Origin of the sequence: Streptomyces sp. NBC_01451 (assembly GCF_036227485.1) — a bacterium.
GTDB lineage: Bacteria > Actinomycetota > Actinomycetes > Streptomycetales > Streptomycetaceae > Streptomyces.
This window is the reverse complement of the sequence record NZ_CP109479.1, coordinates 7,503,348-7,561,018: the sequence shown is the minus strand read 5'-3', so window position 1 is coordinate 7,561,018 and position 57,671 is coordinate 7,503,348. Positions and strand designations below refer to the sequence as shown.

Here is a 57,671-nt window from a genome sequence, read left to right as displayed (position 1 = left end):
GACGAGTGCATCGACACGGTCTCGATCATCTCGCCGCCGCCCAGGAACGGCGGGAGGTCCTCCAGCAGCTCCTGGCGGCCCCACAGCACCCCGATGCCCGTCGGGCCGCACATCTTGTGGCCGGTGAAGGCGACGAAGTCGGCCTGGAGGGCCTGGACGTCCAAGGGCATGTGCGGGGCGGCCTGCGAGGCGTCGATCAGGACCAGGGCCCCGACCTCCTGAGCGCGGCGCACGATCTTCTCGACCGGGTTGACCGTGCCCAGGATGTTGGAGACCAGCACGAAGGAGACGATCTTGGTCTTCTCGGTGATGACCTCGTCTATGTTCGAGAGGTCGAGGCGCCCGTCGTCGGTCAGGCCGAACCACTTCAGCTTCGCGCCCGTGCGCTGCGCGAGCAGCTGCCACGGCACGATGTTGGAGTGGTGCTCCATCTCCGTGATGACGATCTCGGTCTCGTGGTCGACCCGGTAGGGCTCGTCGGCCCAGCCCAGCATGTTGGCCACGAGGTTGAGCGACTCGGAGGCGTTCTTCGTGAAGATCACCTCGTCGCGGCTGGGCGCGTTGATGAACGCGGCGACCTTGTCGCGCGCGCCCTCGTACAGCGCCGTGGCCTCCTCCGCGAGCACATGGATGCCACGGTGCACGTTGGCGTTGTGCTGCTCGTAGTACTCGGAGAGAGTGTCGATCACCTGGCGGGGCGTCTGCGAGGTCGCCGCGTTGTCCAGGTAAACGAGCTTCTTGCCGTCGTGGATCACCCGGTCGAGGATCGGGAAGTCCTTACGGATCGCCTCGGTGTCGAGGAGGCCCGGCAACTGTGTCACGCGGATGCGCCACCCTTCACGTCGTACGACTCGTAGCCCTCGTTCTCCAGCTTGTCGGCGAGCTCGGGGCCACCCGACTCGACGATCCGGCCGCCGGAGAAGACGTGCACGTGGTCGGGCTTGATGTAGCGCAGGATGCGCGTGTAGTGCGTGATCAGCAGAGTGCCGACCTCGCCGCTCTCGCGGACGCGGTTGACGCCCTCGGAGACGATGCGCAGGGCGTCGACGTCCAGACCGGAGTCCGTCTCGTCGAGGACCGCGATCTTCGGCTTGAGGAGCTCCAGCTGGAGGATCTCGTGGCGCTTCTTCTCACCGCCGGAGAAGCCCTCGTTGACGTTGCGCTCGGCGAAGGAGGGGTCCATGTTGAGACGCTGCATGGCCTCCTTGACCTCCTTCACCCACAGGCGCAGCTTCGGCGCCTCACCGCGGATGGCGGTGGCGGACGTACGAAGGAAGTTGGAGACGGAGACACCGGGGATCTCGACCGGGTACTGCATCGCCAGGAACAGGCCCGCGCGGGCGCGCTCGTCGACGGACATCTCCAGGACGTCCTCGCCGTCGAGGGTGACGGTGCCGCCGGTGATCGTGTACTTCGGGTGACCGGCGAGCGAGTAGGCGAGGGTCGACTTGCCGGAGCCGTTGGGGCCCATGATGGCGTGGGTCTCGCCCTGCTTCACGGTGAGGTCGACGCCCTTGAGGATCTCCTTCGTGGCGTTGTCGGCCTCGACGGTGACGTGCAGGTCGTGGATTTCAAGCGTTGCCATGGGTTCCTCAGGACTCCTGGGTGAGGGAGACGAGCACGTCGTCCCCTTCGATCTTTACGGGGTATACGGGGACGGGGCGCGTCGCGGGAAGGCCGGACGGCTTGCCGGTGCGGAGGTCGAAGCTGGAGCCGTGCAGCCAGCACTCGATCTGACAGTCCTCCACCTCGCCCTCGGAGAGCGAGACGTTCGCGTGCGAGCAGATGTCGTGGATCGCGAACACCTCGCCCTCGGTACGGACGACCGAGACCGGCGTGCCGTCGAGTTCCACCCGCTTCGGGGTGTCCTCCTCCAGCTCGCTCAGCCCACAGGCCCGCACAAAGGTGGTGGACATCAGACCGACGCCTCCAGCTCCTCGTCGATCTTCGTGAGAAGGCGCTGCTCGATGTCGTCGACGCCGATCTGCTGGACCAGCTCGGCGAAGAAGCCCCGGACGACCAGCCGACGGGCCTCGTCGGCCGGGATGCCGCGGGCCATCAGGTAGAACAGCTGCTCGTCGTCGAACCGCCCGGTGGCACTCGCGTGCCCGGCGCCGACGATCTCACCGGTCTCGATCTCGAGGTTCGGTACGGAGTCCACGCGGGCGCCGTCCGTGAGAACCAGGTTGCGGTTCAGCTCGTAGGTGTCGGTGCCCTCGGCCTTGGCCTCGATGAGCACGTCGCCGATCCACACGGCGTGGGCGCCCTCGCCCTGGAGCGCGCCCTTGTAGGCGACGTTCGACTTGCAGTGCGGGGTGTTGTGGTCGACCAGGAGACGGTGCTCCTGGTGCTGGCCGGCGTCCGTGAAGTACAGGCCGAACAGCTCGGCCTCGCCGCCGGGGCCGGCGTAGGAGACGCGCGGGTGGAGGCGTACGAGGTCGCCGCCGAAGGTGACCACGAAGGACTTGAAGGTGGCGTCGCGGCCGATCAGCGCGCTGTGCTGGGCGACGTGCACGGCCTTGTCGTCCCAGTCCTGGATGGAGACGACGGTGAGCTTGGCGCCGTCGCCGAGGACGTACTCGACGTTGGCGGCGATCACGGCGTCACCGGTGTGGTCGATGATCACGACGGCTTCGGCGAAGGCGCCCAGCTCGATGAGCTGGTGGCCGTAGCGCACCCCGCCCTCGCCGTGCACGGCGACGCGGATCGGCTCGGCGAGGACCATCTCCTTGGGGACGGTGATCACACCGGCCGCCTCGAAGGAGCTGTACGCCTGGGCGGCGACGCGGTCCACGGGGGTGCCGGCCCGCCCGAGGCGCGCGTCGTCACGGCCGACGGCCTCGACGGTGACGCCCTCGGGTGCCTGGACGTCCACCTTCACGCCGGTGCCGGTGGCGACGGCGGTGCCGTCGTGCAGCCCGCGCAGGCGCTCCAGCGGGGTGAACCGCCACTCCTCCTCGCGGCCGTGGGGGACGGGGAAGTCCGCCACATCGAAGGAGGGGGGCGCGCTCATGCGCGTGGCAACGGTCGACTCGGCCGCGACCGCGATCGAGCCGGCGGTGGTGGACCCCACCGGAATGTTCTGAACCTCAGCCATGGCTGTCGGTCTGCTCGCTTTCCTGCGTAAGTGGCTTGATGGGGAGGACGGTCGGCCCGTCAGCCGACGGAGCCTTCCATCTGGAGCTCGATCAGCCGGTTGAGTTCCAGCGCGTACTCCATGGGCAGTTCCTTGGCGATCGGCTCGACGAAGCCGCGCACGATCATCGCCATCGCCTCGAACTCGGACATACCGCGGCTCATCAGGTAGAAGAGCTGGTCGTCGGAGACCTTGGAGACGGTCGCCTCGTGGCCCATGGACACGTCGTCCTCGCGCACGTCGACGTACGGGTACGTGTCGGAGCGGGAGATGGTGTCCACCAGCAGCGCGTCGCACAGCACGTTGGACTTGGAGCCGTGGGCGCCCTCGCCGATCTCGACGAGACCGCGGTAGGACGTACGGCCGCCACCGCGCGCAACGGACTTCGACACGATGTTCGACGAGGTGTTCGGCGCCATGTGGACCATCTTGGAGCCGGCGTCCTGGTGCTGGCCCTCGCCCGCGAAGGCGATGGAGAGGGTCTCGCCCTTGGCGTGCTCGCCCATCAGGTAGACGGCCGGGTACTTCATCGTCACCTTGGAGCCGATGTTGCCGTCGATCCACTCCATGGTCGCGCCCTCGTACGCCACGGCGCGCTTGGTGACCAGGTTGTAGACGTTGTTCGACCAGTTCTGGATGGTCGTGTAGCGGCAGCGGGCGTTCTTCTTGACGATGATCTCGACGACCGCGCTGTGCAGGGAGTCCGACTTGTAGATCGGCGCCGTACAGCCCTCGACGTAGTGCACGTAGGCACCCTCGTCGACGATGATCAGGGTCCGCTCGAACTGGCCCATGTTCTCCGTGTTGATACGGAAGTAGGCCTGGAGCGGGATCTCGACCTGCACGCCCTTGGGCACGTAGATGAAGGAGCCGCCGGACCACACCGCGGAGTTCAGCGACGCGAACTTGTTGTCGCCGACCGGGATGACGGTCCCGAAGTACTCCTTGAAGAGCTCCGGGTGCTGCTTCAGCGCGGTGTCGGTGTCGAGGAAGATGACGCCCTGCTCCTCCAGGTCCTCACGGATCTGGTGGTAGACGACCTCGGACTCGTACTGGGCCGCGACACCGGCGACGAGGCGCTGCTTCTCCGCCTCGGGGATGCCGAGCCTGTCGTACGTGTTCTTGATGTCCTCGGGCAGGTCCTCCCAGGACTCCGCCTGCTTCTCCGTGGAGCGCACGAAGTACTTGATGTTGTCGAAGTCGATCCCCGACAGGTCCGAGCCCCAGTTCGGCATGGGCTTCTTGTCGAAGAGGCGCAGGCCCTTGAGACGCAGCTTGGTCATCCACTCCGGCTCGGACTTCTTCGCCGAGATGTCGCGGACGACGTCCTCGTTGATGCCGCGCTTGGCGGAGGCACCGGCCACGTCGGAGTCGGCCCAGCCGTATTCGTACGTGCCCAGACCCTCGAGCTCGGGGTGGGCAGTCTCCTCGATGGGGAGCGTCATGCTGGGTTCCTCCCGGCGGTACGTGCAGATGCTTTATGGGTGGTGGTGGACAACTGTGGAGCAGGTGGAACAGGTGGGGCCGAGGCCTGCGAGGCCTTGGGGATGAATGTCGTGCACACACCGTCGCCGTGGGCGATGGTCGCGAGCCGCTGGACATGCGTGCCGAGCAGCTGGGAGAAGATCTCGGTCTCCGCCTCACAGAGCTGCGGGAACTTTTCCGCGACGTGGACCACCGGGCAGTGGTGCTGGCAGAGCTGCTCTCCGACCGGTGCGCTGCGCGCCGTAGCAGCGTACCCGTCCGCGCTCAGGGCCTTGGCCAGGGCTTCGGCGCGCTTTTCGGGGCCGACGGCCTCGACGGCCCCGCGGTAGCCCGCGGCCTGCTCGGCGAACCGGTCACGCGCGAAGGCGAGCACCGCGTCGTCGCCGCCCTCACGGGCGGCGATCCAGCTCAGCGCGTCCATGGCGAGCTTGTCGTACGACTGGTCGAAGGCGTCACGTCCGCAGTCGGTGAGCGCGAACGCCTTGGCGGGCCGGCCACGGGTACGCGCCCCGTAGACCCGCTGCTCGCGCGGTTGCACGACATCGTCGGCGACCAGCGCGTCCAGGTGACGCCGTACGGCCGCATGGGTCAGGCCCAGGCGCCCGGCGAGCTCGGCGACGGTCGACGGACCGTGGTCCAGGATGGACCGCGCGACCCGGTTGCGCGTCGAGCGCTCACCGGTCGCGAGTTCCTCCTGGGGGGCGCCCGTGGGGGCCTCCCGATCCTCGCCGACGTATTTCACAACACCATTGTTGCGTAATTCGCCAGAGCAGGGCAAGCCGCCCCCGGGCCACTCGACGGTGCCCTGCATCACTTAGGCTCACCTAACCTGACCTGCGGAAACGATCTTTGATCGATCAGAGACCGCCCCGGACCAGCACGGGAGCACACCCGGAGCCGGGCCCCGCGGGCGCCTGATCCGGCCCCCGCGCACCTGGGCCGGCCCTTCCGTACCTAGACTCTGGAACCATGCGAAGCGAGCCCGTGGTCCAGGTCCAGGCCCTGGTGAAGCGGTACGGCACGAAGACCGCGGTGGACGGCCTCGACCTGGTGGCCCTGGCGGGCATCACCGCCGTACTCGGCCCGAACGGCGCGGGCAAGACGACCACCGTCGAGACCTGCGAGGGATACCGCAGACCGGACTCCGGGACGGTGCGTGTCCTGGGCCTCGACCCCGTACGGGAAGCCGCCGCCCTGCGTCCCCGGGTCGGCGTGATGCTCCAGTCCGGGGGCGTCTACCCGAGTGCCCGCTCCGACGAGATGCTCCGCCACATGGCCAAGCTGCACGCGCACCCGCTCGACGTGGACACGCTCATCGAACGCCTCGGCCTCGGCAGCTGCGGCCGGACGGCCTACCGGCGCCTCTCCGGGGGCCAGCAGCAGCGCCTGGCGCTCGCGATGGCCGTCGTCGGCCGCCCGGAGCTGGTCTTCCTCGACGAACCGACCGCCGGCCTCGATCCCCAGGCGCGCCGCGCCACCTGGGAGCTGGTCCGCGACCTGCGCGCCGACGGCGTCTCCGTCATCCTCACCACCCATCACATGGACGAGGCCGAGCAGCTCGCCGACGACGTCGCGATCATCGACGCCGGCAAGGTCATCGCCCAGGGCAGCCCGGAACAGCTGTGCCGCGGCGGCGCCGAGAACACGCTGCGCTTCATGGGCCGGCCGGGTCTGGACGTGCACTCCCTGCTGAAGGCCCTCCCGGCGGACTGCACGGCCGCCGAGCTGACCCCGGGCGCCTACCGCGTCGGCGGCAAGGTCAACCCGCAGCTCCTCGCGACGGTGACGTCCTGGTGCGCCCAGCACGGGGTGATGCCGGACCGGATCTCGGTGGAACGGCACACCCTGGAAGACGTTTTTCTCGAGCTGACCGGCAAGGAGCTGCGTTCATGACCACCACCGGCGGCGGTACAGGTACGTACACCCCGCAGCCCGGCGCCGCCCCGCTCCCCCGCATGATCGGGGCGCAGGCCGCCCTGGAGACGAGGATGCTGCTGCGCAACGGCGAACAGCTGCTGCTGACGGTGGTCATCCCGACTCTCCTCCTGCTGCTGTTCGGCTCGGTGGACATCGTCGACACGGGCGCCGGCAAGGCGGTCGACTTCCTCGCCCCGGGCATCCTCGCGCTCGCGGTCATGTCCACGGCCTTCACCGGCCAGGCCATCGCGACGGGCTTCGAACGCCGCTACGGCGTCCTGAAGCGGCTCGCCTCCTCCCCCCTCCCCCGCTGGGCCCTGATGACGGCGAAAACAGCGTCGGTACTGGTCACGGAGATCCTCCAGGTCGCCCTGCTGACGGTGATCGCCTTCGCGCTCGGCTGGTCCCCGCACGGCAACCCCTTCGCCGTACTCCTCCTGCTCCTCCTCGGCACCGCCGCCTTCTCGGGCCTGGGCCTGCTGATGGCGGGCACCCTGAAGGCGGAGGCCACCCTGGCCGCCGCGAACCTCGTCTTCCTGCTGCTCCTGGTGGGCGGCGGGGTGATCGTCCCCCTGGACAAGTTCCCGTCCGGCGCCCAGGACGTGCTGGCCCTGCTCCCGATCTCGGCCCTGTCGGACGGCCTGCGGGACGTACTGCGGGACGGCTCCGGGATGCCGTGGGGCGACCTGGGGATCCTCGCGGTGTGGGCGGTCGTGGGGCTGGCGGCGGCGGGGCGGTTCTTCCGCTGGGAGTGAGCCAAGAGCGGGCGGGGAGTGACCAAGGAGCCCGGGGGACCCCTCGTGAAAGCGTGCACAAGCAGCCGCCTACGATGGGACGCGTGCCAAAGATGACCCCCGCCGAGGCCCTGTCCGCCCTGCGGAACCCGCTCGCCTTCATCGCCGCCCGCTGGACGCCGACCCCCCGTACCGTGCGGCGTGCGGCGCTCGCCGCGCTCGTCATGTCGGTGGTCATCGTGGTCACCGGGGGTGCTGTACGGCTCACCGGGTCGGGCCTCGGCTGCCCGACCTGGCCCAAGTGCACCGACGACTCGCTGACGACGACCAGCGCGATGGGCGTGCACGGCGTCATCGAGTTCACCAACCGCATGCTGACGTACGTGCTGTGCGCGGCGGTCGGCTGGGCGATCATCGCCGCCCGTTCGGAGAAGCCGTACCGCCGCAGCCTGACCCGGCTGGGCTGGGCGCAGTTCTGGGTCGTCATGAGCAACGCGGTGCTCGGCGGCATCGTCGTGCTGGTCGGCCTCAACCCGTACACGGTCGCGGCCCACTTCCTGCTGTCCTCCGCCCTGATCGCGGTCGCCGCGGTGATGTGGCAGCGCACGCAGGAGGGCGACGGGACGCCTCAGCCGCTGGTCGGCAGGGCCGTACAGCAGCTGGTGTGGTTCCTGGTGGCCGCCACGGTCCTGCTGATCGCCGTCGGCACGGTGGTGACCGGGTCGGGCCCGCACGCGGGCGACTCCAGCGAGATCGAGCGCATGCCGCTCGACTGGGAGAACGTCAGCAAGCTGCACGCGGTGCTCGCCTGGATCGTGGTGACCCTGACGTTCGCCCTGTGGTTCGTCCTGAAGGCCGTCGACGCCCCCAAGGGCCCGCTGGACCGCACCCGGGACCTGTTCCTGGTCCTGCTCGCCCAGGGCGTCATCGGGTACGTCCAGTACTTCACCAACCTCCCCGAGGTCCTGGTCGGCCTGCACATGCTCGGCTCCGCGCTGGTGTGGATCGCGGTCCTGCGCGTCCTGTTCGCCCTGCGCGAGCGCCCCGGGACGGCCTCCCTGGCCGACGTGCCCGGCCCCGCGACCGAGGCGACGGCCGGCACGCGCGCGTAAGCCCGAAAACGTGACGCACGCGTGCGTGCCCGTCACAGGTCACCGGTTCTGCGACGTCACGTGTTCTGCGAGGTCACGTGTACGAGGTCACCAGGCGGTCGATCGCGGCGCCCAGGTAGCCCCGCGTCAGCTCCGCACGCCGCTCACGCCACCCCTCCTCGACCGGCCGGGCCTCCTGCCCGTACCGCCGCCGCGCGATGTCCTCGACGACCTCCACGGGCGCCCCAAGCCCCGGCAGCAGGTCCAGCGCCTCCCGCTTCGAGATCAGGGTGCCCTCCCTCAGGGTCATGGTCGCCCGGGCGAAGGTGACCAGCCCCAGGTCGACCCAGACGTCCCGCGTCCAGAGCCGGGCCTTGTCCACGGCCGGTCGGTAGTTGTCGCGCAGGTCGCGCACGACGTAGTCGGTCAACTGCCGGTCCGGCACCACCGGAAGCAGCTCCCCGGGAGCCTTCCCGTACAGCACCCGTCCGAAGGCGTGCAGCTCGCGCCGGGTCACCGGGGACACGGTCCGCCGGAACAGCTGGCTGTGCGCCCAGGTGAGGTGTCGCCGCTCGGGATTGCCCGTCGTCATGCCGGTCAGGTAGGTGCAGTGCAGCAGCGGGGCGAGCGGGTGGGTGCGCAGCCGGGCGTGCAGTTCGGCCACCTTCCAGGCGGTGCCCGGCCCGATCGGCCCCTCCAGGACGGCGATCAGGTCGAGGTCGCTGCGGCCCTCCTGGTAGTCGCCGCCGGCAAGCGATCCGTGTGCCCAGACGGCGACCGGGGAGAGCGCTCGCAGCTCCCCCAGGAAGCGGTCCAGCAAGGCGTCGGTCAGGGCATCCGTCCGAGTCCCGTGTGTGGTCATGAGCCCAGTCTTACAACTCACCCCAGTCCGTACACGCGCCGCGCGTTGCCCGCCGCGATCAGTCCCGCCACCCGCTGCGCGTCCCCCAGCGACCACGCCCCCTCGGCGACCCAGCCGCCGAGCACCTGGCCGAGCGCCTCGCGGAAGAGTCGGGCGCCCACCACATGGAGTTCGGGCAGGCCGTGGGCGCCACTGGAGAAGATGATCTTGCCGAAGGGGGCGAGTTCGAGGATCTCGGCGAGGACGGCGGCGGCCCGGGCGCCCGTACGGACCAGGGCGGCGCCCAGGTCGGCGTACACATGCGGGAAGACACCGGCGAGATGGGCCGCGTGGCGGTGGTACGGGTACCCGTGCAGCAGCACCAGGTCGGTGCCGAGCCCGGCCGTGGCGCGGACGAAGTCCGTGAGCAGGACCGGGTCGGTGCGGTCGATGCGTAAGCCCGGTTCGCCCAGTCCGGCGTGCAGCTGGAGCGGCAGGCCCGAGGCGACCGCGATCCACAGCAGGTGGCGCAGCAGCACCGGGTCGCTGAGCGCCCCGCCGACCCGGCGCCCGGCCAGCCAGCGGCCCGCCGCGCCCCGGACCTCCCCCGGCCCGGGCGGATCGGGCGCCAGCGCCAGTCCGTGCCGTACGCCCGCCACGGAGGTGAAGGCCACGGCGCTCGTCGCCGCGCCGTGCACCGACTCGGCGAGGTTGGCGAGGAAGGACTCGACGGTGCCGGAGGTGTCGGCCACCTGTTCGGCGAGGAGTTCGAGCCGGACGATCTCGTGGGCGTCGGCGGCCCCGGCGGAGGCCATCTCAGCGGGCCCGGTGAGGTCGCCGGGCAGCCCGGCATCGACCAGATATGTCGTGATTCCGCTCCCCCGCAGCAACCGCCGACCCGATTCCAGTACGCCGAGTTCACGGCGCCGGGCGAGATAGCGGGCGGGGGAGGCATGCGGTTCCAGGCCGAGCAGCGGGGGGCACCAGCGGCGTACGGCGAACCCGGTCTGGGTGTCGAAGAGGGTGGTACCGGCGGCGGGCGGCCCCTCGGTACGCGCGAGCTGGGCCTCGAAGGTACCGAGACCCAGCTCCGTCCTCAGTACGCCGTGGCAGTACTGGTCCACGAGGGAAGGCGTTTCGATCATCCGGGCTCCCCGTGTCTGGACCGTGTGTTCCCAAGGTCCTAACGGGTGAACCGACAATCAGGTGTTGCTGCCGCACACCCCGTGGGAAGCGCGCCGCGGGCAAAGCCGGAAGAGGTACGGGTTTCGGACAGGGCGCGGGCCGTCTGTGGCCTGTCGCGCCCGCACGGCGGAGCCGCATGGTGTTACGGCCCCGTGCCCCCGGGCCGGTCACTCAGCCGTTGGACGGCCCGCCCAACTGGATCCCCGCCATGCGCGTCCACTCGTACGGCCCGGTGGTCACCTTGGCCGCGAACTCGCCGTCGAAGTCCTCGTGGACGGTGATGCCGGCCTTCTCGACGGCCTGCCGGGCGATCGCGTACGTGGGGGCCACGAGGTCGCCCCAGCCGCCGTCCTCGCCGACGAGCACGATCCGGGCCCCGCGCTCCCCGATGTACGCCACCTGCCCCTCGGCACCGCCGTGCTGCTTGGCGAAGCCGTCGATCTGCTTGGCGAGCTTGGCCGCCCTGCGTCCTCGTGTATCTGCCATACCGAGGATGCTACCGACGAGTAGATCGACTGGCGACGGCAGGGGGAAGTGGCCTTGCCCACGCGACACGGGTGACGAGGGCGCCCTGAAGGGGCGCGGGGAACCGCGCGACCAGCCACGACGGCGCCGCGGCCGACTACCGAAACGTCACCGGAGGAAGGGATCCACCGCGACAGCCACGAACAGCAGCGACACATAGGTGATCGACCAGTGGAACAGCCGCATCTCCTTGAGCTTGCCGCCCGTCGCCTCGGTCCGCGCACGCCCCTGCAAGGCATGCGCCTCCCACAGCCACCAGCCACCGGCCGCCAGCGCGACCACCGTGTAGAACCAGCCGGTGTAGCCGAGCGGGGTGAGCAGCAGGGACACGAAGACCATCGCCCAGCTGTACGCCACGATCTGCCGGGCGACCGTCTTGTTGGAGGCGATGACCGGGAGCATCGGCACGCCCACGCGCGCGTAGTCGTCCTTCACCTTCATGGACAGCGGCCAGTAGTGCGGCGGGGTCCAGAAGAAGATGACCAGGAAGAGGATGACCGGCGCCCAGGAGAGCGAGTCCGTGACGGCCGACCAGCCGATGAGGACCGGCATGCAGCCCGCGATGCCGCCCCACACGATGTTCTGCGACGTACGCCGCTTGAGGATCATCGTGTAGACGACCACGTAGAAGAGGAGCGCGCCCAGCGACAGCCAGGCCGACAGCCAGTTGACCGTGAGACCGAAGAGAAGCGTCGAGACGACCGCGAGGGTGACGCCGAAGACCAGGCACTCGCGCGGGCTGACCATCCCGGTGACCAGCGGGCGCTGCGAGGTGCGGTCCATGAGCGCGTCGATGTCACGGTCGATGTACATGTTGAGCGCGTTCGCGCCACCGGCGGAGAGATAGCCGCCGAGGCAGGTGAGGAGGACCAGTCCCAGGTCCGGTACACCCTGCTCCGCCAGGAACATCACCGGAACCGTGGTGATGAGTAGCAGTTCGATGATCCGCGGCTTCGTGAGAGCCACGAACGCCATGACCCGGGCCCCGAACGGCCGGCGGCTCGGGTTCTGGCTCGTCCCGGTCATCCCCGCTGGACGGGATTCAACGGCCGTCACGCACACCCCTGACAGAGACATTCCAACAAGCCCCCGGCTGTGAAGTCCCGGTAAAGGCTCGCGCTTACCACGCCACTCTAGACGTTGCCCAGACCCCGTTCTTCGCGGGGGTGGGGTCGTGTTGAGGGGCGCTTTGTGACGGGCGCGACGTGGCTCGATTGAGCACTCGGGCGGCCCGCTTCGTATTGCAGTCCGGCAGTGGTCGGGAGGCGGACGCGAAGCAGTCCCGGCAGTCTGGAATGACTCGAAATACTGCACGTTCTTACGAGGGTAGGCTCGACAAAGGCCGAGGGTGTCAGCCCCCGGCAGCCGGTGGACACCGAGGACGCCGGCATTAGACATGTGGAGAGGAGCCCTGACCCAGGGTGAGCACCAAGCCGACCACCACAGACCTCGAGTGGACCGAGTTGGACCAGCGGGCCGTCGACACCGCCCGCGTCCTGGCCGCCGATGCCGTACAGAAGGTCGGCAACGGCCATCCCGGTACGGCGATGAGCCTGGCCCCCGCCGCGTACACCCTCTTCCAGAAGGTGATGCGGCACGACCCGGCGGACGCCGACTGGGTCGGGCGCGACCGTTTCGTACTGTCCGCCGGTCACTCGTCCCTGACCCTCTACACCCAGCTGTACCTGGCCGGTTTCGGCCTGGAGCTGGACGACCTGAAGGCGTTCCGGACGTGGGGTTCCAAGACCCCCGGTCACCCCGAGTACGGGCACACGACGGGCGTCGAGACGACGACCGGTCCGCTCGGCCAGGGTGTCGCCAACGCCGTGGGCATGGCCATGGCCGCCCGCTACGAGCGTGGTCTGTTCGACCCGGAGGCACCCGAAGGGGAGTCCCCGTTCGACCACTTCATCTTCGCGATCGCCGGTGACGGCTGCCTCCAGGAGGGCATCTCCGCGGAGGCGTCCTCGCTGGCCGGCCACCAGAAGCTCGGCAACCTGGTCCTGCTGTGGGACGACAACCACATCTCGATCGAGGGTGACACCGAGACGGCCGTCTCCGAGGACGTCGCCAAGCGCTACGAGGCGTACGGCTGGCATGTGCAGCGGATCGCCCCGAAGCCGGACGGCGACCTCGACCCGCACGCCATCTACAACGCCGTGCAGGCCGCGAAGAAGGTGACGGACAAGCCGTCGTTCATCGCGATGCGCTCGATCATCGCCTGGCCCGCCCCGAACGCCCAGAACACCGAGGCCGCGCACGGCTCGGCGCTCGGCGACGACGAGGTGGCGGCCACCAAGCGCGTCCTCGGCTTCGACCCCGAGCAGTCGTTCGAGGTCTCCGACGCGGTTCTCAACCACACCCGCGAGGCGCTGGAGCGCGGCCGTCAGGCCAAGGCGGAGTGGGAGAAGTCGTTCCAGGAGTGGCGCAACAACAACGCCGAGCGCGCCGCCGAGTTCGACCGTATCGCCGCTGGTGAACTGCCCAAGGGCTGGGAGGAGAAGCTCCCGGTCTTCGAGGCGGGCAAGGGTGTCGCCACGCGTGCCGCGTCCGGCAAGGTCCTCCAGGCGCTGGGTGCGGTCATCCCGGAGCTGTGGGGCGGCTCGGCGGACCTGGCCGGCTCGAACAACACGACGATCGACAAGACGTCCTCCTTCCTCCCGGCGGACAACCCGCTGCCGGAGGCGGACCCGTACGGCCGCACGATCCACTTCGGCATCCGCGAGCACTCGATGGCCGCCGAGATGAACGGCATCGCGCTGCACGGCAACACCCGTATCTACGGCGGTACCTTCCTCGTCTTCTCCGACTACATGCGCAACGCGGTACGGCTGTCCGCGCTGATGCACGTGCCGGTGACGTACGTCTGGACGCACGACTCCATCGGCCTCGGCGAGGACGGCCCGACGCACCAGCCGGTCGAACACCTGGCCACGCTGCGCGCGATCCCGGGCCTGAACGTCGTCCGCCCGGCCGACGCCAACGAGACCGCCATCGCCTGGCGCGAGATCCTCAAGCGCTGGACGAAGGTCTTCGGCAAGGGCGCCCCGCACGGGCTGGCACTCACCCGCCAGGGTGTGCCGACGTACGAGGCCAACGAGGACGCGGCCAAGGGCGGCTACGTGCTCTTCGAGGCCGAGGGCGGCACACCCGAGGTCATCCTCATCGCGACCGGTTCCGAGGTCCACGTGGCCGTCGGCGCGCGCGAGCGGCTCCAGGCGGAGGGTGTGCCGACGCGGGTCGTGTCGATGCCGTCCGTGGAGTGGTTCGAGGAGCAGGACCAGGGGTACCGGGAGAGCGTTCTGCCCCCGTCCGTCAAGGCGCGCGTCGCGGTCGAGGCCGGTATCGGTCTCACCTGGCACAAGTACGTCGGGGATGCCGGTCGCATCGTTTCCCTGGAGCACTTCGGCGCGTCGGCCGACGGCAAGGTCCTCTTCGAGGAGTTCGGCTTCACTGCCGAGAACGTCGCCGCCGTAGCCAAGGAATCGATCGCCGCAGCCCAGCGCTGACGCTGACATACCGACACGTAGGAGATGCATTTTCCATGACAGACGCACTCAAGCGCCTCTCCGAGGAAGGCGTCGCGATCTGGCTGGACGACCTGTCGCGCCAGCGGATCACGTCCGGCAACCTCGCCGAACTGATCGACCAGCAGCACGTCGTGGGCGTCACGACCAACCCGTCGATCTTCCAGAAGGCGATCAGCGGAGGTGAGGGCTACGACCAGCAGCTCACCGAGCTCGCCGCCCGCAAGGTCACCGTCGAAGAGGCCATCCGCATGATCACGACGGCGGACGTCCGTGACGCCGCCGACATCCTGCGTCCGGTCTTCGACTCGACGCAGGGCCAGGACGGCCGGGTGTCGATCGAGGTCGACCCCCGTCTCGCCCACAACACCCTCGCGACCGTCGCCGAGGCCAAGCAGCTGGCCTGGCTGGTGGACCGGCCGAACACCCTGATCAAGATCCCGGCCACCAGGGCGGGTCTCCCGGCGATCACCGAGGTCATCGGCCTCGGGATCAGCGTCAACGTCACGCTGATCTTCTCGCTGGCGCGCTACCGCGAGGTCATGGACGCCTACCTGGCGGGCCTGGAGAAGGCCAAGGACCGCGGCCTGGACCTGTCGAAGATCCACTCCGTGGCGTCCTTCTTCGTGTCCCGCGTGGACACCGAGATCGACAAGCGGATCGACGCGCTGGGCACCGACGAGGCCAAGGCCGCCCGCGGCAAGGCCGGTCTGGCCAACGCGCGGCTCGCCTACCAGGCGTACGAGGAGGTCTTCGGCTCGGAGCGCTGGGTGGCCCTCGACAAGGCGCAGGCCAACAAGCAGCGTCCGCTGTGGGCCTCGACCGGCGTCAAGGACCCGGCGTACAAGGACACCCTGTACGTCGACGAACTGGCCGCGCCGAACACGGTGAACACCATGCCGGAGGCGACCCTGTTCGCCACCGAGGACCACGGGCAGATCACCGGCAACACGATCGCCGGCACGTACGAGCAGTCCCGCGCCGAGCTCGACGCGGTCGAGAAGCTCGGCATCTCGTACGACGAAGTGGTCCAGCTCCTGGAGGACGAGGGCGTCGAGAAGTTCGAGGCGTCCTGGACCGACCTGCTCAAGTCGACCGAGGCGGAACTGACGCGCCTCGCCCCCTCGGAGGGCTGAAACCTTGTCAAGCAGCAACCCGCTGCGTGACCCCGCAGACCGACGGCTCCCGCGTATCGCGGGGCCGTCGGGCCTGGTCATCTTCGGGGTCACCGGCGACCTGTCACGCAAAAAGCTGATGCCTGCCGTGTACGACCTCGCCAACCGCGGGTTGCTGCCGCCAGGTTTCTCCCTCGTCGGCTTCGCCCGGCGCGAGTGGGCGGACGAGGACTTCGCGGCGGAGGTCCACGACGCCGTCAAGGAGCACGCCCGTACGCCGTTCCGTGAGGAGGTCTGGCAGCAGCTCATCCAGGGGATGCGCTTCGTCCAGGGCACCTTCGACGACGACGAGTCCTTCGAGCGGCTGCGCTCGACGATCGAGGAGCTGGACAAGGCGCAGGGGACGGGCGGCAACTTCGCCTTCTACCTCTCCGTGCCGCCGTCCGCCTTCCCGGTGGTCATCAAGCAGCTGAAGAAGCACGGTCTGGCCGACCAGGACAACGGTTCCTGGCGGCGCGCGGTCATCGAGAAGCCGTTCGGTCACGACCTCAGGTCGGCCGAGGAGCTCAACACGACCGTCGAGGAGGTCTTCGCCCCGGACCAGGTCTTCCGGATCGACCACTACCTCGGCAAGGAGACCGTCCAGAACATCCTGGCGCTCCGCTTCGCCAACCAGATGTTCGAGCCCATCTGGAACCGGTCGTATGTCGACCACATCCAGATCACGATGGCCGAGGACATCGGCATCGGCGGCCGGGCGGGCTACTACGACGGCATCGGCGCGGCCCGCGACGTCATCCAGAACCACCTCCTCCAGCTGCTGGCCCTCACGGCCATGGAGGAGCCCTCCTCCTTCGACGCGGACGCGCTGGCGGCCGAGAAGACGAAGGTGCTCGGCGCGGTCAAGCTGCCGCAGAACCTGGGCGAGGACACGGTCCGCGGGCAGTACGCGGCGGGCTGGCAGGGCGGCGAGAAGGCCATCGGCTACCTCCAGGAAGACGGCATCGACCCCAAGTCGAAGACCGACACCTACGCGGCGATCAAGGTCGAGGTCGACAACCGCCGCTGGGCGGGCGTCCCGTTCTACCTGCGGACCGGCAAGCGTCTGGGCCGTCGCGTCACCGAGATCGCGGTGGTCTTCCAGCGGGCACCGCACTCCCCCTTCGACCACACGGCGACGGAGGAACTGGGCCAGAACGCGATCGTCATCCGTGTCCAGCCCGACGAGGGCATCACGGTCCGCTTCGGCTCCAAGGTGCCCGGCACCTCGATGGAGATCCGGGACGTGTCCATGGACTTCGCGTACGGCGAGTCGTTCACGGAGTCGAGCCCGGAGGCCTACGAACGCCTGATCCTGGACGTCCTCCTGGGCGACTCCAACCTCTTCCCGCGCACCGAGGAGGTCGAGCTGTCCTGGCGGATCCTCGACCCGATCGAGCAGTACTGGGACAAGCACGGCAAGCCCGCGCAGTACCCCTCGGGCACGTGGGGCCCCGTCGAGGCCGACGAAATGCTCGAACGAGACGGACGGAGCTGGCGGCGCCCATGAAAATAGACCTCACGGACACCACGGCCAGCAAGGTCAACAAGGCGCTGGTGCAAGGCCGTCGGGCCATAGGAACACCGGCCGTCGGCATGGTCCTCACCCTTGTCATCGTCACCGACGAGGAGAACGCCTACGACGCCCTGAAGGCCGCGAACGACGCCTCGCGCGAGCATCCCTCGCGCACCCTGGTGGTCGTCAAGCGCGTCTCCCGCTCCCCCCGCGACCGTACGACGTCCCGCCTCGACGCCGAGGTCAGGGTCGGCGCGGACGCGGGCAGCGGCGAGACGGTCGTCCTGCGCCTGTACGGCGAGGTCGTCGACCACGCCGACTCGGTGGTGCTGCCCCTGCTGCTGCCGGACGCCCCGGTGGTCGTCTGGTGGCCGGTGAACGCCCCGCAGGACCCGGCGAAGGACCCGCTGGGCGCTCTCGCGCAGCGCAGGGTGACGGACACGTACGCGGCCGAGCAGCCGGTACGGGAACTGGCGGCGCGCGCGGACGCGTACACGCCGGGCGACACGGATCTCTCCTGGACCCGTATCACCCCGTGGCGCTCGATGCTGGCCGCCGCCCTGGACCAGGTCACCTGCGAGGTGAACGCGGTCGAGGTGGAGGGCGAGGAGTTCAACCCGAGCTGCGAGCTGCTGGCGATGTGGCTGGCGGACCGGCTGGACGTCCCGGTGAAGCGCTCCCTGTCCTCGGGCCCCGGCCTGACGGCGGTCCGGATGCGGACGAGCACCGGCCCCATCACCCTCGACCGCGCCGACGGCTCCCTGGCGACCCTCTCCATCCAGGGCCAGCCCGACCGCGCGGTGGCGCTCAAGCGCCGTGAGACCGCGGAGCTGATGGCGGAGGAGCTGCGGCGCCTGGACCCGGACGACACGTACGCGTCCGCGCTGCGGTACGGCGTGGAGCGGCTGGCCCCTTCGACGGCCCCCGAACCGCAGGCACCGGCCCCCGCACCGGCGTCGGCACTGGCACTGGAACCGGCGAGGAAGCCGCCCGTGGCGGAGGACGCGGACAGGGCCACTCCGGCTCTGATGCCACCGGTGAAGAAGGTGTCCACGAAGTGAGTACGGCACCGCAGCTCGTCGTCCACCGTGACAAGGAGCTGATGGCCGAGGCCGCCGCGGCCCGCCTGATCACGAAGATCGTCGACGCGCAGGCCTCACGGGGCTCGGCGTCGGTGGTCCTCACCGGCGGCCGCAACGGCAACGGCCTGCTGGCCGCACTGGCCTCCGCGCCCGCCCGGGACGCGATCGACTGGGCCCGGCTCGACCTGTGGTGGGGCGACGAACGCTTCCTGCCCGAGGGCGACCCGGACCGCAACATCACCCAGGCGAAGGCGGCGCTGCTGGACGCGGTGCCTCTGGACCCGGCCCGCGTCCACGCCATGCCCGCGTCGGACGGCCCGTACGGCTCCGACGTGGACTCGGCGGCGGAGGCGTACGCGGCGGAACTGGCCAAGTCGGCGGACCCCGAATCCCACGGCCCCGTACCCACGTTCGACGTCCTGCTGCTGGGTGTCGGCCCGGACACGCATGTGGCGTCCCTGTTCCCGGAACTCCCGGCCGTACGGGAGACCGACCGCACGGTGGTGGGCGTCCACGGCGCCCCGAAGCCCCCGCCGACCCGGGTCACCCTCACCCTGCCGGCGATCCGCGCGGCCCGCGAGGTATGGCTGCTGGCTGCCGGCGAGGACAAGGCCGGGGCGGCGGCCATAGCCCTGTCGGGCGCGGGCGAGATCCAGGCCCCGGCGGCAGGTGCGTACGGCAGACAACGCACCCTGTGGCTGCTGGACGCCCCGGCAGCCTCCCAACTCCCGAGGGCGCTGTACCCACCGGCATCCCCCTGAGGGACATCCGTACCCACTGGGGCGGCGACGGGCGACTTTCCTCGCCCCCGCCGCCCCTTCCCGTCCCGTCCTCGGGGGCTCCGCCCCCGAACCCCCGCTCCTCAAACGCCGGAGGGGCTGGATTTCAGCCCGTCCGGCGTTTGAGGACGAGGCCCCTTCAGGGCCGAAGCGGGGGTCTGGGGGCGGCAGCCCCCAGGAACGGGACGGGAAGGGGCGGCGGGGGCGAAAAACAACCCCCTACCTCCCGCGCAGCTCCCGATACGTGGCAACCAGCGCCGTAGTGGACGCATCCAGCCCGGCCACCTCCACCCCCTCCGTCAACGCCGGCTCAACCCGCTTCGCCAGCACCTTGCCCAGCTCGACGCCCCACTGGTCGAACGAGTCGATGTTCCACACGGCCCCCTGCACGAACACCTTGTGCTCGTAGAGCGCGATCAACTGGCCCAGCACGGACGGAGTCAGCTCCCGCGCCAGCACAGTCGTCGTCGGGTGGTTGCCCTGGAACGTCTTGTGGGCGACCAGTTCCTCCGGCACTCCCTCCGCCCGTACCTCGTCCGGTGTCTTGCCGAACGCCAGGGCCTGTGTCTGCGCGAAGAAGTTGGCCATCAACAGGTCGTGCTGGTCCTTGAGTTCGTCACTCAGTTCCGCGACCGGCTGGGCGAACCCGATGAAGTCCGCCGGGATGAGCTTGGTGCCCTGGTGGATCAACTGGTAGTAGGCGTGCTGACCGTTCGTCCCGGGCGTGCCCCACACCACCGGCCCCGTCTGCCAGTCGACCGGCAGCCCGTCGCGGTCGACCGACTTGCCGTTGGACTCCATGTCCAGCTGCTGCAGGTAGGCCGTGAACTTGGAGAGGTAGTGGCTGTAGGGCAGGACGGCATGCGACTGGGCGTCGAAGAAGTTGCCGTACCAGATGCCCAACAGGCCCAGCAGCAGAGGTGCGTTGGCCTCCGCCGGAGCCGTGCGGAAGTGTTCGTCGACCAGTGCGAACCCGTCGAGCATCTCCCGGAACCGGTCGGGGCCGATCGCGATCATCAGCGACAGGCCGATCGCCGAGTCGTAGGAGTAGCGTCCGCCGACCCAGTCCCAGAACTCGAACATGTTGTCCGTGTCGATGCCGAAGTCCGACACCTTCCCGGAGTTCGTCGACAGCGCCACGAAGTGCCTGGCGACCGCCTTGTCGTCGCCCAGCCCCGCGAGGAGCCAGGAACGCGCCGAGGTGGCGTTCGTGATCGTCTCGATGGTGGTGAACGTCTTCGACGCGACGATGAACAGGGTCTCCGCCGGGTCGAGGTCCCGGACCGCCTCGTGGAGATCGGCGCCGTCGACGTTCGACACGAACCGGAACGTCAACTCCCGTGCGGTGAACGCCCGCAGCGCCTCGTAGGCCATCGCCGGGCCGAGGTCCGAGCCGCCGATGCCGATGTTGACGACATTCCTGATGCGCCTGCCGGTGTGGCCGGTCCACTCACCCGAGCGGACCTTGTCCGCGAAGCCGGCCATCCGGTCCAGGACGGCGTGCACGGCCGGGACGACGTTCTCCCCGCCGACCTCGATCACCGCGTCACGCGGCGCCCGCAACGCGGTGTGCAGCACCGCACGGTCCTCGGTGATGTTGATCCGGTCGCCCCGGAACATGGCGTCCCGCAACCCGAACACACCGGTGGCGGCGGCGAGTTCCTGGAGGAGGGCGAGGGTCTCGTCCGTGATCAGGTGCTTGGAGTAGTCGATGTGCAGATCACCGACCTGGAGCGTGTACCCGGCTCCGCGCCCGGGGCCGGTCGCGAACAGGTCCCGCAGATGGGTGTCCGCCAGCTCCTCACGGTGCTTGGCCAGGGCCGTCCACTCGGGCGTCTGGTTGAGCCTGCTACGGCTGTCTGCGTTCATCTCGGACTTCCGCCTCTTTCGTGCCTGGGCCCCGCTGCCGGTCCCAACCTAATTGATCAGCGCGTTGGTCGAGCTGTCGTCGTACCGTCGTCCGGTTCAACAACGGATACGTCCTCGCCAACAGATACGTCCGACTTCAGCGCCGGTATCAGTGCGGTGACCGACAGCACGAAGAAAGCGGCGGCCAGCAGCGCTGGTGTGTTGAGTCCCCACGCCGTCGCGACGGCGCCGCCCAGCAGCGCGCCCAGGGGTGCTCCGGCGACCGCCAGCGTGCGGAAGGCCGAGCTGACCCGGCCCAGCATCTCGGCGGGGCTGCGGCTCTGCATCAGGGTCGTCGCGTTGACGTTCCACACCATCCCCATGAGCCCGAACACCGCCATGGCGGCCACCAGCGCGGCCAGGCTGCGCACCGAGCCCATCACGACCAGCGCGCCGATCTGCACCGTCCCGGCGAGGAGCACGGCCCGTATCCGCCCGAGCCGGACGACGAGCCTGCCGTTCAGCGCGCCGCCGGCGAGACTGCCGACGGCGTACGCGGTCATGGCCGCCGCGTACCCCCCGTTGCCCGCGTCCAGCCAGTCGGTGACGAGCAGGACGAGGGTGGCGATCAGGGCGCCCATGCCCACGTTGCACAGTGCCGTGGCCGCACACAGGCCACGCAGCGGCCCGTCGTGGCACAGGGCGCGCAGGCCGGCCGTGATCTCGGCGCGCAGGGTGCTGCCCGCCGGTCTCGGTGCCCGCGCGGAGACCTCGGGTCGCAGCGAGGCGACCAGGGCCGCCCCCACCAGGAAGGTGACGGCATCGGCCGCGAAGGGAACGGCCGCGCCCAGCGCGATCAGGGCCGGCACCACCGGTCCGGCCAGCAGACCACCCGCGATGCGCTGACCGGTCATCAGGCGGGCGTTCGCGCCGCCGAGCGCCTCCTTGTCGACCAGGGTCGGCAGCAGGGCCGTCGAGGCGTTGTCGAAGAGGGTCTGAAGGGTGGTCAGCGCGAAGGCGAGTGCGATGAGCAGGCCGATCGTGGCGTGCCCGAGGCCGACGGCCACGGCGAAGCAGGCGACCAGCAGCCCTCGTACCGCATCCACCGTCCACATGGCGCGCCGCTGGTCGACCCGGTCCGCGACGGCGCCGCCGAGCAGGCCGAAGACGAGCCAGGGCAGATAGCCGCAGGCCGTCACGGAGGCGATGAGCAGGGGTTTGTCGGTGAGTGTCGTGGCGAGAAGGGGCAGCGCGGCCGTGCGCAGCGCGTCGCCGAAGCTGGAGAGTACGGCGGCGCTCCACAACCGTCCGAAGCCCCCGCGCCACGCGGGCACACGCGCTCCCGCCAACTCGACCGTCGTCACCATTCCCCCTCGCGGTTCGCCGATTCACAAACCGTAGAGGGCACCACTGACAATCGGTCGGGGAGCCGGTGGGTGACGCCCCGCCAAACGGCTCCGGTCAGGCACCTCTCGGTGCCTGACCGGCCGTCAACTTCTAGATCTCGCCCCGCAGTTTGGCGAGCGCCTCGGCGAGGATCGCCTCGCCGTCCGCGTCACTGCGCCGCTCCCGTACATACGCGAGATGCGTCTTGTACGGCTCGGTGCGCGGCGGGGCCGGCGGGTTGTCCCGGTCCTGTCCGGCCGGAAAGCCGCAGCGCGGGCAGTCCCAGGTATCGGGCACCTGCGCGTCGCTGGCGAAGCTGGGCTGCGTCTCATGCCCGTTGGAGCACCAGAAGGAGATGCGCAGCCGTGGCGCGGACTCGCCACGCTCGGCCTCGCCCATCGGCCCCGCCCCGACCCGGCTTCCTCGGATCGCGTTGCCACTTGCCACGGTCGTAACTCCCTGCGTAATGGTGCCGCGAAGCGAGTCGACTTTTTCGCTTCGTTGCGAGCGCCTCAGTCTACGTAAGGCCCAACGCGCGTCCAGTGCTCGGAGTTACAGGCCCTGCACCAAGACGCAAGCCCCATGATAGGCCGCCCTTGGCGGGGCGTACCGAACATGGGGCCTTACGTGCGGAATGTGCGTGCGTGATGTGCTGTCGTACCGGTATTTGACGACCGGTGTCAGCCGCTGATCAGTTGTTCACCTTCATCAGGATGCCGAGCACCACAATGCATGCGAACCACAGCAGACCGAGCACCACGGTGATGCGGTCGAGGTTGCGCTCGGCGACCGAGGAGCCGCCGACGGACGACTGCATGCCGCCACCGAACATGTCGGAGAGGCCGCCGCCCTTCCCCTTGTGCATCAGCACGAGCAGCATCAGCAGCAGGCTGAAGACGATCAGGGCGATCGAGAACCCCAAAACCACGGCTGGACCAACTTCCTCGGATTCCGATGGACGACGGGGCCGGAACTCTCATTCGGAGCGCTCGGCGCACCAAATACTAGTTTCGGCCCCGCCAGGGTACGACGGATCTCCGCTAGCGCATACTCACTGGTCTCGGAACCGAACGATCTTGACGAACTCTTCGGCGTCCAGCGAGGCCCCGCCGACCAGTGCGCCGTCGATGTCGGGCTTCGCCATGATCTCGGCGACGTTCCCGGACTTCACCGAACCGCCGTACTGGATGCGTACAGCGTCGGCCACGTCCTGGGAGTAGAGCTCGGCGAGCTTCACTCGGATCGCCCCGCAGACCTCCTGGGCGTCGTCGGAGCCGCAGACCTTGCCGGTGCCGATGGCCCAGACGGGCTCGTACGCGATGACGACGGTCTCGGCCTGCTCGGCCGGGAGGTCCTTGAGGCCGCCCTCGACCTGCGCGAGCGTGTGGGAGACGTGGTTGCCCGCCTCGCGGACCTCCAGTTCCTCGCCGACGCACAGGATCGGGGTGAGGCCGTGCTTGTAGGCGGCCTTCACCTTGGCGTTGACGAGCTCGTCGGTCTCGTTGTGGTACTGGCGGCGCTCCGAGTGACCGATCGCCACGTAGGTGCACTTGAGCTTGGCCAGCATCGGGCCGGAGATCTCGCCCGTGTAGGCGCCCGTGTCGTGCGCGGAGATGTCCTGGGCGCCGTACTTGATCTTGAGCTTGTCGCCGTCGACCAGGGTCTGTACGGAACGAAGGTCGGTGAAGGGCGGCAGGACCGCGACCTCACAGGCCTCGTAGTCCTTGTCCGCGAGGGCGAACGCGAGCTTCTGGACGTGGGCGATGGCCTCAAGGTGGTTGAGGTTCATCTTCCAGTTGCCCGCCATCAGCGGCGTGCGAGTGGTCATGTGCGGGGTCAGCCTTCCAGTGCGGCGAGCCCGGGGAGCGTCTTGCCCTCAAGGTATTCGAGGGAGGCGCCGCCACCGGTCGAGATGTGGCCGAATGCGTTCTCGTCGAAGCCCAGGATGCGCACGGCGGCGGCGGAGTCTCCGCCGCCGACGACCGTGAAGGCCGGGGAGTCGAGGAGAGCCTGGGCGACCGCCTTGGTGCCCTCGGCGTAGTCGGGGTGTTCGAAGACGCCCATGGGGCCGTTCCAGAAGACGGTGGCGGCGTCGGCGAGCTTCGAGGCGTACAGCGTGCTGGACTCCGGACCGATGTCCAGGCCCATCCGGTCCGCGGGCATCGCGTCCGCGGCGACGGTGACGGGGTTCGCGGGAGCCTTGGTCTTCAGGTCCGGGAACGCGGAGCCGGCCAGCACGTCGACCGGGAGGATCAGCTCGACGCCGTTCTTCTCCGCGCGCTCGATGTACTCGTTGACGGCCGGGAGCTGGTCCTCCTGGACGAGGGAGGCGCCGATCTCGTATCCCTTGGCCTTGAGGAAGGTGAACACCATGCCGCCGCCGATGAGGATGCGGTCGGCCTTGCCGAGCAGCTGGTCGATGACGGCGAGCTTGTCGGAGACCTTGGCTCCGCCCAGTACGACGACGTACGGCCGCTTGACGTCCTCGGTGAGCTTCTTGAGGACGCCGACCTCGGTGGCGATGAGGTAACCGGCGTAGTGCGGCAGGCGGGCCGGCAGGTCGAGGACCGAGGCGTGTCCGCGGTGCACGGCGCCGAAGCCGTCACCCACGTAGACATCGGCGAGGGCGGCCAGCTGATCGGCGAACTCGCCGCGCTCGGTGTCGTCCTTCGACGTCTCACCGGCGTTGAAGCGCAGGTTCTCGAGCACCGCGACCTGGCCGGGCTGGAGGCCGTTCACGGCGGCGTGGGCGGCGGGGCCGACGGTGTCCTGGGCGAAGGCCACGGGGGCGTCCAGGAGCTCACCGAGGCGCTCGGCGGCCGGCAGCAGGGAGAAGGCGGGGTCCGGGGCGCCCTTGGGGCGGCCCAGGTGGGAGGCGACGACGACCTTGGCGCCGGCGTCCGCGAGGGCCTTGACGGTGGGCAGGACGGCCCGGATGCGGCCGTCGTCGGTGATGAGGCCGCCGGCCAGCGGCACGTTCAGGTCGGCGCGGACGAAGACCCGCTTGCCGTCGACTCCTTCGGCGAGGAGTTCGTCGATCGTCTTCATGAAGGGACTCCTAAGGAGGGCTCTCTTGTCCGGGAGGGGCTGGATCGATCGGTACGTGCCACAGGGCTCGGGCAACGCCGCGTTGCGTTGCCCGAGCCCTGTGCTCACATCGAAGTGCCTGCTCCGGTACTCAGAGCTGGTTGCCGACGAAGACCGTGAGGTCGACGAGGCGGTTGGAGTAGCCCCACTCGTTGTCGTACCAGCCGATGATCTTCACGCTGTTGCCCTGCACCATGGTCAGCGAGGAGTCGAAGGTGCAGGACGACGGGTCGCTGACGATGTCCGAGGAGACGATCTGGTCCTCGGTGTACGTCAGGTAGCCCTTCAGCTGTCCCTGGGCGGCCTTCTGGAAGGCGGCGTTGACCTCTTCCTTGGTCACCACGCGCTCCGTCTCGACGACCAGGTCGGTGACGGATCCCGTCGGGACCGGCACACGCATCGCCATGCCGTTGAGCTTGCCCGCCAGCTCCGGGATGACCACGCCGAGGGCCTTGGCCGCACCGGTGCTCGCCGGGATGATGTTCTCGGCGGCGGCGCGGGCGCGGCGCAGGTCCTTGTGCGGGAAGTCCTGGAGACGCTGGTCGCTGGTGTAGGCGTGGACCGTGGTCATCAGGCCCGAGACGACGCCGAAGTTCTCCAGGAGAACCTTGGCCATCGGCGCCACACAGTTGGTGGTGCAGGAGGCGTTGGAGATGATGTGGTGGTTCGCCGCGTCGTACTTGTCCTCGTTGACGCCGAGGACGATCGTGATGTCCTCGTCCGTGGCCGGAGCCGAGATGAGGACCTTCTTGGCGCCACCGGCGATGTGCTTCGCGGCGTCGGCCTTCTTGGTGAAGATGCCGGTCGACTCGATGACGATGTCGACGCCCAGCTCACCCCAGGGGATGTCCGCCGGGTCGCGCTCCGAGAGCACCTTGATGGTGTGACCGTCGACGGTGATCGTGTCGGCGGTGTGCGTCACCTCGGCCTTGAGACGACCCAGGATCGTGTCGTACTTCAGAAGATGAGCTGTGGTCGCGGTGTCACCCAGGTCGTTGACAGCCACGATCTCGATGTCAGCACCCTGCTCCAGCAGCGCGCGGAAGTAGTTACGACCGATGCGGCCAAAGCCGTTGATGCCTACGCGGATCGTCACGAACCGATCTCCTCGTTAGGTACGCCGGCTTTCGTGCCGGCGAGTTGTATGGGATGTCCCCGACCGCCTACGACCCTACCTCTCTGAGGCCCGGGTGGTGACATCGAGATGCCCCATACACGGCAGGGCGGCCCGTACCCGCCAGTAGGGGTACGGACCGCCCAGGTTTCACACCGTGATTACCCGATCGAAATCGGCACGATGACCCGATGAACGGGGTTGATCAGCCCTTCAGCGCGGCCAGTGCCTTGCCGAGGAGTGCTTTCCGGTCGGCCGCCGTGGTGACGTGCTCCAGGCCGAAGCCCAGCAGCACGGTGTCATCGGTGGTGACCGCTCCGTACGTCTTGAACAGCTCGCCCGAGAGTCCCCAGTCCTTGATGACGGCGGGGCTGCCCGCGGGCGGTCCGGGGGTGCTCCAGGCGCCCAGGGACGTCTCGAAGCCCTCGACCGCGCCCGCCGTGCCGCCGATCACGACGGTGGCGTTGTCGGCGAGGACACCGCGACCGCCGGAGCCGGGGTCGGTGATGTAGCCGAGCGAGATCTCCACCGTTTTGCCCGCGTACGCCGAGAGGTCGAAGTCGACCTCCTGCCAGCCCGCGGAGGACCCGGTGAAGCTGTTCCAGGAGCCGCTGGTCCCGGTGGGCGTGCAGACGCCCGAGCCGAGGGTCAGATAGCGGGTGAGAGCGGGGTGGCCCTGGATGAAGAACCCTGCCTCGCACTCGGCCGGCACCGTGGTGCTGGTGGCGCCGCCCTTCTCCGGGAGCGTGGTCCAGTCGTCGGCCCCGGCCGTGTGGGCTTCGAGCACGGCGTGGTCGTAGCCCTCCTCCGTGTCCCACAGGAGCTGGGTACGGAACGTGGGCGCGGCGGACGCGCTCACCCCGGTGAGGTCGATGGTGCGGGTGAGACGGTTCCAGGCGTAGTCGGTGTGGGTGACGGCCGCCATGGAGGAGCCCGCGTAGGGGCCGTACGGGTTGACGGTTCCGGGGTATCCGCCCGCGCCCGCGCTGGCGAACTGCGGGTACGTCGCCTCGGACAGGCTGTCCGAGGTGACGCTGAAGGACCCGGCCGCGTTCAGCGGGTTGCCCGGCGCGTCACCGAGGGCGCCCGTGAAGCCGGTGAGCTTCCCGGAGCCGCTGAAGGCCTTGGCCGACGGTGTGGTCGTACGGGTGTAGGCGCCCAGGTAGTACTGGCTGAAGTCGTTCGACAGGGTGCCCCCGCCGAGGTCGACGGAGCCTCCGGCGCTCTCGCCGGCCTCGACCAGCTTGCCGCCCTCGTTGAGGTAGGCGCGCAGCTGGAGCTGGGTGGCGTTGCCCGGCCGTACGGCGCCCGTGTAGTGGACGACCGTCTTGAAGTGGCCGAGCACACCGAGCGCGTCGGGTGCGCCCAGGGCGGCGACGTCCCAGACGAGCGGCTTCCTGCCGTTGGCCTTCAGCGCGTCGACGTAGACCTGTGTCTGCGCGGCGGTCGCGCCCTCCTCGGCGACGACGAGCGTGTCGGCGCGCGGCCGTTCGGCGACCGTGTACGTGAAGCGCGTGCTCCTGGTGGGCTTGCCGGCCTTCGTCTCGCCGGTGAACCAGACCTCGACCTTGTCGCCCGGGTCGCCGTCGGCGACCTTGGCACGGTACTCGTCGAAGTACAGGTTGTCGTCACCGCCGAAGGTCTCGCCGCCCTTCCACGCCTTGAGCGCCATGTCCTCCGTACGGCCGCCGTTGACGCGGTACTTGAGCTCCTTGTCGCGCACGGACCTGCGTACGACGACCGAGACCTCCTGGTCGGCGCCGCGCGAGTACGAGGTGGTGAAGGGTGCCGGGGTGAAGTCCGGGGCGTCGATGCCGACCGAGGACTTCGGCTGGTCGGGCCTGGCCGCGGACTCGGCGACCGACAGGGCGAACGGGATGTTCTTGACGAACTCCTCCTGGATCAGCTTCTCGTCGTCCGGGAAGGTGAAGACCGAGGCGCAGTCGGCCGCGTTCCAGGCGTCGTCCGGATAGAGGTTCGACACGGTCTGGCAGGTCGACATCTCCGGGGTGAACATCGCCGTGCCGTTGACGTTGGCCGCGTGGCCGTCCGCCTCGCCGTTGGTGGTGTACAGCTCGGAGGAGAGCTGGGGGTGGTAGCCGGGGATCGCGGAGTTCTCCGGCGTACCGGCCAGCGACTTGTAGAGGACGTCGTCGGGGCTGGGCGAGGCCACCTGCCAGCCGACCCCGTAGAGGAGAAGTTCGGCGGCGGAGTGGTAGTTGATGCCGTACTCGAAGCCGATGCGCCTCTCGAAGGCGTCCAGGGCCTTGGTCTCGGGCTCCGAGTTGGGTCCTGCGCCACGGTAGGTCTGGCTGGTGGGGAACGGGGACGAGCCCTCGTCGTCGTAGCCCCACTTGTAGGCGAAGTTGCGGTTGAGGTCGACGCCGTCGCCGATGGTGGTGGCGCCGTCGCCGTTGACGTCCCGCATGTTCTTGCGCCACTGGCGGTCGCCGTCGGCCTGGTGGGTGAAGTCGTAGCCGTCGGGGTTCGCGGACAGGACGAACCACAGTTCGGTCGAGTCGACGATCTTCTTGATGCGCTGGTCCTTGGAGTAGTTGTCCAAGTAGTGGTGCATCAGACGCCGGGTCATCTCCGGCGTGATCCATTCACGCGCGTGCTGGTTGGACATGTACAGGACGGACGGCTTGGCGCCGTCCTTGGTCTTCTTCGCGCCCTTGGTCAGTTTGAGCGCGAGGATGTCCTGCCCCTGAAGGGTCTTGCCGATGGAGACGACCTTGGTCAGGGCCGGGTTCTCCTGCGCGGTCCGGAGGATCTCCTCCTGGAGGTTGCCGGCTCCGCTGTACGGCCGGAACACGCCGTCTCCGGCGGCGGCCACGCGCGCGCGTGCCTTCGCCGTGAGCGTGTGCTCCTTGAGGTCGACGCCCTTGTCCTCCAGCTGGTCGGCCTGCTTGTCGGTGAGGTAGACCTCGACCGTGGCCGTGCCCTTCTCCGGTGCCTGCTCCCCCAGTTCGTGACCGTCCTGGCCGGTCGCGAGGAGCAGGGGTATCTGCGCCTTCGTGACCTCGGCGCGGAAGACCTTGACCTCGTCGGCGCCGGGCGTAGCGGCGTCCTCCGCGGCCACGGCGATGGGCGTGAGTCCCGCGCCGCCCAGCACGAGCGCGCCGGCGGCGAGGATCGTTCTCGCTCTTCGTCTCATGTACCCCCCCTAACGACGGTCCGCCGCAGCGGCGGACCAGATGCCAGGCTCATGACAGTTCATGATCCAGTCAAGGGGGCGCCAACAAGTGACAAACGCCGATACCGGCACCCGAAGTGGGTACCGGCACCGGCGAGTTGAGGGTCGGTCAACGTGCCGTGAGACTCCGTCAGCCCGCGTCGGCCATCTCCTCGGTGAGGTTGGACTCCGTGCCCGGGATGCCGAGGTCCTGGGCCCGCTTGTCCGCCATGGCGAGCAGCCGGCGGATCCGGCCCGCGACGGCGTCCTTGGTCAGCGGCGGGTCGGCGAGGGCGCCCAGTTCCTCGAGGGAGGCCTGCTTGTGGTCCATGCGCAGCCGGCCGGCCGCCGCGAGGTGCTCGGGGACCTCGTCGGCGAGGATCTCCAGCGCGCGCTGGACCCGGGCACCGGCGGCTACCGCGGCGCGTGCGGAACGGCGCAGGTTGGCGTCGTCGAAGTTGGCGAGCCGGTTCGCGGTGGCGCGGACCTCGCGGCGCATCCGCCGCTCCTCCCAGGCCAGCACGGACTCGTGTGCGCCGAGCCGGGTGAGGAGGGCGCCGATCGCGTCCCCGTCCCGGACGACGACCCGGTCGACGCCCCGCACCTCGCGGGCCTTGGCCGCGATCGAGAGGCGACGGGCGGCGCCGACCAGGGCGAGCGCGGCCTCGGGGCCCGGGCAGGTCACCTCCAGGGACGAGGAACGTCCCGGCTCGGTGAGCGAGCCGTGAGCCAGGAAGGCCCCTCTCCAGGCCGCCTCCGCGTCACAGGTCGCCCCGGAGACCACCTGCGGGGGCAGGCCTCTGATCGGGCGCCCACGGCCGTCCACGAGCCCTGTCTGGCGGGCCAGCTGGTCGCCGCCCGCGACCACCCGGACCACGTAACGGGAACCGCGGCGCAGTCCGCCGGGCGCCATCACGATCAGTTCGGAACTGTGGCCGAAAATCTCAAGGATGTCCCGCTTGAGCCGACGGGCCGCCATCGCGGTGTCCAGCTCCGCCTCGATCACAATGCGCCCGCTCACCAGGTGGAGGCCGCCGGCGAACCGCAGAATGGCGGAGACCTCCGCCTTCCTGCAGCAGGTACGGGTGACGGGGAGCCGGGAAATCTCGTCCTTCACCGCTGCCGTCATCGCCATGGGCCGATCCTTCCATGCATCCGAAAAATACGGTCGTACGCGGCGGCCAACAGCTCCGTATCGTGCCGAGGAGATCCGTCGGTCCGGGCCACCGGCGCCAGCTCGACCGCGGCACCGAACCGTTTGGCGGCATCGGTCAGCAAGTCGCGGTCGGGCACGGCGGCCTCGTCGGCCAGCACCACGTCCAGGGCGAGTTTAGGGGCGTGTCGTCCCAAAACCTCCAAATGACGCTGCGGGGAGAAGCCATCGGTTTCTCCGGGTTGCGGCGCGAGGTTCAGCGAGAGTACCCGGCGGGCCTTCGTCTCGGTGAGCGCGTCGAGCAGTTCGGGCACCAGCAGGTGCGGGATCACGGACGAGAACCAGGAGCCCGGCCCGAGCACCACCCAGTCGGCGTCCAGGACCGCCGCGACGGCTTCCGGGACGGCGGGCGGGTCGTGCGGCACGAGATGCACGCTCTGCACCTCGCCGGGTGTCAGCGCGACGGTCGCCTGTCCCCGGACGGTGTCGACGTCGTCGGGCCGCTCCGGGTCATGACCCTTGACCAGGGCCTGCAGCTCCAGGGGTACGGCGGACATCGGCAGGACGCGGCCGTGCGCGCCCAGCAGCCTGCCGACCAGGTCGAGGGCCTGGACGTGGTCGCCGAGCTGCTCCCACAGGGCGACGATCAGCAGGTTGCCGACCGCGTGTTCGTGCAGGTCGCCCTTGGACTGGAAGCGGTGCTGGATGACGCGGGCCCAGGTCTGGCCCCATTCGTCGTCGCCGCACAGGGCGGCCAGGGCCTTGCGCAGGTCGCCGGGCGGCAGGACGCCCAGCTCGTCGCGCAGGCGCCCGCTGGAGCCGCCGTCGTCGGCCACGGTGACCACCGCGGTCAGGTCGCCGGTGATCCGGCGCAGGGCGGCGAGCGAGGCGGACAGGCCCATGCCCCCGCCCAGGGCGACGACCTTGGGCTGGGTGCCCCGGCGGCGCGGTCTGGCGCCCCGGGCCTCGACGGGCCGGCCCGCACGGCCCTCGGGGGTCATCCGGCGCAGCCGGCTCAGCCGCGGTGTACGTCCCGTCATTCCCGTCCCATGTCCCGGTGCACGATCACGGTCTCCACGCCCTGCGAGGCAAGGCGGGCGGCGAGCTTCTCGGAGGTGGCCACCGAACGGTGCTTGCCGCCGGTGCAGCCGACCGCGATCGTCACATAGCGCTTGCCCTCGCGGCGGTATCCGGCGGCGATGAGCTGGAGCAGCTCGGCGTACCGGTCGAGGAACTCCTTGGCGCCGGGCTGGTTGAAGACGTACGCCGACACCTCCTCGTTGAGGCCGGTGTACGGGCGCAGCTCCGGGACCCAGTGCGGGTTGGGCAGGAACCGCATGTCCACGACCAGGTCGGCGTCGACCGGGAGGCCGTACTTGAAGCCGAAGGACATCACCGTGGCCCGCAGCTCGGGCTCCTCCTCGCCGGCGAACTGGGCGTCCATCTTGGCCCGCAGTTCGTGCACGTTGAGGCTGGAGGTGTCGATCACCAGGTCGGCGTCCCCGCGCAGTTCGCGCAGCAGTTCGCGCTCGGCGTCGATTCCGTCGACGATGCGGCCGTCCCCCTGGAGGGGGTGCGGCCGGCGCACCGACTCGAAACGGCGCACCAGGGCGTCGTCCGAGGACTCCAGGAAGACGATCCGCCGGGTGACGCCCTTCACGGCGAGATCGGCGAGCGACTCACGGAGATTGTCGAAGAAACGCCTGCCGCGCACGTCGACGACGACCGCGATCCTGGCGACGTTGCCCTGGGAGCGGGCGCCGAGCTCCACCATGGTGGGGATCAGCGCGGGCGGCAGGTTGTCGACGACGAACCAGCCGAGGTCCTCCAGACACTTGGCCGCCGTCGAACGTCCGGCTCCGGACATGCCGGAGATGATCACCAGCTCGGGGATGGCCACTTCGGCGATCCCGGCTGTCTCGATGCCCGTACCCACTTGCTCTCCGTCTTCCTGGCCCGGTGGTTTCTGGCCCGCTGTGTCGCCCGGTGCCGGGCCCTCGGCGTGTCGCGAGCGATCATCGCCCGCTTCCTTGTGACCCGCCTGGCCTTCCGCTGTGCGCTCGGCCTTCGGTGCCTCGTCGTGCTCGGTCATGTCTCCTGGCCCCGTCGCTCGTCCGGGGCGCCCGCGACTACGGGCTGCCCCGGGGCATCCGCCCTCGTACCGGGTGCCCCGTCCTGCGTGTCTGCTGCGTCTGCTGCGTCTGCTGCGTAGTCCATGATCTCTCCGGTCGCCGTGTTCACGGCGGGTGCGGCCGGGGCCGCCTGTGCGAGGGCCACAGCGATCGTCTCGGCCGTCTTGAGGCCTATGCCGGGAACCTCGCGGATCTGGTCGATTGTGGCGGACCGCAGCTTTCTCACCGAGCCGAAATGCTTGATCAGCGCCTGTTTCCGGGTTTCACCGAGTCCGGGCACGTCGTCCAGTGGGCTCGCCCGGAAGCGTTTGGCCCGTTTGACGCGCTGGTAGGTGATCGCGAAGCGGTGGGCCTCGTCACGTACGCGCTGGAGCAGATACAGGCCCTCGCTGGTGCGGGGCAGGATCACCGGGTCGTCCTCGCCGGGCACCCAGACCTCCTCCAGGCGCTTGGCGAGGCCGCAGACGGCGATGTCGTCGATACCCAGCTCGTCCAGTGCCCGCTGGGCGGCGGCGACCTGCGGCTGCCCGCCGTCGACGACGACGAGCTGCGGCGGATAGGCGAACCGCCTGGGCCGCCCTTCGTCGTCCTTCAGCTGCTCACCCGGCTCCCTGCCGGGTTCCCGACCGGTGTCCGGACCGGACTCCTGGCCGGGTTCCTGGCCGTCCGTCCACTCCCCGGTCTTCTCCTTCTCGGCGAGGTACCGCTTGAAGCGACGGCCGATGACCTCGTGCATGGACCTGACGTCGTCCTGTCCCGCGAAGCCCTTGATCTGGAAGCGGCGGTACTCGCTCTTGCGCTGCAGGCCGTCCTCGAAGACGACCATGGAGGCCACCACGTCGTCGCCCTGGAGGTGGGAGATGTCGTAGCACTCGATCCGCAGGGGGGCGCTGTCCAGGTCGAGGGCCTCGGCGATCTCCTCCAGCGCGCGCGAGCGGGTCGTCAGGTCGGAGGCGCGCCTGGTCTTGTGCAGCACGAGCGAGTGCTGGGCGTTGCGCTGCACGGTCTCCATGAGGGCCTTCTTGTCGCCGCGCTGCGGGATGCGCAGCGACACGCCGGACCCGCGCCGCTCGGCCAGCCACTCCTGGACGGGCTCCACGGGGTCGGGCAGCGCGGGGACGAGGACCTCCCTGGGCACGGAGTCCCCCTTCTCCTCCCCGTAGAGCTGCTGGAGGGCGTGCTCGACCAGTGCCCCGGTGGTGATCTCCTCGACCTTGTCGGTCACCCAGCCACGCTGGCCGCGCACGCGCCCACCGCGTACGTGGAAGATCTGCACGGCCGCTTCCAGCTCGTCCTCGGCGACCGCGATCAGGTCGGCGTCGGTCGCGTCGGCGAGCACGACCGCGCTCTTCTCCATGGCCTTCCGCAGGGCCTCGATGTCGTCGCGCAGACGGGCCGCCCGCTCGTACTCCATCTCCTCGGCCGCTTCCGTCATCCGCTGCTCCAGCCGGCGGATGTACGTCCCCGTGCGGCCGGCCATGAAGTCGCTGAACTCCTCGGCCAGGTCGCGGTGTTCCTCGGCCGAGACCCGCCCGACGCAGGGCGCAGAGCACTTGCCGATGTAGCCGAGGAGGCAGGGGCGGCCGGTGCGGGCGGCGTTCTTGAAGACGCCGGCCGAGCACGTGCGTACCGGGAAGACGCGCAAGAGCAGGTCCACGGTGTCGCGGATCGCCCACGCGTGCCCGTACGGCCCGAAGTAGCGGACGCCCTTGCGTTTCTGACCGCGCATCACCTGCACGCGCGGGTACTCCTCGTTCATCGTCACCGCGAGATACGGGTAGCTCTTGTCGTCGCGGTACTTGACGTTGAAACGCGGGTCGAACTCCTTGATCCAGGAGTACTCCAGCTGGAGCGCCTCGACCTCCGTGGACACCACCGTCCACTCCACGGAGGCGGCCGTGGTGACCATCGTGCGGGTGCGCGGGTGGAGACCGGCCAGGTCCTGGAAGTAGTTGGCCAGGCGTTGACGCAGGCTTTTCGCCTTCCCGACGTAGATCACCCGGCGGTGCTCGTCGCGGAATCGGTACACCCCGGGAGAGTCCGGGATCTGTCCCGGCTTGGGGCGGTAGCTGGAGGGGTCGGCCATGTCTCACACCCTACTGGCGGGGTGTGACAGCGCGGTGATCCTGTGGACCGGCGCCCCCGGTCCCCGGGGAGGGCGAGGAGGAAGGTGAAGGGCTCAGCAGTTGCGCGGGTTGCGCCTCAGGTGTTGTCGCGCCTTGGTCAACACGCTTCAATGCGGGAGAACTCGGGGCGGTGAACGGCCGCGTACGCACGTGCGGACACAAGGACACGGGGACGAGGACGACAGCTCCGTGCAGGCCCGCCGGGCCGTCACGGTTCGACCCACGCGCGCGGTCCGGCCAGCCGCCGTGATCATTCACAGAAGGGCCCCTGCATGCGCCAAGGAACACGGCACGCGGACGACGTCATCACGGAGGACACCACCGTGGAGGACGCCACCGCGGAGCTGGGGACGGCTCTGCGGAACGGCCCCTTCCATGTGGCCCTGCGGGCAGCGATCACCGCGCGCGGGCTGCCGCTGCAGCGTGTCCAGCACCATCTGTGGCGGTACGGCGTCAAGGTCGGCGTCACCAGCCTGAGTTACTGGCAGCAGGGCGCCCGCCGCCCGCAGCGCCCCGAGTCGCTGCGGGCCGTGCGGGCCCTGGAGGAGATCCTCCAGCTGCCGGACGAATCGTTGATCCGGCTGCTCTCCCAGGACGACGAACGCGTCGGCACGCAGCGCCCCGCCGGGCGTTCGTACCGCTCCCTGGTCGAGGCCTCCGGCGCCCTGGAACAACTGCTGACGGAGCTGGAGGCCCCGCTCGACGGCGGCCTGCACACCATCGGCCTGCACGAACGGGTACGGATCGGCACGCGCCGTGAACTCCTCACCCGCGAGGCCCACCACATCGTGCGCGCCCACCGGGACGGCATCGACCGGTTCGTCGCCGTGCACCACGGCGACCCCGGCTGCGCGCCGGACGGCATGTCGGTCCACGCCCTGGAGAACTGCCGCACGGGGCGGATACGCCGGCACCACGACACCGGGGTGCTCGTCGCCGAACTCCTCTTCGACACGCGGCTGCGCGCGGGCGATACGTTCCTCTTCCGGTACGCGGTGGAGGACGGCACCGCGGGCGTGTCCCGTGAGTACGTGCGCGGATTCGGCGTGGCGGGCGGCCAGTACGCGCTCCAGGTCCGCTTCGACGACGGGTCCCTGCCGGTGCGCTGCCACCGCTTCGCCCAGCACTCGGCCGCGGCGCCCCGAAGCGGCCGCCAGGACCTGCCGGTGAGCGCCCGCCACCGCTCGGTCCACCTCGTCGAGCCGAGGCTGCGACCGGGAATCCTGGGCATCGGCTGGGACTGGGAGTGACGCAAACGCTTGCGTAAACGCTTACGCAAGCGTTTACGTCCTTCTGTGCATGCGATACGTTGCCGCCGTTGACACCCCACCGGGACGGGAAGGCGGGACTCCATGGCGACGATGGCCGACGTGGCGCGGCATGCCGGCGTGTCCGTGGCGACCGTCTCCCACGTGCTGAACGACACCCGTACCGTGCGCCCCGCGACCCGGCAGGCGGTCCTCGACGCCATCGACGTGCTGGGCTACACCCCGAACACGCTGGCCCGTTCCCTGGTCACCGCGCGGACGCGGTCCATCGGACTGGCGGTTTCGGCGATCAGCAACCCGTACTTCACGGAGATCCTCCAGGGTGTCGAGGCCGGTGCTCTGGAACACGGCTACAGCCTCCTCATCGCCGACCCGCACGACGACCCCGAGCACGAGCGCAAGGTCGTCCAGCTGCTGCACGAGCGGCGCGTGGACGGCATGATCGTCGCCCCGTCGGCGGATCCCGGCGCCCTGGTGGCCTACCTGACCCGGCACGACGTACCGACGGTGTTCCTCGACCGGCTGCTCGACACGCCTTCGGACAGCACCCCGCGTTTCGACCAGGTCTGCGCCGAGAACGCCGAACCCATGGCCCGGCTGATGGCCCACCTCACCGCACTCGGCCACAAACGCGTCGGTCTGGTGGCGGGCCGTCCCGGCCTCAGCACGACGGCGGAACGGATCGCCGGCTACCGCATCGGCCTCGCGTCCGCCGGGCTGCCCCACGACGAACGCCTGGTGGCCCATGGCGACTCCGAGTCGGAGGGTGGCGAGCGGGCCACCACCGCCCTGCTCTCCCTCGCCGCGCCGCCGACCGCCCTCGTCACGGCCAACAACGCGATGACCATCGGGGCCCTGCGCGCCCTGCGCGAGCGGGACCTCACCGTGCCGGACGACCTGGCCCTGTGCTGCTTCGACGACTTCGCCTGGGCCGACCTGTTCTCCCCCCGGCTCACCGCGATCGCACAGCCCGGCAGGGACATCGGCGCGCAGGCCGTACGTCTGCTCCTGGACCGGCTGGCCGACCCGGACCGCCCGACACGCACCGTGCGACTTCCGTGCACGTTCGTTCACCGCGAGTCGTGCGGATGTGCCGACCGGGAGCACTCCGAGAACTCCCGCCAGGCCGAGAAAGGACCCGTTTCATGATCGTCGTCGCCGGTGAGGCACTCATCGACCTGGTACCGCGAGCGCCGGGCGCCCTCGCGGATCTGCGACCGGCGCTCGGTGGCGGTCCCTACAACACGGCGGTTGCTCTCGGCCGCCTCGGCTCCCCCACCGCGTTCTGTTCCCGCGTGTCGTCCGACGCGTTCGGCGAGGCGCTGCTCGACGGGTTGCGCGGCGCGGGCGTCGACGTGTCGTCCGTACAGCGTGGCGACGAGCCGACGACACTCGCGGTCGCCTCGATCGGTGCGGACGGCTCCGCCGCCTACTCCTTCTACGTCGAGGGCACCGCCGACCGGCTGTTCACGGCACCCGTCCAGCTCCCCGGCACGGCCCGGGCGGTGTCCTTCGGCACCTGCTCGCTGGTGCTGGAGCCGGGTGCGAGCGCGTACGAGGAACTGCTGCGGAGCGCTGCCGCACAGGGCGTGTTCACCGCGCTCGACCCGAACATCAGGGCGGTGCTGATCCCCGATGCGGACGCCTACCGGGCCCGCTTCGCGAGTTGGCTGCCCTCGGTGTCGCTGCTCAAGCTCTCGGAGGAGGACGCGAAGTGGCTCGGCGGGACTCCGTGGGAATGGCTGGCCGCCGGTCCCTCCGCCGTCGTGGTCACCCGGGGCGGCGACGGGCTGACCGTCTTCACCCGTGACGGCGCCGAACACTCCGTCCCCGGCGAGGAGATCGACGTCGTGGACACGATCGGCGCCGGCGACACCGTGAACGCGGCGCTGCTGCACGGCCTGTCGGCACGGGACGCGCTGTCCCCGGCGGCCCTGGCCGGCCTGGGCGCCGACGGCTGGACGGACCTGCTCCGTCTCGCGGCCCGCGCGGCGGCGATCACCTGCTCACGCGCGGGGGCGGAACCTCCGTACGCGGCCGAACTGGGCTTGCTGTAGGGGCAGTTCGGCGCGGTGCGGGGTCAGTGGACGTACGGCGGCCCGCGGAGGGTTTCCGCGGGCCGCCGTCTTTGCCCTACTGTCCGAGCTCGTCTCCGGCTCAGGCCTTGCGGGCCCGAGTCGTCGTCTTCTTCACCGGAGCGGCCTTCTTCGTGGCTCCGGCCGTCTTCGTCGCCGCCGGCCTGGCCGCCACCGCCTTCTTGGCGGGCGCCTTGCGCGGTGCCTTCACCGAGGTGGCGTCACTGACCCGCTCGGCGCCCAGGATCTCGCGCAGGAACTTGCCGGTGTGGCTGGTGGCGACTCCGGCGATCTCCTCGGGCGTGCCCTCGGCGACGACGAGACCACCGCCGGCGCCTCCCTCGGGGCCCATGTCGACGACCCAGTCGGCGGTCTTGATGACGTCGAGGTTGTGCTCGATGACGATGACCGTGTTGCCCTTGTCGACCAGCCCGGAGAGAACCTTGAGGAGCTTGCTGATGTCCTCGAAGTGCAGACCGGTGGTCGGCTCGTCCAGGACGTACACCGTGCGGCCGGTGGAGCGCTTCTGGAGTTCGCTGGCGAGCTTCACCCGCTGGGCCTCGCCGCCGGACAGGGTCGTCGCGGACTGGCCCAGCCGGACATAGCCGAGGCCGACGTCGTGCAGCGTGTTGAGGTGGCGGGCGATCGCCGGCACGGCCTCGAAGAAGTGACAGGCTTCCTCGATCGGCATGTTCAGGATGTCGGCGATGGACTTGCCCTTGTAGTGGACCTCCAGGGTCTCCCGGTTGTAGCGGGCGCCGTGGCAGACCTCGCACGGGACGTACACGTCCGGGAGGAAGTTCATCTCGATCTTGATGGTGCCGTCGCCCGCGCAGTTCTCGCAGCGTCCGCCCTTGACGTTGAAGGAGAAGCGGCCGGGCAGATAGCCCCGCACCTTCGCCTCGACGGTCTCCGCGAACAGCCTGCGGACGTGGTCGAAGACACCGGTGTACGTCGCCGGGTTCGACCGCGGGGTGCGGCCGATGGGCGACTGGTCGACGTGCACGACCTTGTCGACGAGGTCGTCGCCGTCCACGCGCGTGTGGCGGCCGGGCACACTGCGGGCGCCGTTCAGTTCGCGGGCGAGGTGCGTATACAGGATGTCGTTGACCAGCGTCGACTTGCCGGAGCCGGACACCCCCGTGACGGCCGTGAGGACACCCAGCGGGAACGACACGTCGATGTCCTGCAGGTTGTTCTCCCGGGCCCCGTGCACGGTGAGCCGGCGGGAGGGGTCCAGCGGGCGCCGGATGCCGGGCAGCGGGATGGCCTTCCTGCCGGACAGGTACTGCCCGGTCATCGACTCCTCGTTGGCGAGCAGTTCCTTCAGGGAGCCGCTGTGCACGACCTTGCCGCCGTGCTCGCCCGCGCCGGGGCCGATGTCGACGATCCAGTCGGCGACCTTGATGGTGTCCTCGTCGTGCTCGACGACGATGAGCGTGTTGCCCATGTCCCGCAGCCGGACCAGGGTCTCGATCAGCCGGTGGTTGTCGCGCTGGTGCAGACCGATGGAGGGTTCGTCGAGGACGTAGAGGACACCGACGAGTCCGGAGCCGATCTGGGTCGCGAGGCGGATGCGCTGGGCCTCGCCGCCGGACAGGGTGCCGGCCGCGCGGTTCAGCGAGAGGTAGTCGAGGCCGACGTCGACCAGGAACTTCAGTCGTTCGTTGACCTCCTTGAGCACCCGCTCGGCGATCTTCTTGTCGCGGTCGTCGAGCTTCAGCTCGGCCAGGAAGTCCGCGCAGTCGCTGATCGACATCGCGGCGACCTCGGCGATGGACCTCTCCATGACCGTGACCGCGAGGACGATCGGCTTGAGGCGGGTGCCCTCGCAGGTGGGGCAGGGCACCTCGCGCATGTAGCCCTCGAAGCGCTCCCGGCTGGCGTCGCTCTCGGACTCGCTGTGCCGCCGCTTCACGAACGGAACGGCGCCCTCGAAGGGCGTGGTGTACACGCGCTCCCTGCCGTACCGGTTGCGGTAGCGGACCTCGATCTGGGTTTTGTGGCCGTGCAGGAGCGCCTTCCTGGCGCGCTGCGGGAGGCCCGCGAAGGGAATGTCCGTACGGAATCCCAGCGCGTCCGCGAGAGCGGTGATGAGGCGGCTGAAGTAGTCCTTGGTGTGGCCGTGCGACCAGGGGTGGATGGCGCCCTCGTCGAGGGACTTGTCCTCGTCCGGGACGATCAGCTCGGGGTCGACCTCCATGCGCGTGCCGATGCCCGAGCAGTCGGGGCAGGCGCCGAAGGGCGAGTTGAAGGAGAAGGAGCGGGGCTCCAGTTCCTCGAAGGACAGGTCGTCGTACGGGCAGTACAGGTGCTCCGAGTACATGCGCTCGCGCTCGGGGTCGTCCTCGGGGAGGTCGACGAAGTCGAGCACGACCATGCCGCCGGCGAGTCCGAGGGCGGTCTCCACGGAGTCGGTGAGACGGCGCTTGGCGGTGTCCTTGACCGTGAGGCGGTCGATGACCACCTCGATGGTGTGCTTCTCCTGCTTCTTCAGCGTGGGCGGGTCGGACAGCTGGATCGTCTCGCCGTCCACCCGCGCGCGGGAGTAGCCCTTGGTCTGGAGGTCCGCGAACAGGTCGACGAACTCGCCCTTGCGTTCCCGTACCAGCGGCGACAGCACCTGGAAGCGGCTGCCCTCCGGCAGCTCCAGGACCCTGTCGACGATGGCCTGCGGCGACTGACGGGAGATGGGGCGACGGCACTCGGGACAGTGCGGCTTGCCGATGCGCGCGAAGAGGAGACGCAGGTAGTCGTAGACCTCGGTGATGGTGCCCACCGTCGAGCGCGGGTTGCGCGAGGTCGACTTCTGGTCGATCGAGACGGCCGGGGAGAGGCCCTCGATGAAGTCGACGTCCGGCTTGTCCATCTGGCCGAGGAACTGGCGGGCGTACGACGAGAGCGACTCGACGTAGCGGCGCTGGCCCTCGGCGAAGATCGTGTCGAAGGCCAGGGAGGACTTGCCCGACCCGGAAAGGCCCGTGAAGACGATGAGCGAGTCGCGCGGGAGGTCGAGCGAGACATTCTTGAGATTGTGCTCGCGCGCGCCACGGACGATGAGACGGTCGGCCACGCCGGTCCGCACCTTTCTTGGGAGAAGTGACAGGGGCGGGGCCCCCGTGCTTTCTCAGACTAGGGGGAGCCACTGACAACGCCGGTCGGATTCCTGGGGTGGTAACAATCCCCGGCCATCCAGCATGCCCGACGCCGCACTCGACCATATAGCACGCACATTCGATTTGCGGGCCTGGTCCACCGGCTTCACCCGAACGTGTGGCGGGGCTATCGTCGGCCCCATGGCCGATCATGAGCGCGACCTGGCATCTGTACGCGACGCGACGGAACGACTGCTCACCGCAGCCGCGAAATTGAACAACGATTCGGTGGCCGAACCGTCACGGCTGCCGGGCTGGACCCGCGGACACGTCCTCGCCCACATCGCCCGCAACGCGGACGCCCTCGTGAACGTCCTCGAAGGACGTCCCATGTACGCCTCCGGGGAGGCCCGGGACGCCGGCATCGAGCGGGACGCCCCGCGCCCCCTGGACGTACAGCTCTCGGACGTGGGCGAGAGCGCGGCCCGCTTCCAGGAGGCGGGGGCCGTGCCCGCGGACTGGTCGCGCACGGTGGAGCTGCGCAACGGGGTCACCGACATCGCCTCCCGGGTGCCGTTCCGCCGCTGGGCCGAGGTCGAACTGCACCACGTGGACCTGGGGATCGGGTACGAGCTCGAAGACCTCCCCGCGGAGTTCACGGAGCGGGAGATCACGTTTTTGGCCGACCGGTTCACCGGCCACCCCGAGGTGCCGCGAACCGTGCTCACGGACGGCACGCACGCGTGGAGCACCGGAAGCGAGGCGGGCGGACCCGAGGTCACGGTCACCGGACCGGCACCCGAGCTGCTGGGGTGGCTCTCCGGCCGCCGCGACGGAGCGCGACTCGACGTCCCGGGAGGCACCCCGCCCGCACTGCCCCCGCTCTAGGGTCACCGGCGTCGCTATAGGCTGAACGTCATGACGTACAGCGGAGCGGTGAAGGTCGGCGGCCCTGCCGATGTGCACGAGTTGCCCGACCTGATGATCACCAAGGTCGCGGTGGGCCCGATGAACAACAACGCCTATCTGCTGCGCTGCCGGGCCACGGACGAGCAGTTGCTGATCGACGCGGCGAACGACGCCCATACGCTGATCACACTGATCGGTGACGACGGCATCGCGTCGGTCGTCACCACCCACCAGCACGGGGACCACTGGCAGGCGCTCGCGGAGGTCGTGGAAGCCACCGGTGCCCGTACGTACGCGGGTCGGGACGACGCGGAGGGCATCCCCGTGCCGACCGATGTGCCGGTCGACGACGGGGACACGATCCGTGTCGGGCACGTGGAACTCACCGCGCGCCACCTGGTCGGGCACACACCGGGCTCGATCGCGCTCGTCTACGACGACCCGCACGGGCATCCGCACGTGTTCACCGGGGACTGCCTCTTCCCCGGCGGCGTGGGCAACACACGCAAGGACCCGGAGGCCTTCGCCAGCCTGATCCGCGACGTGGAGACGAAGATCTTCGCCCCGCTCCCGGACGAGAGCTGGGTCTATCCGGGCCACGGCAACGACACCACCCTGGGTGCGGAGCGGCCCCACCTGCCGGAGTGGCACGCGCGGGGCTGGTGAGCCGGCCGGCGGAGACCGCCCACCTGGGGTGGTGAACTCCCCCTGCGGCGCGCCCAGTTGTCGGCCGCGCGCCCCGTGTGAAACGAACACACGCGCCGGGAGTACGCACGCGCTCCCGGCGTGCGCGCTGGCGTAGTCCACTGAAGGCAGCCCCGCGCAGGATGACGGCTCCTGGGCGGCACGGGCCGCCGACCTGTCGATCCCCGCCCTCGGTCGGCGGCCCCGGCGTTCACAAGAACGCAACACACGTTCCCATTATGCGGACAATTCCGCGTGTGACCTGGACAAATGGCGCGGTCCGCTGTCACTCTCCCGCCATGCACCTTGCCCCTTACATGCTGCGCCGCGCCCTCTCCGCCGCCACTGTCGCCCTGCTCGCCACCGCCGTCGGCTGTGCCCCGCAGCCCGAGGAGAGCGCCGCCAAACCGACCGGGACGGCCGGAGCCACCTGTGCCAAGGGCAAGTTGGCCACCCAGACCTCGGGCAAGCTGACGATCGCCACCGACGAGCCGGCGTACGAGCCCTGGTTCAAGGACGGCAAGCCCGCCAACGGTGAGGGCTTCGAGTCGGCGGTCGCGTACGCGGTGGCGCGGCAGCTCGGCTACGACAAGGCGAACGTCGTGTGGCAGAGCGTGCCCTTCAACAAGGCGTTCGCGCCCGGGGCGAAGACCTTCGACTTCGACATCAACCAGGTGTCGATCAGTGCCGAGCGCAAGAAGGCCGTGGACTTCTCGTCCGGCTACTACGACGTGCGCCAGGCCGTCATCGCGCTCAAGACCTCCAAGGCCGCGAAGGCGACGAGCATCGCGGACCTCAAGGGCCTCAAGCTGGGCGCCCAGGTCGGCACCACCAGCCTCGACTACATCGACGACGTGGTGAAGCCGACCCAGGAGCCGGCCGCGTACGCGAAGAACGACCAGGCCAAGTCCGCGCTGCAGAACGGCCAGGTGGACGCCATCGTCGTCGACCTGCCGACCGCCTTCTACATCACCGCCGCCGAGGTGACCGACGCGAAGATCGTCGGGCAGTTCGAGAACCAGGGCGGCACGCCGGAGCAGTTCGGGCTCGTGCTCGACAAGGGCAGCGCGCTCACCTCGTGCGTGACGACCGCGGTGGACACCCTGCGCGAGGACGGGACGCTCGCCTCGATCGAGAAGCAGTGGCTGTCGGACGCCGTCGACGCCCCGGTGCTCAAGTGACCGCAGTGAAGGAGGAGTCCGGGCAGGAGGACCCGGGCCACATGGCGGACCGGGGCGACGGTTACGTCCCCTCGCAGCGGCGGATCGACCGGGAGCGGTACAAGCGCACCCGCGCGCGCCGCGCCACGTCGATCGCCGCGCTGTCCACCCTCGTCACCGGGGTCGTCCTGTATCTGGTCGTGGTGAGCGCGCCGGGCTGGCCGCGCACCAGGGAGACGTTCTTCAACGGGCAGTACGCGCGCGAGGCGTTCCCGAAGGTCCTCGAAGGCCTGTGGCTCAACGTACGGCTGCTGCTGATCTGCGGTGTCGCGGTGCTCGTCCTCGGCATGCTGATCGCCATCGCACGCACCCTGCGCGGCCCGGTGTTCTTCCCGCTGCGCGCGCTGGCCGCCGCGTACACGGACTTCTTCCGCGGCCTCCCGCTGATCATCAACCTGATGATCGTCGTGCTGGGTGTCCCGGCGCTGCGACTCCAGGGCATCACCGTGGACCCGGTGCTCCTCGGCGGTACGGCGCTGACGCTGACGTACTCGGCGTACGTGGCCGAGGTGTTCCGGGCCGGCATCGAGTCCGTGCACCCGTCGCAACGGGCGGCGGCGCGCTCGCTCGGGCTGACCAACCGGCAGGCGCTGCGGTACGTCGTGCTGCCCCAGGCGGTACGGCGCCAGGTGCCACCGCTGCTGAACGACCTGGTGTCGCTGCAGAAGGACACCGGGCTCGTGTCGATCGGCGGCGCGGTCGACGCCGTACGCGCCGCCGACATCATCGTGGGCCGCAGCCTCAACTACACGCCGTACATCGTCGCGGGACTGGTCTTCGTCGCGCTGACCATCCCGATGACCCGCTTCACGGACTGGGTGACGGCTCGGATGGACCGGCAGCGGGCGCAGGGAGGAACACTGTGAGCGGCATCCCCGACAGCTCGTCCGTCTCCTCCCCCACCTCCCCCGTGCTCCGTATGGAGTCCGTGCGCAAGACCTTCGGTGACACCGTCGTCCTGCGGGACGTCGATCTGGAGGTCGCCCCGCACACGGTGACCGCCCTGATCGGCGCGTCCGGCTCGGGCAAGTCCACGCTGCTGCGGTGCGCGAACCTGCTGGAGGACATCGACGACGGCGCGATCTGGCTGGACGGCGAGGAGATCACCGACCCGCGGACCGACCAGGACGCCGTGCGCCGCCGGATCGGCGTGGTCTTCCAGGCGTACAACCTCTTCCCGCACATGACCGTCCTGGAGAACATCACCCTCGCCCCGCGCCGGGTGCACGGCGTGGACCGGGCGGAGGCCGAGCGGTACGGTCGTGAGCTGCTGGAGCGGCTCGGGCTCGGCGCGAAGGCGGGCGAGTACCCGGACCGGCTGAGCGGCGGCCAGCAGCAGCGGGCCGCGATCGTCCGCGCGCTGGCCGTGCGCCCCCGGCTGCTGCTCCTCGACGAGATCACCGCTGCCCTCGACCCGGAACTCGTGGGCGAGGTCCTCGCCGTCGTCCGGGACCTGAAGGGTGAGGGCATGACGATGGTCCTGGCCACCCACGAGATGGGCTTCGCCCGCGATGTCGCGGACCAGGTCTGCTTCCTCGAAGGCGGCGTGGTCCTGGAACGTGGCACGGCCGAGCAGGTGTTCGGCGATCCGCAGCAGGAGCGCACCCGGCAGTTCCTGCGGCGGATCGTGGAGGCGGGACGGCTGTAGGGGCGGTCGTACGTCACGCCTCCGCGGTCGCCGCGCCCACCAGCGCGGCGACCCGCTCCACCCCGAACACGTACCCCTGCACACCGCACCCCGCGATGACGCCGTCGGCGCGCAGGGAGACGTACGAGTGGTGTCGGAACGTCTCGCGCTGGTGGATGTTGGAGATGTGGACCTCCAGCACCGGCATGCCGTCGCAGGTGTTGAGCGCGTCAAGGATCGCGACGGACGTGTGGGAGTAGGCGCCGGGGTTGATGACGATGCCGACGTGGCTGAGGCGTGCCTCCTGGATCCAGTCGACCAGCTCACCCTCGTGGTTGGACTGGCGGAAGTCCACCGTGCCGCCGTGCCCGGCCGCCGCCTTGGCGCACAGGGCCTCGACGTCGGCGAGGGTGTCGGAGCCGTAGATCTCCGGCTGGCGCTGGCCCAGGAGGTTCAGGTTGGGGCCGTTCAGGATCATGATCGGGGCGTTGGCGAGGGTGCGGGGCACGGTTCCTCCGGTCCGTTCGGGGGTGACGGCCCGTCGAGGACCGCTGCTCAGCCCCGGTTTATCACGGTGCGCCGACAGCGGGGTCGCCCGTACGCTCCCGGCATGACGACCCCCGCCTATCCCCCCAAGCCCTCGCCCGGCGACCGCATCGCCGTCATCTCGCCGGGCGCCGGACTGCCCGGGCTCTTTCCGCGCCCGCACGAACTGGGGCTGGAGCGGCTGCGCAAGGAGTTCGGGCTCGAACCGGTCGAGTATCCGGCGACCCGGAAGATGGGGTCGACGCCGCAGGAGCGGGCCGACGACATCCACGCGGCCTTCGCCGACCCGGACGTCAAGGCGGTCATCGCGACGATCGGCGGCGACGACCAGATCACCGTGCTGCCCTTTCTGGACCGGGAGTTGATCCGGGCGAACCCGAAGCCGTTCTTCGGGATGAGCGACAACACGAACCTGCTGGCGTACCTGTACAACACCGGGATCGTCGGCTTCCACGGCGCGACCGTGATGACGGCGCTCGGGCGTCCCGTGGCCATGGAACCGCTGACCGCGGAGTCACTGCGGGCCGCCCTGTTCACCTCGGGCGAGTACGAACTGCGGCCCGCCGAGCGCTGGAACGACGTCAACCGCGACTGGGCCGACCCCGCGACCTTCGACAGCGAACCGGAGACCCGTCCCGGCACCGGCTGGACCTGGCAGAACGCCGACCGCGTGGTGGAGGGCCGTGCTTGGGGCGGCTGCCTGGAGATCCTCGGCTGGCTGCTGATGGCCGACCGCGAGATCTCCCACGATCTGACGGAGTACGACGGCGGAGTGCTGCTCCTGGAGACCTCGGAGGAACTGCCGAGCGGCGAGGAGGTCTTCCGCACCCTGCGCAACATGGGCGAACGCGGACTGCTCCAGCGCTTCTCCGCGCTGCTGATGGCCCGCGCGAAGACCTGGTCCTTCGAGCGCCCCAACAGCCCTGAGGAGGGAGCCCGTTACGCCGCCGAACAGCGCGAGGCGGTCCGGCGCGCGCTGGGCGCCTACGCTCCCGGTCTGATGACCGTCTTCGACGTGGACTTCGGGCACACGGATCCGCAACTCGTCCTCCCTTATGGAGGGTCGATACGGGTGGACGGCCCCGCCCGGCGCATCACCGTGACGTACTGATCCCGGCCGTCCCCCGCGCGCCCCCGTAACGCGCGGTCACCGTGGGTGGTTGACGCGGCATGCACGACGTACGCACGGCAAGGGCACCTTCCATGGTGCGGCTGGCCGCCGCCTCCCTCGCGGGGACGGCCATCGAGTTCTACGACTTCTTCGTCTACGGCACCGCCGCCGCACTGGTTCTGGGGCCGCTGTTCTTCCCGACGTTCTCACCGGTGGCCGGGACACTGGCCGCCTTCGGGACGTTCGGTGTGGGGTTCGTCGCCCGGCCGCTGGGGGCGATGCTGTTCGGGCACATCGGGGACCGGCGCGGGCGGCGGCCGGTCCTGGTCGTCTCGCTGCTTCTGACCGGTGCGTCGACGGTCGCGGTCGGCTGCGTACCGACCTACGAGTCGATCGGCACGGCCGCTCCCGTTCTCCTCCTGGTGCTGCGCTTTCTGCAGGGGCTCGGGCTCGGCGGGGAGTGGGGCGGTGCGGTCCTGCTGACCGCCGAGCACGCGCCCGCCGAACGGCGCGCCCTGTGGTCGAGCTTTCCGCAGATCGGCCCCGCGGTGGGCTTCCTGCTCGCCAATGGCGTGATGCTGGCGCTGTCGGCGTCCCTCACGGAGGCGCAGTTCGCCTCGTGGGGGTGGCGGGTGCCGTTCTGGGCGGCCGGGGTGCTCGCCGTGGCGGGGCTGTGGCTGCGCTCGTCGCTCACCGAGAGCCCGGGTTTCCTGGAAATCGACGACCACGCGCGCGTGCCGCTGGCCGAGGTGGTGCGCGACCACTGGCGGCTGGTCCTGCTGACGGCGGGCGCGCTCACCGTCGGATACGCGGTGTTCTACGCGGTGACGACCTGGTCCCTCGCCTACGGGACCGAACGGCTCGGTGCCAGCCGGACCGTCATGCTGGCCTGCATCATGGCCGCGGTGGTGGTCAAGGGCGCCCTGACACCTGTGATGGCACTCCTGGGTGACCGTTACGGTCGCCGGCCTCTGTGCCTGACCGGGTGTGCCGTCGCCGCCCTGTGGATGTGCCCGATGGTCGCGCTGCTGTCGACCGGCGAACCCTTGCTGATGTTTCTCGGCTTCCTGGTGGCGATGATCGCGTTCGTCACGATGTTCGCGGTGATCGGCGCGTATCTGCCGGAGCTGTACGAGCCCCGCGTACGGTGCACGGGCGCCGCGGTCGGCTACAACCTCGGCGGGGTTCTCGGCGGCGCGCTCACGCCGATCGTGGCGACGGCGCTCGCCGGGCACGGCGGCCGGATCCCCTGGGGCGTGGGCGCCTATCTGACGGGGATCGCGCTGTTCAGCCTGGGCTGCTTCGCGCTGCTGCCGGAGACCCGGCCGGTGCCCCGCCTCGCCGCCGTACCGGCCACGGAGCGTCCCGCGGCGGTGGTCAGGGGTTGATCGCCAACTCCAGGTAGGCGGCGAACAGCACCAGATGCACTCCTCCCTGGAGCGGTGTGGCCCGCCCGGGCACCACCGTCAGCGAGCCGACAACCACGGTCAGGGCGAGCAACACCATGTGGGTGGCACCGAGGCCGAGGACCAGCGGCCCGGAGAGCCAGACGGACGCCAGGGCCACGGCGGGGATGGTCAGACCGATGCTGGCCATCGCGGATCCGAGGGCGAGGTTCAGGCTGGTCTGCACCCGGTCGCGGCGGGCGGAACGCAGCGCGGCGATGGTCTCCGGAAGCAGCACGAGCAGGGCGATGACCACACCGACGACGGCATGCGGCAGGTCGGCTGCCTCCACCCCGGACTCGATGGTGGGCGACACTCCCTTGGCGAGGCCGACCACGCCGATCAGCGCCAGGCCCAGCAGCCCCAGGCTGATCCGGACGTCGCGGGCGGTCGGGAGTTCCGCGTGGGCGTCCGCGGTGATGACCTCGCCCTGCCGGGTGACCGGCAGGAAGTAGTCGCGGTGCCGCACGGTCTGGGTCGCCACGAACAGGCCGTAGAGGATCAGTGAGGCGAGCGCGGCGAAGGTGAGCTGGGCGGTGGAGAACTCCGGGCCCGGCTTGCTCGTGGTGAACGTCGGCAGCACCAGGCTGAGCGTGGCCAGCGTCGCGACCGTCGCGAGGGCGGCACCGGTGCCCTCCGGGTTGAAGACGGCGGTCCCATGACGGATCGAGGCGGTGAGCAGGCTCAGTCCGACGATGCCGTTGCACGTGATCATGACGGCCGCGAAGACGGTGTCCCTTGCCAGGGTGGAACTCTTGTCCCCGCCGTCCGCCATCAGCGTGACGATCAGGGCGACCTCGATGATCGTGACGGCGACGGCCAGCACGAGCGAGCCGAAGGGTTCACCGACTCGGTGGGCGATGACCTCGGCGTGATGCACGGCGGCCAGCACGGCTCCCGCGAGGACCAGAGTCACCAGCGCGACGATCACGCCGGGAAGATCTCGTCCCCACGTGAACACCAGCAGGACGACCGCGGCCACCGGCACGACAGCCGTCCACCGCGTCACGAGCGACCGCAACGGGACGATCATTCAGCGATCCTCGCAGACGGGCACGGGCCGCGCATGCCCGCGCCTGTCCGCGCACGCTCCCTCACTCCGACCCCACAGACGGTCCTCCACACTGCGCTGTCCCTTGCCCTTCACGATCTTCCCCGGCTTCGACCTGCTGCCCCGAAATCCCGGGGGCACACTCCCCTCCCCGGGCCTTCACACCGGCCTCCCGCACCGGTTCGGCGGCCCCGGGGCCCGCAGCGGCACGGGTCCGCCGTCTGCCGCTGCGGAACCCCGTGCCGCTCTCCGCCGGGCGGCCCCGGCTCCGATACCGCTACTTCAGCTCGGTCATCTCCCGTACGTCGCAGTCGGTGAAGGACGGCGGCCTCGTACACATCGAGGCCAGTTGCTCCGCCATCCTGCTCGTCTCCGGGTCGTCGCTGTTGCGCATGGCCTCGTCGTACGACTCGAACTCGATCATCACCAGGAACCGGTTGGGCTGGTTCCTGTCCTGCAGAACGAGGCGGTGCGTGGGTCCGCCGGCACGGCCGGCGAGGCGCTTGTCGGTCTCCTCGACCAGCGCCCTCATCTCCTCCATCCGGTCGGTCTCGATGTCGATGATCTGGACGAACTTCGTCGTTGTGTCCACGGTGCCTCCACCCGGCCGCGGCGTCCCCGGCCAGGGACGCTCACCACCCAACGAAGCACCGGGAACGGTGCTCGGCAATTCGCCGCGCCCCGCTCCCGACGGTGGTTGTTCCTACGTCCGACGTGGTCAGGCGCCGATGCTGTCCTTCGGAGCGCCTTCGCTCTCCTTCTGCGCCGCCTCGGCCGCCTCCTGCTTCCTGGAGGCGATCAGGCTGGTCACCGTGGTGATCACCAGGACCCCGCAGATCACGCCGAGGGAGACAGGTATGGAGATCTCCGGGACGTGGACGCCGGACTCGTGCAGCGCGTGCAGCACCAGCTTGACGCCGATGAAGCCGAGGATGACCGACAGGCCGTACGAGAGGTGGACGAGCTTCCTCAGCAGGCCGCCGATGAGGAAGTACAGCTGACGCAGTCCCATCAGGGCGAACGCGTTGGCGGTGAAGACGATGTACGGGTCCTGGGTCAGGCCGAAGATCGCCGGGATCGAGTCGAGGGCGAACAGGACGTCCGTGGTACCGATCGCGAGCATCACGACCAGCATCGGCGTCATGATCCGCTTGCCGTTCTCCTCGATCCACAGCTTGGTGCCGTGGTATCGGTCGGCCACGCCGAACCGCTTCTCGGCGGCCTTGAGCAGCTTGTTCTCCTCGAACTCCTCGTCCTCGTCGTCGGCGCGGGCCTCCTGGATCAGCTTCCAGGCGGTCCAGATGAGGAAGGCGCCGAAGATGTAGAACACCCACGCGAAGCTCGCGAGGATCGCGGCGCCGGCGGCGATGAATATCGCCCGCAGGACGAGCGCTATGAGGACCCCGACGAGGAGGACCCGCTGCTGGTACTGCGAGGGCACCGCGAACTTCGCCATGATCAGGACGAAGACGAAGAGGTTGTCGACGCTCAACGACTTCTCGGTGATGAAGCCCGCGAAGAACTCACCGGCGGGCTCACCGCCGCCGAAGACGAGCAGCCCCAGGCCGAAGAGCCCGGCCAGAGCGATCCAGACAACCGTCCAGATTCCGGCTTCCTTGATCGATACGTCGTGCGGCTTGCGCCCGATGAAGAAGTCCACCGCGATCAGAGCGGCGAGACCCACGATGGTCAGGACCCACAGGGCCACGGAAACATTCACTGCGCCTCCGGCAGTAGTAACGGCAAATTTCGGCGTCGTCGCTACCGGAGGTCTCTTCCACCCGCGACAGCCGGACTCCTTCACGCGCCCGGACGCCTGCGGGCCGACGCCCCGGGATCTGGATTGATCCGTATTGACGGGTACGCCGCAGCAGGTAGGGAGTACTCCCCTCCGTGGGGCAAACAGTACCCCAATCACCAAGGAAAGGTAAAGAGATTAGTAAAAGAAGAACCAAATCCGCAGGTCAGATGACTTTACGGATACTTGGTGAAGTTCCCGCGGGTGTCAGCGGTTCCATGAGCGGCGGGCCTCCGCGACCTGGCTGAGCACCTGCTGGAGCACCTGGCTGCCGCGCGGGACGACCGACGGCTCATACGTCCACGCGTGGCCGACCCACGGGTCGGCAAGGTGGTCGTCGGGTACCGGAGTGAGTCGCATGAGCGAACGCCAGAGGGGGTCGAGCAACGGTCCGTAGGCCGCCGCGTCCTCGCGGTCGGCGATCATCATCAGGTGGACGCCGACGGACGGCCCCTCGTCCGCGAGATAGCGCAGCTGGGTCACCGCCCGGTCGTCGAAACCGTGCGGGAAGTCGTTGACGATCAACAACTGCTGAGCAGTGTCGAGGTCGGGCGGCAGCGAGTCGGCCGCGCCGCCGCGCACCGCCATCTGCACCAGGTCCACACGCTGGGTCAGCCGGCTCAGGACGTCCGCGACACCGGCGGCCCCGGCGGCGGGCGGACCCGCGAGCACACCGGTCCGCACCAGCGGCGCGAGAGCAGTGGCGCCCGCGCCCGCCGGGTCGATGACGTGCACGGCGAATTCGCCCGCCGGATGGACGGCGAGCAACCGGGCGGCGTGCGTGACCGCCGTGTCCACGGCGAGCCGCCGCAGTTCGTCGGAGTCGAGGAGCGAGCCGTCGAGGGACTCACCGCCGCTGTCGATCCACAGGCCGCGCTCCAGCGGCAGCCGGACGAGCATCGGAATGCTCAGTTCGGAGCTCTCGGGCAGCCGCAGGTCGCCCAGCCGGAGCGCCATGGGCATCTCCATCGGTACGCGGTAGCCGTGCCAGACAGGGTTGTCCCAGCGTGCGTAGGACAAGGGCAGCGCGGGCTCGACGACCTCGGCCTCGGCGGTCAGCTGGGAGAGGTCGCGGTCGAGGGCGGCGCGCGCCTGGTCGACGAGCTGGGCCTGCTTGGCGCGGGCCGCTTCCCGGGCGGCTTCGCCCCGGCCGCCGACCCGGCTGCGGGGATCGGCCAGTGCCATGTCGATCTCTTTCTCAAGGCGCGAGTCGGCGAAGTCCACGGCGCTGCGGTACGCGGCGACGGAGCGCGCCAGGTCCTCGAACATGCCCCAGACCTGGTTGTAGAGCCGCTCGTCCATGGACCACCCGGTGGCGTCCCCCGCGACCGGCCGCGCCGCCTGTCCGGACCCGGCCGGGGGTGCGGTCGGCGGGGCCGGGGGTGGAGCGGCGGTACGGCGGTTGGGATGGCTGTAGTCGATCGGCGATCCGGGGCCAGGGGCGGACGGCTGCGGGGTGCCAGGGGGGTCAGCCTGCGCCGGGGTGTTCTGCGGGTCCTGGACCTCGTACGGCGACGCGGGCTGAGCGGAGCCGGTGCCCTGGCCGCCCTGAACCACTGAGCCCGCCTGCTGCTCCGGTGCGCCGGGAGTCGGGGTGTCCTGCGGCCCCTGAGCGGCGTACGGAGAGGTGGATTGGGCGGTTGCGGGAGACGACGCGGTCCGGCGGGTGCGGTCGCCGTCGGGTGTGCGGGGCGGCGGAGGTGCCACCGAGCGGGAGTGGGACCGGGACACCGCCTCGTTGATGGTGTCCGCGAGTTGCCGGGCCTCGGGCAGGCCCTGGTCGGTGAGGAGTTCGGCGAGGCCGCCCGCATACCCCTGGCCGATGGCGCGCACCTTCCAGGCGTCCTGCCTGCGGTAGAGCTCCAGGGCGACCACGGCCGACTCGGTTTCCAGGCCCGTGATCGTGTAACTGGCGGCCTCGGCGCCGTCGAGGCCGGTGACGGCGGCGACGGGTGCCGCTACGGCGCCGAAGCGCACCGGGCCGCCCACACCGGACGGCAGTGCGATCAGCACGCTGATCCGGTGCACGGACTCCGGCATGGCGCCCAGGTCCACGGCGAGCCGGTGGTCGGCCGCCGCCTGTCTGGAGACCTCCAGGCCGGGGAGCGTGGGAGCACCGGGGTGGGCCACCCACTCGACGCCGAGGATCCTGCCCTGCTCGTCGCCGACCGTGGCCCCGGCCACGATCGGCGTGCCGGCCGAGATCCGCACTTCGAGGCGGACCTGGGAGAGTGGATGGTTCTGCCCCCGGATCAGCTCGGCCGTCATCGCCCTCGTCCCCCTGTGTCGTTCAGTTGTTCCGTGGGCCGCCCGGGCCCGGCTACAGGTGCGGCAGGATCGCCGGCATCAGGTCCTGGAAGGTGCGGCCGTTGGCAGGCGTGCCGATGGCGGTCATCTGCCATCCCGCGCCGGCGCGGTGCACCTTGGCCATGATCTGGGCTGTGTACTGGCCGCCACCGTCCAGTGTGTAGCGGGCGAGTTCGTCACCGTTGGTCTCGTCGACCAGACGGCAGAACGCGTTCTGCACCTCCTGGAAGGTCTGGCCCGTGAACGAGTTCACGGTGAAGACGATCTGGTCGATGTGGACCGGCACACGCGGCAGGTCGACGAGGATCGCCTCGTCGTCACCACCCTGGCCGACCCCGCCGACGAGGTTGTCACCGGTGTGCCGCACCGAGCCGTCGTCGCTCACCAGATGACGGAAGAACACGACATCGACGGGCTGCTTGTCGGCGAACAGCACCGCGGAGGCGTCGAGGTCGATCTCCCGCGTACGCGAGCCGAACAGGCCGCGCCGGGGAGCCGCCTGCCAACCGAGGCCCATGCGCACCGCGGTCAGGGTGCCCCCGTCGTTCTTCTGCAGGCTGATGGCCTGACCCTTGGTCAGATTGACGCTGCCACTGGGCGTTCCGCCCTTGGATACGTCCACCACGCGCTGTCCCCTCTCGAGCCGTCCCCTGTTTCCGCGGGGTCCGCGGATGACCTGAACCCTACGCAGTGGCACTGACAGTGCCGAAGCCTCGGGCGCACTTTGTGTCGGTGTTGCAACACTGCGCGTACGACGCAGCTCACGTACCCCGGGCGGGGTGCCGGTCCGGTGCGACGGCCGGCACCCCGCGTGCCCGGTGCGGCGGTCAGGCGATGCCCGCCTCCTTCATCTGCCGCAGTTCCTTCTTCATCTCCGACACCTCGTCGCGCAGCCGGGCTGCGACCTCGAACTGCAGGTCGGCCGCAGCGGCGCGCATCCGTGCCGTCATCTCCTCGATCTGGTCGGCGAGTTCGGCCGCGGGACGGTCCGTCGGCACCGTCTCCCCGGCCCTGCCCCTGCCGGCCCGGGTTCCCTTGGCCGCCTTGCCGAGCGCGGGCACCGGGGCCTTGGCGGCCCTGCCGTCCTTCGACTTGCGGTAGCCCGAGCCGAGGAGCTCTTCCGTGTCGACATCCTCGCGGGCGATCTGAGCGACGATGTCGTTGATCTTCTTGCGGAGCGGCTGCGGGTCGATGCCCCTCTCGGTGTTGTACGCGACCTGCTTCTCCCGGCGGCGGTTGGTCTCCTCGATGGCCTTCTCCATCGCCGGGGTGATCCGGTCCGCGTACATGTGGACCTGGCCGGACACATTGCGCGCCGCGCGGCCGATGGTCTGGATCAGGGAGGTCCCGGACCGCAGGAAGCCCTCCTTGTCGGCGTCGAGGATCGACACCAGGGACACCTCGGGCAGGTCGAGGCCCTCCCGGAGGAGGTTGATGCCGACCAGGACGTCGAACTCGCCTGCGCGCAGTTCGCGCAGCAGCTCGATCCGGCGCAGGGTGTCGACGTCACTGTGCAGGTAGCGGACCTGGATGCCGAGTTCCAGGAAGTAGTCGGTGAGGTCCTCGGCCATCTTCTTGGTGAGTGTGGTGACCAGGACACGCTCGTCCTTCTCGGCGCGCGTGCGGATCTCGTGCACCAGGTCGTCGATCTGGCCCTCGGTGGGCTTGACGACGACCTCGGGGTCGATGAGGCCGGTGGGGCGGATGATCTGCTCGACGAAGCCGTCACCACGAGAGAGCTCGTACTTGCCGGGGGTCGCCGACAGGTAGACGGTCTGTCCGATGCGCTTCTGGAACTCCTCCCACTTCAGGGGGCGGTTGTCCAGTGCGGAGGGCAGCCGGAAGCCGTGGTCGACGAGCGTGCGCTTGCGGGACGCGTCGCCCTCGTACATGGCGCCGATCTGGGGGACCGTGTTGTGCGATTCGTCGATGACGAGCAGGAAGTCGTCCGGGAAGTAGTCGATCAGGGTGTTCGGCGGGGAGCCGGGGAGGCGGCCGTCGAAGTGCATCGAGTAGTTCTCGACTCCGGAGCACGAACCGATCTGGCGGAGCATCTCGAGGTCGTACGTCGTCCGCATCCGCAGGCGCTGGGCCTCCAGGAGCTTGTTCTGCTTCTCCAGTTCGGCGAGACGGTCGCCGAGTTCCTTCTCGATGTCGTTGACGGCCCGCGCCATGCGCTCCGGTCCCGCCACGTAGTGCGTGGCCGGGAAGACGTACATGTGTTCGTCTTCGCTGATGATCTCGCCGGTGAGCGGGTGGAGGGTGGAGAGGGCCTCGATCTCGTCGCCGAACATCTCGATGCGTACGGCCAGCTCCTCGTAGACCGGGAAGATCTCGATGGTGTCGCCGCGCACGCGGAACGTGCCGCGGGTGAAGGCCAGGTCGTTGCGCGTGTACTGGATGTCGACGAAGCGGCGCAGCAGCTGGTCCCGGTCGATCTCCTCGCCGACCTTGAGGGGGACCATCCGGTCCACGTACTCCTGCGGGGTGCCGAGGCCGTAGATGCAGGACACGGAGGCGACCACGATGACGTCCCGCCGAGTGAGCAGCGAGTTGGTCGCGGAGTGGCGCAGGCGTTCGACCTCCTCGTTGATCGAGGAGTCCTTCTCGATGTAGGTGTCCGACTGGGGGACGTATGCCTCGGGCTGGTAGTAGTCGTAGTACGAGACGAAGTACTCGACGGCGTTGTTCGGGAGGAGTTCCCGGAACTCGTTCGCCAGCTGGGCGGCCAGGGTCTTGTTCGGCGCCATGACGAGCGTGGGGCGCTGAAGCTTCTCGATCATCCACGCGGTGGTCGCGGACTTGCCGGTGCCGGTCGCGCCGAGGAGCACGACGTCCTTCTCACCCGCTTCGATGCGCCGAGTCAGCTCGGCGATGGCCGCCGGCTGGTCACCGCTCGGCTGGTAGGGGCTGACGACCTCGAAGGGCGCCACCGTGCGTTCGATCTTGGAAACAGGCCGCATGCATCCACCGTACGACCCCCCACTGACAACGGGTCCTGATCACCGGTTCTGCGGGGTGCGGGAACCGCGGTGCTCGTGCCGCTGGCCGGGGCGCAGCGGGGGGCGTCGGCCGGGGTACGGGACCGGTGGGTGGGCCGGGATGCCGGGCTTGTTGTCGGCCGGGCGGCCTCCGGGCTTGCCCATGACCATCAGCGGGTCGAACAGCACCACGACACCGGCCAGCAGGAGGAAGGCCAGCGGGCCGATCATCAGGGGGGCGAGCAGGGTCGCGGGCGAGTCGCCGTCCGGGCTCCCGGACGCGGAGTGGAGGTGGACCCGCAGGGCGGCCATGCCCGTGTAGTGCATGCCGCTGACGGCGAGTCCCATGACGAGACTGGCGCCCACGCTCCACAGGAAACCGCGGATCTGCCCGGCCGCCCACAGGGCGGCGGTGGCGGCCACGACGGCTATCACGACCGAGGCGGAGACGGTGAAGGTGTTGTACTCCAGCTTCCCGTTGAGGCGCATTCCGGCCATGCCCAGGTAGTGCATGGAGGCGATGCCGAGGCCCGTGATGGTGCCCCCGGTGAACAGTGCCGT

At 69.7% G+C, this 57,671-nt stretch carries 49 protein-coding genes (2 of these 49 cut by a window edge); 18 read left to right on the top strand and 31 right to left on the bottom strand.

Going from position 1 to position 57,671, the window contains the following annotated elements; translation table 11 throughout:
• The 6 genes in view from OG595_RS33265 to OG595_RS33240 are tightly spaced (at most 59 nt apart) and all read right to left on the bottom strand, a layout consistent with a single transcriptional unit that may run on beyond the window.
• Positions 1–821 carry the 5' portion of a cysteine desulfurase gene (locus OG595_RS33265; RefSeq protein WP_329278495.1) on the bottom strand. The gene continues 436 nt to the left of window position 1, outside the view, so 821 of the gene's 1,257 nt are visible here — the first part of the coding sequence; the start codon lies at positions 819–821; its stop codon lies beyond the left edge, outside the window.
• The gene (sufC, locus tag OG595_RS33260) at positions 818–1,585 is read right to left on the bottom strand and encodes a Fe-S cluster assembly ATPase SufC (RefSeq protein ID WP_329278493.1); all 768 of its coding nucleotides are present in this window, start codon (positions 1,583–1,585) and stop codon (positions 818–820) included. The genes OG595_RS33265 and sufC overlap by 4 nt, the downstream gene beginning before the upstream one ends.
• 7 nt (positions 1,586–1,592) lie before the next feature.
• Positions 1,593–1,916, bottom strand: coding sequence for a non-heme iron oxygenase ferredoxin subunit (locus OG595_RS33255; protein ID WP_329278491.1), 324 nt, complete (start codon positions 1,914–1,916; stop codon positions 1,593–1,595).
• Positions 1,916–3,097 carry a Fe-S cluster assembly protein SufD gene (gene sufD / locus OG595_RS33250; protein ID WP_329278489.1) on the bottom strand — a complete coding sequence of 394 codons (1,182 nt, stop codon included), beginning with the start codon at positions 3,095–3,097 and terminating at the stop codon, positions 1,916–1,918. Before sufD ends, OG595_RS33255 begins: the two co-directional genes overlap by 1 nt.
• 59 nt (positions 3,098–3,156) lie before the next feature.
• Complete coding sequence (gene sufB / locus OG595_RS33245) at positions 3,157–4,581, bottom strand: Fe-S cluster assembly protein SufB (protein ID WP_329278487.1); 1,425 nt, start codon at positions 4,579–4,581, stop codon at positions 3,157–3,159.
• A complete protein-coding gene (locus OG595_RS33240; RefSeq protein ID WP_329278485.1) occupies positions 4,578–5,363 on the bottom strand; it encodes a helix-turn-helix transcriptional regulator in 786 nt (261 codons plus the stop codon). Before OG595_RS33240 ends, sufB begins: the two co-directional genes overlap by 4 nt.
• Positions 5,364–5,590: 227 nt before the next feature.
• Here OG595_RS33240 and OG595_RS33235 point away from each other — a divergent pair, with 227 nt between their 5' ends.
• From OG595_RS33235 to OG595_RS33225, 3 genes are all read left to right on the top strand, one after another.
• Positions 5,591–6,514, top strand: coding sequence for an ABC transporter ATP-binding protein (locus OG595_RS33235; protein WP_329278483.1), 924 nt, complete (start codon positions 5,591–5,593; stop codon positions 6,512–6,514).
• On the top strand, positions 6,511–7,293 hold the full coding sequence (locus tag OG595_RS33230) for an ABC transporter permease (protein WP_329278481.1): 783 nt from the start codon (positions 6,511–6,513) through the stop codon (positions 7,291–7,293). Before OG595_RS33235 ends, OG595_RS33230 begins: the two co-directional genes overlap by 4 nt.
• 74 nt (positions 7,294–7,367) lie before the next feature.
• A complete protein-coding gene (locus OG595_RS33225; protein ID WP_329278479.1) occupies positions 7,368–8,384 on the top strand; it encodes a COX15/CtaA family protein in 1,017 nt (338 codons plus the stop codon).
• A 73-nt stretch (positions 8,385–8,457) separates the two neighbouring features.
• On the opposite strand, the gene OG595_RS33220 is transcribed toward OG595_RS33225, so the two are convergent.
• The 4 genes from OG595_RS33220 to OG595_RS33205 form a co-directional block, all read right to left on the bottom strand.
• Positions 8,458–9,225, bottom strand: a complete 768-nt coding sequence (locus tag OG595_RS33220; RefSeq protein ID WP_329278477.1) for a nucleotidyltransferase domain-containing protein — start codon at positions 9,223–9,225, stop codon at positions 8,458–8,460.
• 17 nt (positions 9,226–9,242) lie between these two features.
• On the bottom strand, positions 9,243–10,349 hold the full coding sequence (locus tag OG595_RS33215) for an amidohydrolase family protein (RefSeq protein ID WP_329278475.1): 1,107 nt from the start codon (positions 10,347–10,349) through the stop codon (positions 9,243–9,245).
• A gap of 211 nt (positions 10,350–10,560) precedes the next feature.
• Complete coding sequence (locus tag OG595_RS33210; protein ID WP_329278474.1) at positions 10,561–10,875, bottom strand: hypothetical protein; 315 nt, start codon at positions 10,873–10,875, stop codon at positions 10,561–10,563.
• Positions 10,876–11,022: 147 nt separating this feature from the next.
• Entirely contained in the window at positions 11,023–11,976 is a 954-nt protein-coding gene (locus OG595_RS33205) for a heme o synthase (RefSeq protein ID WP_443073376.1), read from the bottom strand.
• Between the two features lie 359 nt (positions 11,977–12,335).
• Between OG595_RS33205 and tkt the strand changes: the two genes are divergently transcribed.
• Genes tkt through pgl form a run of 5 tightly spaced genes read left to right on the top strand, consistent with a single transcriptional unit; the run spans position 12,336 to position 18,954 of the window.
• Positions 12,336–14,423, top strand: coding sequence for a transketolase (gene tkt, locus OG595_RS33200; protein WP_329278470.1), 2,088 nt, complete (start codon positions 12,336–12,338; stop codon positions 14,421–14,423).
• A 35-nt stretch (positions 14,424–14,458) separates the two neighbouring features.
• Entirely contained in the window at positions 14,459–15,577 is a 1,119-nt protein-coding gene (tal, locus tag OG595_RS33195) for a transaldolase (protein WP_329278468.1), read from the top strand.
• A 4-nt stretch (positions 15,578–15,581) separates the two neighbouring features.
• Positions 15,582–17,105 carry a glucose-6-phosphate dehydrogenase gene (gene zwf, locus OG595_RS33190; protein WP_329278465.1) on the top strand — a complete coding sequence of 508 codons (1,524 nt, stop codon included), beginning with the start codon at positions 15,582–15,584 and terminating at the stop codon, positions 17,103–17,105.
• Positions 17,102–18,172 carry a glucose-6-phosphate dehydrogenase assembly protein OpcA gene (gene opcA / locus OG595_RS33185; RefSeq protein WP_329278464.1) on the top strand — a complete coding sequence of 357 codons (1,071 nt, stop codon included), beginning with the start codon at positions 17,102–17,104 and terminating at the stop codon, positions 18,170–18,172. Before zwf ends, opcA begins: the two co-directional genes overlap by 4 nt.
• The gene (gene pgl, locus OG595_RS33180) at positions 18,169–18,954 is read left to right on the top strand and encodes a 6-phosphogluconolactonase (RefSeq protein WP_329278462.1); all 786 of its coding nucleotides are present in this window, start codon (positions 18,169–18,171) and stop codon (positions 18,952–18,954) included. The genes opcA and pgl overlap by 4 nt, the downstream gene beginning before the upstream one ends.
• Before the next feature lie 237 nt (positions 18,955–19,191).
• On the opposite strand, the gene pgi is transcribed toward pgl, so the two are convergent.
• The 12 genes from pgi to uvrC form a co-directional block, all read right to left on the bottom strand.
• The gene (pgi, locus tag OG595_RS33175) at positions 19,192–20,841 is read right to left on the bottom strand and encodes a glucose-6-phosphate isomerase (protein WP_329278461.1); all 1,650 of its coding nucleotides are present in this window, start codon (positions 20,839–20,841) and stop codon (positions 19,192–19,194) included.
• Positions 20,842–20,897: 56 nt separating this feature from the next.
• Positions 20,898–22,184: an MFS transporter gene (locus OG595_RS33170; protein WP_329283421.1), complete on the bottom strand. Its 1,287-nt coding sequence runs from the start codon at positions 22,182–22,184 to the stop codon at positions 20,898–20,900.
• A gap of 133 nt (positions 22,185–22,317) precedes the next feature.
• A complete protein-coding gene (locus OG595_RS33165; protein WP_010352468.1) occupies positions 22,318–22,653 on the bottom strand; it encodes an RNA polymerase-binding protein RbpA in 336 nt (111 codons plus the stop codon).
• Between the two features lie 244 nt (positions 22,654–22,897).
• Entirely contained in the window at positions 22,898–23,134 is a 237-nt protein-coding gene (gene secG / locus OG595_RS33160) for a preprotein translocase subunit SecG (RefSeq protein WP_079054207.1), read from the bottom strand.
• A 123-nt stretch (positions 23,135–23,257) separates the two neighbouring features.
• Complete coding sequence (gene tpiA, locus OG595_RS33155; protein ID WP_329278458.1) at positions 23,258–24,034, bottom strand: triose-phosphate isomerase; 777 nt, start codon at positions 24,032–24,034, stop codon at positions 23,258–23,260.
• Between the two features lie 8 nt (positions 24,035–24,042).
• Positions 24,043–25,254, bottom strand: a complete 1,212-nt coding sequence (locus OG595_RS33150; RefSeq protein ID WP_329278455.1) for a phosphoglycerate kinase — start codon at positions 25,252–25,254, stop codon at positions 24,043–24,045.
• A gap of 130 nt (positions 25,255–25,384) precedes the next feature.
• Positions 25,385–26,389, bottom strand: coding sequence for a type I glyceraldehyde-3-phosphate dehydrogenase (gap, locus tag OG595_RS33145; RefSeq protein WP_329278454.1), 1,005 nt, complete (start codon positions 26,387–26,389; stop codon positions 25,385–25,387).
• A 223-nt stretch (positions 26,390–26,612) separates the two neighbouring features.
• The gene (locus OG595_RS33140) at positions 26,613–29,564 is read right to left on the bottom strand and encodes a M14 family metallopeptidase (RefSeq protein ID WP_329278451.1); all 2,952 of its coding nucleotides are present in this window, start codon (positions 29,562–29,564) and stop codon (positions 26,613–26,615) included.
• A 169-nt stretch (positions 29,565–29,733) separates the two neighbouring features.
• Entirely contained in the window at positions 29,734–30,717 is a 984-nt protein-coding gene (gene whiA / locus OG595_RS33135; protein ID WP_053744887.1) for a DNA-binding protein WhiA, read from the bottom strand.
• Positions 30,708–31,775 carry a gluconeogenesis factor YvcK family protein gene (locus tag OG595_RS33130; RefSeq protein ID WP_329278449.1) on the bottom strand — a complete coding sequence of 356 codons (1,068 nt, stop codon included), beginning with the start codon at positions 31,773–31,775 and terminating at the stop codon, positions 30,708–30,710. The genes whiA and OG595_RS33130 overlap by 10 nt, the downstream gene beginning before the upstream one ends.
• On the bottom strand, positions 31,772–32,827 hold the full coding sequence (gene rapZ / locus OG595_RS33125; protein WP_329278447.1) for an RNase adapter RapZ: 1,056 nt from the start codon (positions 32,825–32,827) through the stop codon (positions 31,772–31,774). The genes OG595_RS33130 and rapZ overlap by 4 nt, the downstream gene beginning before the upstream one ends.
• Positions 32,824–34,953, bottom strand: coding sequence for an excinuclease ABC subunit UvrC (gene uvrC / locus OG595_RS33120; RefSeq protein ID WP_329278445.1), 2,130 nt, complete (start codon positions 34,951–34,953; stop codon positions 32,824–32,826). The genes rapZ and uvrC overlap by 4 nt, the downstream gene beginning before the upstream one ends.
• 312 nt (positions 34,954–35,265) lie before the next feature.
• Here uvrC and OG595_RS33115 point away from each other — a divergent pair, with 312 nt between their 5' ends.
• From OG595_RS33115 to OG595_RS33105, 3 genes are all read left to right on the top strand, one after another.
• Positions 35,266–36,243 (top strand): hypothetical protein, encoded by a 978-nt coding sequence (locus OG595_RS33115; protein WP_329278443.1) that lies wholly within the window; start codon positions 35,266–35,268, stop codon positions 36,241–36,243.
• Positions 36,244–36,345: 102 nt separating this feature from the next.
• Complete coding sequence (locus OG595_RS33110) at positions 36,346–37,410, top strand: LacI family DNA-binding transcriptional regulator (protein ID WP_329278441.1); 1,065 nt, start codon at positions 36,346–36,348, stop codon at positions 37,408–37,410.
• Entirely contained in the window at positions 37,407–38,318 is a 912-nt protein-coding gene (locus OG595_RS33105; RefSeq protein WP_329278439.1) for a carbohydrate kinase family protein, read from the top strand. The genes OG595_RS33110 and OG595_RS33105 overlap by 4 nt, the downstream gene beginning before the upstream one ends.
• Positions 38,319–38,418: 100 nt before the next feature.
• Here the strand turns inward: OG595_RS33105 and uvrA are convergent, their stop codons facing one another.
• Positions 38,419–41,409: an excinuclease ABC subunit UvrA gene (gene uvrA / locus OG595_RS33100; RefSeq protein ID WP_329278438.1), complete on the bottom strand. Its 2,991-nt coding sequence runs from the start codon at positions 41,407–41,409 to the stop codon at positions 38,419–38,421.
• A gap of 223 nt (positions 41,410–41,632) precedes the next feature.
• Between uvrA and OG595_RS33095 the strand changes: the two genes are divergently transcribed.
• From OG595_RS33095 to OG595_RS33075, 5 genes are all read left to right on the top strand, one after another.
• The gene (locus OG595_RS33095; RefSeq protein ID WP_329278436.1) at positions 41,633–42,319 is read left to right on the top strand and encodes a maleylpyruvate isomerase family mycothiol-dependent enzyme; all 687 of its coding nucleotides are present in this window, start codon (positions 41,633–41,635) and stop codon (positions 42,317–42,319) included.
• 30 nt (positions 42,320–42,349) lie between these two features.
• Positions 42,350–43,006, top strand: a complete 657-nt coding sequence (locus OG595_RS33090; RefSeq protein ID WP_329278434.1) for an MBL fold metallo-hydrolase — start codon at positions 42,350–42,352, stop codon at positions 43,004–43,006.
• Between the two features lie 317 nt (positions 43,007–43,323).
• Positions 43,324–44,205 carry an ABC transporter substrate-binding protein gene (locus OG595_RS33085; protein WP_329278432.1) on the top strand — a complete coding sequence of 294 codons (882 nt, stop codon included), beginning with the start codon at positions 43,324–43,326 and terminating at the stop codon, positions 44,203–44,205.
• The gene (locus tag OG595_RS33080) at positions 44,202–45,110 is read left to right on the top strand and encodes an amino acid ABC transporter permease (protein WP_329278430.1); all 909 of its coding nucleotides are present in this window, start codon (positions 44,202–44,204) and stop codon (positions 45,108–45,110) included. Before OG595_RS33085 ends, OG595_RS33080 begins: the two co-directional genes overlap by 4 nt.
• Positions 45,111–45,163: 53 nt before the next feature.
• Positions 45,164–45,892 (top strand): amino acid ABC transporter ATP-binding protein, encoded by a 729-nt coding sequence (locus OG595_RS33075; RefSeq protein ID WP_329283420.1) that lies wholly within the window; start codon positions 45,164–45,166, stop codon positions 45,890–45,892.
• A 13-nt stretch (positions 45,893–45,905) separates the two neighbouring features.
• Here OG595_RS33075 and aroQ read toward each other — a convergent pair whose 3' ends face one another.
• Positions 45,906–46,379 carry a type II 3-dehydroquinate dehydratase gene (gene aroQ, locus OG595_RS33070; RefSeq protein WP_329278428.1) on the bottom strand — a complete coding sequence of 158 codons (474 nt, stop codon included), beginning with the start codon at positions 46,377–46,379 and terminating at the stop codon, positions 45,906–45,908.
• Positions 46,380–46,481: 102 nt separating this feature from the next.
• Here aroQ and OG595_RS33065 point away from each other — a divergent pair, with 102 nt between their 5' ends.
• Together OG595_RS33065 and OG595_RS33060 are read left to right on the top strand one after the other, a co-directional pair.
• The gene (locus OG595_RS33065) at positions 46,482–47,528 is read left to right on the top strand and encodes a S66 family peptidase (RefSeq protein WP_329278427.1); all 1,047 of its coding nucleotides are present in this window, start codon (positions 46,482–46,484) and stop codon (positions 47,526–47,528) included.
• Positions 47,529–47,587: 59 nt separating this feature from the next.
• Positions 47,588–48,916 carry an MFS transporter gene (locus tag OG595_RS33060; protein ID WP_329278424.1) on the top strand — a complete coding sequence of 443 codons (1,329 nt, stop codon included), beginning with the start codon at positions 47,588–47,590 and terminating at the stop codon, positions 48,914–48,916.
• Here OG595_RS33060 and OG595_RS33055 read toward each other — a convergent pair.
• The 7 genes from OG595_RS33055 to OG595_RS33025 all read right to left on the bottom strand — a co-directional run.
• Positions 48,906–50,006, bottom strand: coding sequence for a calcium:proton antiporter (locus OG595_RS33055; RefSeq protein WP_329278422.1), 1,101 nt, complete (start codon positions 50,004–50,006; stop codon positions 48,906–48,908). The two genes, OG595_RS33060 and OG595_RS33055, sit on opposite strands and share 11 nt — an antisense overlap.
• 295 nt (positions 50,007–50,301) lie before the next feature.
• Positions 50,302–50,616: a hypothetical protein gene (locus OG595_RS33050; RefSeq protein ID WP_329278421.1), complete on the bottom strand. Its 315-nt coding sequence runs from the start codon at positions 50,614–50,616 to the stop codon at positions 50,302–50,304.
• A 126-nt stretch (positions 50,617–50,742) separates the two neighbouring features.
• Positions 50,743–51,744, bottom strand: coding sequence for a TerC/Alx family metal homeostasis membrane protein (locus OG595_RS33045; RefSeq protein WP_329278419.1), 1,002 nt, complete (start codon positions 51,742–51,744; stop codon positions 50,743–50,745).
• A 285-nt stretch (positions 51,745–52,029) separates the two neighbouring features.
• Positions 52,030–54,090, bottom strand: a complete 2,061-nt coding sequence (locus OG595_RS33040; RefSeq protein ID WP_329278417.1) for a TerD family protein — start codon at positions 54,088–54,090, stop codon at positions 52,030–52,032.
• A gap of 52 nt (positions 54,091–54,142) precedes the next feature.
• Positions 54,143–54,709: a TerD family protein gene (locus OG595_RS33035; RefSeq protein WP_329283418.1), complete on the bottom strand. Its 567-nt coding sequence runs from the start codon at positions 54,707–54,709 to the stop codon at positions 54,143–54,145.
• A 247-nt stretch (positions 54,710–54,956) separates the two neighbouring features.
• Positions 54,957–57,092, bottom strand: coding sequence for an excinuclease ABC subunit UvrB (gene uvrB / locus OG595_RS33030; protein WP_329278415.1), 2,136 nt, complete (start codon positions 57,090–57,092; stop codon positions 54,957–54,959).
• A gap of 39 nt (positions 57,093–57,131) precedes the next feature.
• A protein-coding gene (locus OG595_RS33025) for an MHYT domain-containing protein (RefSeq protein ID WP_329278413.1) crosses the window boundary here: on the bottom strand, positions 57,132–57,671 show its 3' portion. 327 nt of this gene lie beyond the right edge of the window; 540 of the gene's 867 nt are visible here — the last part of the coding sequence; its start codon lies off the right edge, out of view; its stop codon occupies positions 57,132–57,134.

What these genes read in the sequence shown, in the direction of transcription:
- sufC (WP_329278493.1), bottom strand. Translation starts at nt 1,585, where the DNA reads ATGGCAACGCTTGAAATCCACGACCTGCACGTCACCGTCGAGGCCGAC.
- OG595_RS33255 (WP_329278491.1), bottom strand. Translation starts at nt 1,916, where the DNA reads ATGTCCACCACCTTTGTGCGGGCCTGTGGGCTGAGCGAGCTGGAGGAG.
- sufD (WP_329278489.1), bottom strand. Translation starts at nt 3,097, where the DNA reads ATGGCTGAGGTTCAGAACATTCCGGTGGGGTCCACCACCGCCGGCTCG.
- sufB (WP_329278487.1), bottom strand. Translation starts at nt 4,581, where the DNA reads ATGACGCTCCCCATCGAGGAGACTGCCCACCCCGAGCTCGAGGGTCTG.
- OG595_RS33235 (WP_329278483.1), top strand. Translation starts at nt 5,591, where the DNA reads ATGCGAAGCGAGCCCGTGGTCCAGGTCCAGGCCCTGGTGAAGCGGTAC.
- OG595_RS33230 (WP_329278481.1), top strand. Translation starts at nt 6,511, where the DNA reads ATGACCACCACCGGCGGCGGTACAGGTACGTACACCCCGCAGCCCGGC.
- OG595_RS33225 (WP_329278479.1), top strand. Translation starts at nt 7,368, where the DNA reads ATGGGACGCGTGCCAAAGATGACCCCCGCCGAGGCCCTGTCCGCCCTG.
- OG595_RS33220 (WP_329278477.1), bottom strand. Translation starts at nt 9,225, where the DNA reads ATGACCACACACGGGACTCGGACGGATGCCCTGACCGACGCCTTGCTG.
- OG595_RS33215 (WP_329278475.1), bottom strand. Translation starts at nt 10,349, where the DNA reads ATGATCGAAACGCCTTCCCTCGTGGACCAGTACTGCCACGGCGTACTG.
- OG595_RS33210 (WP_329278474.1), bottom strand. Translation starts at nt 10,875, where the DNA reads ATGGCAGATACACGAGGACGCAGGGCGGCCAAGCTCGCCAAGCAGATC.
- tal (WP_329278468.1), top strand. Translation starts at nt 14,459, where the DNA reads ATGACAGACGCACTCAAGCGCCTCTCCGAGGAAGGCGTCGCGATCTGG.
- opcA (WP_329278464.1), top strand. Translation starts at nt 17,102, where the DNA reads ATGAAAATAGACCTCACGGACACCACGGCCAGCAAGGTCAACAAGGCG.
- pgi (WP_329278461.1), bottom strand. Translation starts at nt 20,841, where the DNA reads ATGAACGCAGACAGCCGTAGCAGGCTCAACCAGACGCCCGAGTGGACG.
- tpiA (WP_329278458.1), bottom strand. Translation starts at nt 24,034, where the DNA reads ATGACCACTCGCACGCCGCTGATGGCGGGCAACTGGAAGATGAACCTC.
- OG595_RS33150 (WP_329278455.1), bottom strand. Translation starts at nt 25,254, where the DNA reads ATGAAGACGATCGACGAACTCCTCGCCGAAGGAGTCGACGGCAAGCGG.
- OG595_RS33140 (WP_329278451.1), bottom strand. Translation starts at nt 29,564, where the DNA reads ATGAGACGAAGAGCGAGAACGATCCTCGCCGCCGGCGCGCTCGTGCTG.
- whiA (WP_053744887.1), bottom strand. Translation starts at nt 30,717, where the DNA reads ATGGCGATGACGGCAGCGGTGAAGGACGAGATTTCCCGGCTCCCCGTC.
- OG595_RS33130 (WP_329278449.1), bottom strand. Translation starts at nt 31,775, where the DNA reads ATGACGGGACGTACACCGCGGCTGAGCCGGCTGCGCCGGATGACCCCC.
- rapZ (WP_329278447.1), bottom strand. Translation starts at nt 32,827, where the DNA reads ATGACCGAGCACGACGAGGCACCGAAGGCCGAGCGCACAGCGGAAGGC.
- uvrC (WP_329278445.1), bottom strand. Translation starts at nt 34,953, where the DNA reads ATGGCCGACCCCTCCAGCTACCGCCCCAAGCCGGGACAGATCCCGGAC.
- OG595_RS33115 (WP_329278443.1), top strand. Translation starts at nt 35,266, where the DNA reads ATGCGCCAAGGAACACGGCACGCGGACGACGTCATCACGGAGGACACC.
- OG595_RS33110 (WP_329278441.1), top strand. Translation starts at nt 36,346, where the DNA reads ATGGCGACGATGGCCGACGTGGCGCGGCATGCCGGCGTGTCCGTGGCG.
- OG595_RS33105 (WP_329278439.1), top strand. Translation starts at nt 37,407, where the DNA reads ATGATCGTCGTCGCCGGTGAGGCACTCATCGACCTGGTACCGCGAGCG.
- OG595_RS33095 (WP_329278436.1), top strand. Translation starts at nt 41,633, where the DNA reads ATGGCCGATCATGAGCGCGACCTGGCATCTGTACGCGACGCGACGGAA.
- OG595_RS33090 (WP_329278434.1), top strand. Translation starts at nt 42,350, where the DNA reads ATGACGTACAGCGGAGCGGTGAAGGTCGGCGGCCCTGCCGATGTGCAC.
- OG595_RS33085 (WP_329278432.1), top strand. Translation starts at nt 43,324, where the DNA reads ATGCACCTTGCCCCTTACATGCTGCGCCGCGCCCTCTCCGCCGCCACT.
- OG595_RS33075 (WP_329283420.1), top strand. Translation starts at nt 45,164, where the DNA reads ATGGAGTCCGTGCGCAAGACCTTCGGTGACACCGTCGTCCTGCGGGAC.
- OG595_RS33065 (WP_329278427.1), top strand. Translation starts at nt 46,482, where the DNA reads ATGACGACCCCCGCCTATCCCCCCAAGCCCTCGCCCGGCGACCGCATC.
- OG595_RS33060 (WP_329278424.1), top strand. Translation starts at nt 47,588, where the DNA reads ATGCACGACGTACGCACGGCAAGGGCACCTTCCATGGTGCGGCTGGCC.
- OG595_RS33055 (WP_329278422.1), bottom strand. Translation starts at nt 50,006, where the DNA reads ATGATCGTCCCGTTGCGGTCGCTCGTGACGCGGTGGACGGCTGTCGTG.
- OG595_RS33040 (WP_329278417.1), bottom strand. Translation starts at nt 54,090, where the DNA reads ATGACGGCCGAGCTGATCCGGGGGCAGAACCATCCACTCTCCCAGGTC.
- uvrB (WP_329278415.1), bottom strand. Translation starts at nt 57,092, where the DNA reads ATGCGGCCTGTTTCCAAGATCGAACGCACGGTGGCGCCCTTCGAGGTC.